Annotated in this window: 53 protein-coding genes and 3 pseudogenes (2 of these 56 cut by a window edge); 30 read left to right on the top strand and 26 right to left on the bottom strand. The window is 71.1% G+C overall.

Features of this window, described 5'->3' with window-relative positions; translation table 11 throughout:
* A protein-coding gene (locus ACZ5VQ_RS27265; protein ID WP_469107175.1) for an HAD family hydrolase crosses the window boundary here: on the bottom strand, window positions 1-134 show its start. The gene continues 577 nt to the left of window position 1, outside the view; 134 of the gene's 711 nt are visible here — the first part of the coding sequence; the start codon lies at window positions 132-134; the stop codon falls past the left edge of the window.
* Window positions 135-369: 235 nt separating this feature from the next.
* Here ACZ5VQ_RS27265 and ACZ5VQ_RS27260 point away from each other — a divergent pair, with 235 nt between their 5' ends.
* On the top strand, window positions 370-3,753 hold the full coding sequence (locus ACZ5VQ_RS27260) for a S8 family peptidase (protein ID WP_469107174.1): 3,384 nt from the start codon (window positions 370-372) through the stop codon (window positions 3,751-3,753).
* A gap of 106 nt (window positions 3,754-3,859) precedes the next feature.
* Here ACZ5VQ_RS27260 and ACZ5VQ_RS27255 read toward each other — a convergent pair whose 3' ends face one another.
* Entirely contained in the window at window positions 3,860-4,459 is a 600-nt protein-coding gene (locus tag ACZ5VQ_RS27255) for a YdcF family protein (protein WP_469107173.1), read from the bottom strand.
* A 145-nt stretch (window positions 4,460-4,604) separates the two neighbouring features.
* Between ACZ5VQ_RS27255 and ACZ5VQ_RS27250 the strand changes: the two genes are divergently transcribed.
* A complete protein-coding gene (locus ACZ5VQ_RS27250; RefSeq protein WP_469107172.1) occupies window positions 4,605-5,255 on the top strand; it encodes a hypothetical protein in 651 nt (216 codons plus the stop codon).
* Here ACZ5VQ_RS27250 and ACZ5VQ_RS27245 read toward each other — a convergent pair.
* The 4 genes from ACZ5VQ_RS27245 to ACZ5VQ_RS27230 form a co-directional block, all read right to left on the bottom strand.
* Window positions 5,222-5,569, bottom strand: coding sequence for a hypothetical protein (locus ACZ5VQ_RS27245; protein ID WP_469107171.1), 348 nt, complete (start codon window positions 5,567-5,569; stop codon window positions 5,222-5,224). The two genes, ACZ5VQ_RS27250 and ACZ5VQ_RS27245, sit on opposite strands and share 34 nt — an antisense overlap.
* Window positions 5,570-5,700: 131 nt before the next feature.
* Complete coding sequence (locus tag ACZ5VQ_RS27240; RefSeq protein WP_469107170.1) at window positions 5,701-6,387, bottom strand: phosphatase PAP2 family protein; 687 nt, start codon at window positions 6,385-6,387, stop codon at window positions 5,701-5,703.
* Between the two features lie 66 nt (window positions 6,388-6,453).
* Window positions 6,454-7,386 (bottom strand): M56 family metallopeptidase, encoded by a 933-nt coding sequence (locus tag ACZ5VQ_RS27235; RefSeq protein ID WP_469107169.1) that lies wholly within the window; start codon window positions 7,384-7,386, stop codon window positions 6,454-6,456.
* 194 nt (window positions 7,387-7,580) lie between these two features.
* Window positions 7,581-8,210, bottom strand: coding sequence for a DUF5134 domain-containing protein (locus tag ACZ5VQ_RS27230; RefSeq protein ID WP_469107168.1), 630 nt, complete (start codon window positions 8,208-8,210; stop codon window positions 7,581-7,583).
* A 153-nt stretch (window positions 8,211-8,363) separates the two neighbouring features.
* Here ACZ5VQ_RS27230 and ACZ5VQ_RS27225 point away from each other — a divergent pair, with 153 nt between their 5' ends.
* Window positions 8,364-10,076: an FUSC family protein gene (locus ACZ5VQ_RS27225; RefSeq protein ID WP_469107167.1), complete on the top strand. Its 1,713-nt coding sequence runs from the start codon at window positions 8,364-8,366 to the stop codon at window positions 10,074-10,076.
* Window positions 10,073-10,648 (top strand): MarR family winged helix-turn-helix transcriptional regulator, encoded by a 576-nt coding sequence (locus tag ACZ5VQ_RS27220; protein ID WP_362068494.1) that lies wholly within the window; start codon window positions 10,073-10,075, stop codon window positions 10,646-10,648. The genes ACZ5VQ_RS27225 and ACZ5VQ_RS27220 overlap by 4 nt, the downstream gene beginning before the upstream one ends.
* A gap of 10 nt (window positions 10,649-10,658) precedes the next feature.
* On the opposite strand, the gene ACZ5VQ_RS27215 is transcribed toward ACZ5VQ_RS27220, so the two are convergent.
* Window positions 10,659-11,423 carry a VOC family protein gene (locus ACZ5VQ_RS27215; RefSeq protein ID WP_469107166.1) on the bottom strand — a complete coding sequence of 255 codons (765 nt, stop codon included), beginning with the start codon at window positions 11,421-11,423 and terminating at the stop codon, window positions 10,659-10,661.
* A gap of 203 nt (window positions 11,424-11,626) precedes the next feature.
* Between ACZ5VQ_RS27215 and ACZ5VQ_RS27210 the strand changes: the two genes are divergently transcribed.
* Window positions 11,627-12,532, top strand: a complete 906-nt coding sequence (locus tag ACZ5VQ_RS27210) for an N-acetyltransferase (RefSeq protein WP_469107165.1) — start codon at window positions 11,627-11,629, stop codon at window positions 12,530-12,532.
* Window positions 12,533-12,550: 18 nt separating this feature from the next.
* Here the strand turns inward: ACZ5VQ_RS27210 and ACZ5VQ_RS27205 are convergent.
* A pseudogene (locus tag ACZ5VQ_RS27205) lies at window positions 12,551-12,961 on the bottom strand (substrate-binding domain-containing protein); the annotation flags it as partial.
* A gap of 7 nt (window positions 12,962-12,968) precedes the next feature.
* On the opposite strand from ACZ5VQ_RS27205, the pseudogene ACZ5VQ_RS27200 reads away from it, so the two are divergent.
* Window positions 12,969-13,088, top strand: a pseudogene (locus ACZ5VQ_RS27200) (endo-1,4-beta-xylanase); the annotation flags it as partial.
* Between the two features lie 74 nt (window positions 13,089-13,162).
* On the opposite strand, the gene ACZ5VQ_RS27195 reads toward ACZ5VQ_RS27200, so the two are convergent.
* Window positions 13,163-14,239, bottom strand: a complete 1,077-nt coding sequence (locus ACZ5VQ_RS27195; protein ID WP_362068506.1) for a Ppx/GppA family phosphatase — start codon at window positions 14,237-14,239, stop codon at window positions 13,163-13,165.
* Between the two features lie 93 nt (window positions 14,240-14,332).
* Here ACZ5VQ_RS27195 and ACZ5VQ_RS27190 point away from each other — a divergent pair, with 93 nt between their 5' ends.
* Entirely contained in the window at window positions 14,333-14,695 is a 363-nt protein-coding gene (locus tag ACZ5VQ_RS27190) for a DUF6479 family protein (RefSeq protein ID WP_469107164.1), read from the top strand.
* Between the two features lie 40 nt (window positions 14,696-14,735).
* Here the strand turns inward: ACZ5VQ_RS27190 and ACZ5VQ_RS27185 are convergent, their stop codons facing one another.
* Window positions 14,736-15,764, bottom strand: a complete 1,029-nt coding sequence (locus ACZ5VQ_RS27185) for an SMP-30/gluconolactonase/LRE family protein (protein ID WP_469107163.1) — start codon at window positions 15,762-15,764, stop codon at window positions 14,736-14,738.
* A gap of 144 nt (window positions 15,765-15,908) precedes the next feature.
* The gene (locus ACZ5VQ_RS27180; protein ID WP_469107162.1) at window positions 15,909-16,151 is read right to left on the bottom strand and encodes a DUF7218 family protein; all 243 of its coding nucleotides are present in this window, start codon (window positions 16,149-16,151) and stop codon (window positions 15,909-15,911) included.
* 110 nt (window positions 16,152-16,261) lie between these two features.
* Here ACZ5VQ_RS27180 and ACZ5VQ_RS27175 point away from each other — a divergent pair, with 110 nt between their 5' ends.
* Window positions 16,262-17,227, top strand: coding sequence for an LLM class F420-dependent oxidoreductase (locus tag ACZ5VQ_RS27175; RefSeq protein WP_469107161.1), 966 nt, complete (start codon window positions 16,262-16,264; stop codon window positions 17,225-17,227).
* Window positions 17,228-17,282: 55 nt separating this feature from the next.
* A complete protein-coding gene (locus ACZ5VQ_RS27170; protein ID WP_362068518.1) occupies window positions 17,283-17,654 on the top strand; it encodes a VOC family protein in 372 nt (123 codons plus the stop codon).
* Between the two features lie 43 nt (window positions 17,655-17,697).
* On the opposite strand, the pseudogene ACZ5VQ_RS27165 reads toward ACZ5VQ_RS27170, so the two are convergent.
* Together ACZ5VQ_RS27165 and ACZ5VQ_RS27160 are read right to left on the bottom strand one after the other, a co-directional pair.
* Window positions 17,698-17,802 (bottom strand): annotated as a pseudogene (locus ACZ5VQ_RS27165) (VOC family protein); the annotation flags it as partial.
* Window positions 17,803-17,869: 67 nt separating this feature from the next.
* Window positions 17,870-18,256: a VOC family protein gene (locus ACZ5VQ_RS27160; protein ID WP_469107160.1), complete on the bottom strand. Its 387-nt coding sequence runs from the start codon at window positions 18,254-18,256 to the stop codon at window positions 17,870-17,872.
* 71 nt (window positions 18,257-18,327) lie between these two features.
* Between ACZ5VQ_RS27160 and ACZ5VQ_RS27155 the strand changes: the two genes are divergently transcribed.
* Window positions 18,328-18,867 carry a GNAT family N-acetyltransferase gene (locus tag ACZ5VQ_RS27155; RefSeq protein ID WP_469107159.1) on the top strand — a complete coding sequence of 180 codons (540 nt, stop codon included), beginning with the start codon at window positions 18,328-18,330 and terminating at the stop codon, window positions 18,865-18,867.
* A gap of 24 nt (window positions 18,868-18,891) precedes the next feature.
* On the opposite strand, the gene ACZ5VQ_RS27150 is transcribed toward ACZ5VQ_RS27155, so the two are convergent.
* The gene (locus ACZ5VQ_RS27150; protein WP_189842207.1) at window positions 18,892-19,575 is read right to left on the bottom strand and encodes a glycerophosphodiester phosphodiesterase; all 684 of its coding nucleotides are present in this window, start codon (window positions 19,573-19,575) and stop codon (window positions 18,892-18,894) included.
* A gap of 378 nt (window positions 19,576-19,953) precedes the next feature.
* Here ACZ5VQ_RS27150 and ACZ5VQ_RS27145 point away from each other — a divergent pair, with 378 nt between their 5' ends.
* From ACZ5VQ_RS27145 to ACZ5VQ_RS27125, 5 genes are all read left to right on the top strand, one after another.
* A complete protein-coding gene (locus tag ACZ5VQ_RS27145) occupies window positions 19,954-21,351 on the top strand; it encodes a DUF6421 family protein (RefSeq protein WP_469107158.1) in 1,398 nt (465 codons plus the stop codon).
* Between the two features lie 38 nt (window positions 21,352-21,389).
* Window positions 21,390-22,145, top strand: a complete 756-nt coding sequence (locus ACZ5VQ_RS27140) for an SDR family oxidoreductase (RefSeq protein WP_362068530.1) — start codon at window positions 21,390-21,392, stop codon at window positions 22,143-22,145.
* Window positions 22,142-23,212, top strand: coding sequence for a threonine aldolase family protein (locus ACZ5VQ_RS27135; protein WP_469107157.1), 1,071 nt, complete (start codon window positions 22,142-22,144; stop codon window positions 23,210-23,212). The genes ACZ5VQ_RS27140 and ACZ5VQ_RS27135 overlap by 4 nt, the downstream gene beginning before the upstream one ends.
* A gap of 83 nt (window positions 23,213-23,295) precedes the next feature.
* Window positions 23,296-23,889, top strand: a complete 594-nt coding sequence (locus ACZ5VQ_RS27130) for a transglutaminase domain-containing protein (protein WP_469107156.1) — start codon at window positions 23,296-23,298, stop codon at window positions 23,887-23,889.
* Window positions 23,890-23,902: 13 nt separating this feature from the next.
* On the top strand, window positions 23,903-24,595 hold the full coding sequence (locus ACZ5VQ_RS27125; protein WP_469107155.1) for a B3/B4 domain-containing protein: 693 nt from the start codon (window positions 23,903-23,905) through the stop codon (window positions 24,593-24,595).
* A gap of 21 nt (window positions 24,596-24,616) precedes the next feature.
* On the opposite strand, the gene ACZ5VQ_RS27120 is transcribed toward ACZ5VQ_RS27125, so the two are convergent.
* Together ACZ5VQ_RS27120 and ACZ5VQ_RS27115 are read right to left on the bottom strand one after the other, a co-directional pair.
* On the bottom strand, window positions 24,617-25,345 hold the full coding sequence (locus ACZ5VQ_RS27120) for a lysophospholipid acyltransferase family protein (protein WP_469107154.1): 729 nt from the start codon (window positions 25,343-25,345) through the stop codon (window positions 24,617-24,619).
* 189 nt (window positions 25,346-25,534) lie between these two features.
* Window positions 25,535-25,951, bottom strand: a complete 417-nt coding sequence (locus ACZ5VQ_RS27115; protein WP_469107153.1) for a DUF4395 domain-containing protein — start codon at window positions 25,949-25,951, stop codon at window positions 25,535-25,537.
* 75 nt (window positions 25,952-26,026) lie between these two features.
* Between ACZ5VQ_RS27115 and ACZ5VQ_RS27110 the strand changes: the two genes are divergently transcribed.
* From ACZ5VQ_RS27110 to ACZ5VQ_RS27095, 4 genes are all read left to right on the top strand, one after another.
* Window positions 26,027-26,449, top strand: a complete 423-nt coding sequence (locus ACZ5VQ_RS27110) for a TlpA family protein disulfide reductase (RefSeq protein WP_362069472.1) — start codon at window positions 26,027-26,029, stop codon at window positions 26,447-26,449.
* A gap of 232 nt (window positions 26,450-26,681) precedes the next feature.
* Window positions 26,682-27,206: a flavin reductase family protein gene (locus tag ACZ5VQ_RS27105; protein ID WP_469107152.1), complete on the top strand. Its 525-nt coding sequence runs from the start codon at window positions 26,682-26,684 to the stop codon at window positions 27,204-27,206.
* 243 nt (window positions 27,207-27,449) lie between these two features.
* Window positions 27,450-28,235 carry an electron transfer flavoprotein subunit beta/FixA family protein gene (locus tag ACZ5VQ_RS27100; protein ID WP_469107151.1) on the top strand — a complete coding sequence of 262 codons (786 nt, stop codon included), beginning with the start codon at window positions 27,450-27,452 and terminating at the stop codon, window positions 28,233-28,235.
* A gap of 102 nt (window positions 28,236-28,337) precedes the next feature.
* A complete protein-coding gene (locus ACZ5VQ_RS27095; protein WP_469107150.1) occupies window positions 28,338-29,300 on the top strand; it encodes an electron transfer flavoprotein subunit alpha/FixB family protein in 963 nt (320 codons plus the stop codon).
* A gap of 88 nt (window positions 29,301-29,388) precedes the next feature.
* Here ACZ5VQ_RS27095 and ACZ5VQ_RS27090 read toward each other — a convergent pair whose 3' ends face one another.
* Window positions 29,389-30,300 (bottom strand): endonuclease/exonuclease/phosphatase family protein, encoded by a 912-nt coding sequence (locus ACZ5VQ_RS27090; RefSeq protein ID WP_469107149.1) that lies wholly within the window; start codon window positions 30,298-30,300, stop codon window positions 29,389-29,391.
* A 384-nt stretch (window positions 30,301-30,684) separates the two neighbouring features.
* Here ACZ5VQ_RS27090 and ACZ5VQ_RS27085 point away from each other — a divergent pair, with 384 nt between their 5' ends.
* Both ACZ5VQ_RS27085 and ACZ5VQ_RS27080 read left to right on the top strand, forming a co-directional pair.
* Window positions 30,685-31,989: a DUF6986 family protein gene (locus ACZ5VQ_RS27085; RefSeq protein ID WP_469107148.1), complete on the top strand. Its 1,305-nt coding sequence runs from the start codon at window positions 30,685-30,687 to the stop codon at window positions 31,987-31,989.
* 198 nt (window positions 31,990-32,187) lie between these two features.
* On the top strand, window positions 32,188-34,323 hold the full coding sequence (locus tag ACZ5VQ_RS27080; RefSeq protein ID WP_469107147.1) for a serine/threonine-protein kinase: 2,136 nt from the start codon (window positions 32,188-32,190) through the stop codon (window positions 34,321-34,323).
* Here the strand turns inward: ACZ5VQ_RS27080 and ACZ5VQ_RS27075 are convergent.
* Window positions 34,269-35,081, bottom strand: coding sequence for a hypothetical protein (locus ACZ5VQ_RS27075; protein WP_469107146.1), 813 nt, complete (start codon window positions 35,079-35,081; stop codon window positions 34,269-34,271). The two genes, ACZ5VQ_RS27080 and ACZ5VQ_RS27075, sit on opposite strands and share 55 nt — an antisense overlap.
* 3 nt (window positions 35,082-35,084) lie before the next feature.
* On the bottom strand, window positions 35,085-36,149 hold the full coding sequence (locus tag ACZ5VQ_RS27070; protein ID WP_055613455.1) for a LacI family DNA-binding transcriptional regulator: 1,065 nt from the start codon (window positions 36,147-36,149) through the stop codon (window positions 35,085-35,087).
* 194 nt (window positions 36,150-36,343) lie between these two features.
* On the opposite strand from ACZ5VQ_RS27070, the gene ACZ5VQ_RS27065 reads away from it, so the two are divergent.
* A complete protein-coding gene (locus ACZ5VQ_RS27065; RefSeq protein ID WP_469107145.1) occupies window positions 36,344-37,303 on the top strand; it encodes an ROK family protein in 960 nt (319 codons plus the stop codon).
* Between the two features lie 179 nt (window positions 37,304-37,482).
* Here ACZ5VQ_RS27065 and ACZ5VQ_RS27060 read toward each other — a convergent pair whose 3' ends face one another.
* The gene (locus ACZ5VQ_RS27060; protein ID WP_469107144.1) at window positions 37,483-39,561 is read right to left on the bottom strand and encodes an NPCBM/NEW2 domain-containing protein; all 2,079 of its coding nucleotides are present in this window, start codon (window positions 39,559-39,561) and stop codon (window positions 37,483-37,485) included.
* A 362-nt stretch (window positions 39,562-39,923) separates the two neighbouring features.
* Here ACZ5VQ_RS27060 and ACZ5VQ_RS27055 point away from each other — a divergent pair, with 362 nt between their 5' ends.
* Together ACZ5VQ_RS27055 and ACZ5VQ_RS27050 are read left to right on the top strand one after the other, a co-directional pair.
* Complete coding sequence (locus ACZ5VQ_RS27055; RefSeq protein ID WP_055613458.1) at window positions 39,924-40,121, top strand: hypothetical protein; 198 nt, start codon at window positions 39,924-39,926, stop codon at window positions 40,119-40,121.
* 155 nt (window positions 40,122-40,276) lie between these two features.
* Window positions 40,277-41,317 (top strand): NUDIX hydrolase, encoded by a 1,041-nt coding sequence (locus ACZ5VQ_RS27050; RefSeq protein WP_362068566.1) that lies wholly within the window; start codon window positions 40,277-40,279, stop codon window positions 41,315-41,317.
* A 132-nt stretch (window positions 41,318-41,449) separates the two neighbouring features.
* Here the strand turns inward: ACZ5VQ_RS27050 and ACZ5VQ_RS27045 are convergent, their stop codons facing one another.
* On the bottom strand, window positions 41,450-42,805 hold the full coding sequence (locus tag ACZ5VQ_RS27045) for a M20/M25/M40 family metallo-hydrolase (protein ID WP_469107143.1): 1,356 nt from the start codon (window positions 42,803-42,805) through the stop codon (window positions 41,450-41,452).
* 173 nt (window positions 42,806-42,978) lie between these two features.
* On the opposite strand from ACZ5VQ_RS27045, the gene ACZ5VQ_RS27040 reads away from it, so the two are divergent.
* Window positions 42,979-44,181 carry a geranylgeranyl reductase family protein gene (locus ACZ5VQ_RS27040; protein WP_362068572.1) on the top strand — a complete coding sequence of 401 codons (1,203 nt, stop codon included), beginning with the start codon at window positions 42,979-42,981 and terminating at the stop codon, window positions 44,179-44,181.
* Window positions 44,182-44,247: 66 nt separating this feature from the next.
* Here ACZ5VQ_RS27040 and ACZ5VQ_RS27035 read toward each other — a convergent pair whose 3' ends face one another.
* Complete coding sequence (locus ACZ5VQ_RS27035; protein WP_469107142.1) at window positions 44,248-44,703, bottom strand: nitroreductase family deazaflavin-dependent oxidoreductase; 456 nt, start codon at window positions 44,701-44,703, stop codon at window positions 44,248-44,250.
* Window positions 44,704-44,894: 191 nt separating this feature from the next.
* Here ACZ5VQ_RS27035 and ACZ5VQ_RS27030 point away from each other — a divergent pair, with 191 nt between their 5' ends.
* Window positions 44,895-45,629 (top strand): TetR/AcrR family transcriptional regulator, encoded by a 735-nt coding sequence (locus tag ACZ5VQ_RS27030; RefSeq protein WP_469107141.1) that lies wholly within the window; start codon window positions 44,895-44,897, stop codon window positions 45,627-45,629.
* Here ACZ5VQ_RS27030 and ACZ5VQ_RS27025 read toward each other — a convergent pair.
* Window positions 45,584-46,408: an AfsR/SARP family transcriptional regulator gene (locus tag ACZ5VQ_RS27025; RefSeq protein ID WP_469107140.1), complete on the bottom strand. Its 825-nt coding sequence runs from the start codon at window positions 46,406-46,408 to the stop codon at window positions 45,584-45,586. The genes ACZ5VQ_RS27030 and ACZ5VQ_RS27025 overlap by 46 nt on opposite strands.
* Between ACZ5VQ_RS27025 and ACZ5VQ_RS27020 the strand changes: the two genes are divergently transcribed.
* From ACZ5VQ_RS27020 to ACZ5VQ_RS27010, 3 genes are read left to right on the top strand one after another with little or no spacing between them, the layout of a single operon-like run.
* Window positions 46,393-48,714 carry an MMPL family transporter gene (locus tag ACZ5VQ_RS27020; protein WP_469107139.1) on the top strand — a complete coding sequence of 774 codons (2,322 nt, stop codon included), beginning with the start codon at window positions 46,393-46,395 and terminating at the stop codon, window positions 48,712-48,714. The two genes, ACZ5VQ_RS27025 and ACZ5VQ_RS27020, sit on opposite strands and share 16 nt — an antisense overlap.
* Before the next feature lie 53 nt (window positions 48,715-48,767).
* The gene (locus ACZ5VQ_RS27015) at window positions 48,768-50,093 is read left to right on the top strand and encodes a sensor histidine kinase (RefSeq protein WP_469107138.1); all 1,326 of its coding nucleotides are present in this window, start codon (window positions 48,768-48,770) and stop codon (window positions 50,091-50,093) included.
* Window positions 50,090-50,755, top strand: a complete 666-nt coding sequence (locus tag ACZ5VQ_RS27010; RefSeq protein ID WP_469107137.1) for a response regulator — start codon at window positions 50,090-50,092, stop codon at window positions 50,753-50,755. Before ACZ5VQ_RS27015 ends, ACZ5VQ_RS27010 begins: the two co-directional genes overlap by 4 nt.
* On the opposite strand, the gene ACZ5VQ_RS27005 is transcribed toward ACZ5VQ_RS27010, so the two are convergent.
* Window positions 50,716-51,000: a DUF6332 family protein gene (locus ACZ5VQ_RS27005; protein ID WP_362068593.1), complete on the bottom strand. Its 285-nt coding sequence runs from the start codon at window positions 50,998-51,000 to the stop codon at window positions 50,716-50,718. The two genes, ACZ5VQ_RS27010 and ACZ5VQ_RS27005, sit on opposite strands and share 40 nt — an antisense overlap.
* A gap of 136 nt (window positions 51,001-51,136) precedes the next feature.
* A complete protein-coding gene (locus ACZ5VQ_RS27000; RefSeq protein WP_469107136.1) occupies window positions 51,137-52,645 on the bottom strand; it encodes an MFS transporter in 1,509 nt (502 codons plus the stop codon).
* 86 nt (window positions 52,646-52,731) lie between these two features.
* On the opposite strand from ACZ5VQ_RS27000, the gene ACZ5VQ_RS26995 reads away from it, so the two are divergent.
* Window positions 52,732-53,142 (top strand): MarR family winged helix-turn-helix transcriptional regulator, encoded by a 411-nt coding sequence (locus tag ACZ5VQ_RS26995; protein ID WP_469107135.1) that lies wholly within the window; start codon window positions 52,732-52,734, stop codon window positions 53,140-53,142.
* 159 nt (window positions 53,143-53,301) lie between these two features.
* Here ACZ5VQ_RS26995 and ACZ5VQ_RS26990 read toward each other — a convergent pair whose 3' ends face one another.
* Window positions 53,302-53,900, bottom strand: the 3' portion of a protein-coding gene (locus tag ACZ5VQ_RS26990; protein WP_469107134.1) for a maleylpyruvate isomerase family mycothiol-dependent enzyme. The gene runs 139 nt beyond the window's last position; only the last 599 of its 738 coding nucleotides appear in the window; its start codon lies beyond the right edge, outside the window — the gene reads right to left on this strand; it ends in the stop codon at window positions 53,302-53,304.

The following is a 53,900-nucleotide window of genomic DNA, read 5'->3' as shown; positions in this document are numbered from 1 at the left end:
AGTTCCTTCGCCGCCCGGATCAACTCCGGCTCGGGCAGGGAGACTTCGGAGTCGGCCAGGACCGTGCGCAGCCAGGACTCGGTGGATTCGATTCGGAAGAGGGTTCCGGAGAAGTCGAACAACACGGCAGCCATGCGCCGGACTCTACCGGCCGCCTCTACGACGCAGAGCGGGGCACACGCTCGTTGAACTCGCCGTGAATATCCGGGAGTTGTGCCCGCTCGACAGCATGGCCGGTTCGAAAGTCACCGACCGGCCGCCCCCTGGTGCCCCTCCGTCGATTTGCGAGTGCCGCCGAGAACCGAACGCGATCTCTCTGCGTGATAGCGGGGAACGCGTTGGCATGCACACGAAGGCGGGGGAACGCGAGTGGGATTCACAGCACGCGCGAGAACGGCGGCACTGGCCGCCGTGGTGGCCGGGGCGCTGGTCACGGGGGCGGTATCGGCGGGCGGCCAGCCGGCGCAAGCGGCCGGCTCCGCCGCGCAGGACGCGACGAAGGCCTCGGGGAAGACGAAGACGAAGGTGAAGGCGAAGACCAAGCCGCCGGCGACCGTCACGCTGATCACCGGCGACCGCGTGGACGTCGACTCCGACGGCAGGGTGGTTCGCCTCAAGCGCGGCAAGGGCCGCGAGGAGATCGGCTTCTCGGTGCGGCGCGAGGCCGGCCACACGTACGTCGTCCCGCAGGACGCCCTGCGGCCGGTCGCCGACGGCGTGCTCGACCGGAAGCTGTTCGACGTCGCGCAGCTGGTCAAGGACGGCTACGACGACGCGCACCGCACCACGCTGCCGCTGATCATCGGCTACCGGCAGGACCGCGCCGGAGCAGGAGCCCGCACCGCCGCCCGCGACCCGTTCGCGGGCGTGGCCGTACGGGAGCGCCGTGCGCTGCCCGCGGTCGACGGCGAGGCGTTCAAGGCGCCCAAGACCGGTGCCCCGGCGCTGTGGGCGGCCGTCACCGGCCGCTCTCCGGCCCGTACGGCAGGCGGTACGGCCGCACCCGCGCGGCCCATCGCCCATGTCTGGCTGGACGCGAGGGTCCGGGGCTCCCTGGCCGAGAGCGTGCCGCAGATCGGTGCGCCCGCCATGTGGAAGTCGGGCTACACCGGCGAGGGCGTCACGGTGGCGGTCCTGGACTCGGGAGTGGACGAGACCCACCCGGACCTCAAGGACGTCGAGATTGCGCAGAAGAACTTCAGCGATTCCCCCGACGTCACGGACCGCTACGGACACGGCACGCACGTGGCCTCCATCATCGCCGGGAGCGGTGCGAAGTCCGGCGGCCGCTACAAGGGCGTGGCGCCCGGGGTGAAGCTGCTGGACGGCAAGGTCCTCGACGACGACAACATCGGATCCACCTCGAACATCGTCGCCGGCATGCAGTGGGCCGTCGACGAGGGCGCGAAGATCGTCAACATGAGTCTGGGCGGCCTCGACAGCCCGGGAGTCGACCCGAAGGAGGCGGCCGTCGCCCGGCTCTCCGACAAGGCCCTGTTCGTGGCGGCCGCGGGCAACTCGGGCAACGGGCCCCGCACGCTCTCGTCGCCCGCCAGCGCCCCCGAGGCGCTCGCCGTCGGCGCCGTGGACAAGGAGGACCGGATCGCCGACTTCTCCAGCCGCGGCCCGAACCTCGACGGCACGCCCAAGCCGGACATCACCGGCCCCGGCGTGGACATCACCGCCGCCCTGAGCACGCAGAGCTCGGTCCCCCCGACCGAGGACTACGTTTCGAACTCCGGTACGTCGATGGCCACCCCGCACGTCGCGGGCGCCGCCGCCCTGGTGCTCCAGCAGCACCCGGACTGGAGCGGAGCCCGGCTGAAGGCGCTGCTGACCGGTTCGGCCAAGCCCAACCCGCTGCTGAACGCCCACCAGCAGGGCGCGGGCCGGGTGGACCTGACGCGCGCCGCCACGAGCCTGGTCGTCGCCGAGTCCGGCTCCCTCGGCTTCGGCACGCAGGCCTGGCCGCACACCGACGACGAGCCGGTCTCCAAGACCCTCACCTACCGCAACCACGGCACCCAGCCCGTCACCCTGCGGCTGGGTGCCTCCGGGACCGGCCCCGCGGGCGACCCCGCCCCGGTCGGCATGTTCACCGTCAAGGACGCCCAGCTCACCGTTCCGGTCGGCGGCACCGCGGAGACCACCGTCACCGCCGACACGCGCGAGGGCACCGTCGACGGCGTCTTCGGCGGCACCGTGCTGGCGTCGGGTGACGGCCAGGAGGTCCGCACCGCTCTCGTGGTCGAACGGGAGGAGGAGTCGTACGACGTCACGGTGCGGCACATCGACACCACCGGGGCGAACCCTGTCACCTACGCGACGATCATCACTCCCGTCGGCGGGCTCGGCGATCGCATGGAGCTCCCCTACAGCGAGAACGGCACCGTGGTCCATCGGCTGCCCAAGGGCTCCTACCAGCTGGAGAGTCTCGTCTTCGACGAGGACAACGACGTGGCCTTCTTCGTCCAGCCCGTGCTGAACGTCGGCGCGGACACCACGGTCACCCTCGACTCGCGCAAGGCCAAGCCGTTCGCGGTGAAGGCCCCCGATCCGGCCGCGAAGCTCGTCACCTCAAGAGTCGGGTACGACGACGAGGCCGCGGGTGTGTCCCAGACCTGGTCCAGCAACGGTGTGCCGGCGATGCGCACCGCCGCCCTCGGACCGGCCTCCGACGCGATGCGGGCCCAGTTCAACGGGGTGTGGCAGACGCCCGGCGCGGCCGGCAAGAACGTCGACTACCGGCTCGCCTTCAACCGCCGGGGCAGCTTCTTCACCGGCCTGAACCGCACCGTCACCCGGGCCGAGGTCGCCGAGGTGAAGCTCGGCTTCGGCGCCTCCGTCACCGGGGCCAAGGGCCTGGTCCACATCACGCCGCTGGACGAGCGCGGGATCAGCGTCGGCGTACAGGACCCGCAGGAGCAGAACCTGCCGCAGAGCACCACGCACTACCTCAGCGCGGAAGGTGTGCGCTGGTCCTGGAAGGCCGCGCAGCTCGACTCCGGCGGCGAGGAGCGCGTAGTCCACACGAAGGACTGGGTGACCTACAAGCCGGGCTCCAGCCACACGCTGCGGTTCAACACCGGTGTGGCCGGCCCTGATCTGGCGGCCGGGAGCCCGGAGCAGCAGGGCGCCGAGCGGACCGGCGACTACCTCAGCGCCAGGATCCCGCTGTTCAACGACGGCAGCGGCAACCCGGGGTCCTCGGTCGTCACCGGCGGCTTCACCCGGCTGGAATCCGGCGGGCGGATCCTCAACGAGGGCTCGCCCACGGAATGGCTGACCACCGAAGTCCCCGCCGCCTCCGCCCCGTACCGCCTGACGGTCGAGGCGAGCCGCTCCGCCGAGGACACCTCCACCAGTACGAAGGTGACAGGGGTGTGGACGTTCACCTCGGCCCTGCCGACGTCGCAACCCACGGCCAGGCTGCCGCTGTCGACGGTGCGGCTCGCGCCGAAGCTGAGCCTGCGCGGGACGGCTCCGGCGGGCGGCACGCTCACGGTGCCCCTGAAGCTGAGCGGCGCGGCTGCCGCGGCAGGGCAGGTCGCCGCGCTGACCGTGAACGTCTCCTACGACGAAGGCCGGACCTGGAAGCCGCTCACCGTGACGACCGACGCGAAGGGGGCGCGCTCGGTGAGCGTCAAGCACCCGTCGACCGCCAAGGCCGTGTCCTTCCGGGTGGACCTGAAGGACAAGGGCGGCAACACGGTGCGCGAGACGATCACGAACGCCTACCGGCTCGCTCCATGAAGTGACCCCACGACGGCGACCGTTGCCCGGCGCCGTTGAACCTCCGGCCTGGTCCCCGCACCTGCGGGCACCAGGCCGGATCAGTCCCTGTCCACACAGGTGCTGTCTACGGCGAGATCTTCCGTTCGTCGGGCCTGAGAACGTGGAGCTTCCAAAGTCCGTACACGGCGAGCAGCGGTTTGACGACGATCCACTCGCCGGGGCGGTAGTCGTCCGCACGCACGAGTCTCGCTGCGAGATCCGGGCGTTGGCGCCGCAGGTACGCGCGGGCCTTGAGCGCGTGCGCCGGCTGCGAGACGATCTTGATGTGGTCGACGTCCTCAAGCAGTGGGATCACGTTCGTGATGTTCTCCCAGGTCGTCGTGCTCCGGTCTTCCAGGAGCACCGTGCCGTCGAACTCGAGCACCGACTTCGCGTAGTCGGCCATCAACTGCGCCTCCGAAGCGCCACTGCCGGTCGTACCACCACTGAAGATCACGCGGGTGCCATGCGCACTGTCGGTGGCGATGGAGCGCAGTCCGGCTCGGACCCGCCATCGGTTGACGACGTTCACCGTCGCCCGGGGGTTCCGGAAACCCAACACGACCACGGCCCCGGCAACGCCCCCACTGCTGCCCACGAGAGTTCGGGACCAGCGCCAGTTCAACCACTCGCTCCAGACCAGGGCCGCAACACCTGCCGTCGCCAGTACTGTCCTTCGCCGCATCCGGCGACTCTAGGGCACCCAGGCATCAGCCGTGACGGAACCAGCCACTCCACGAACGGCACATTCTGTTCGCCCGTCCGATGTCCTGGCGGATTGAGTACCGGTACTCATGTGGGCCGTGGCGGGGCGCCCGCATGGTTTGGACATGCGATCCATATTCCTCCCGAAGCCCTTACTGGCGGCCGCGCTCGGCGGCGTCGTCCTGGTCGGCTTCGGCGCGCAGAATGCCACCGCCGATCAGACCTCCGTGGTCAGCACCGTCTCGGCGACGGGCGACGACGCGGAGGCGCGGTTCCTCGAACTGGCGGCCCTCATCTCGCAGATCTGTGCCCCGGACGTCTCCAGCGGCTCCGCTGCCGTGGCACCGACCTCCACGGCCGATGCCACAGCAGTGGAGCCGACCCCCGACTCCACCCAGCCCGTCCTGGTCGACCCGGTGCCGCTGACCGCGACGGAGGACTGCGCCGCCCAGAGGCACCAGCTGCGCATCGCCAGGGCGTTCCCGGGGAACGACACGGCCACGTACGGGGAGATGCGGGACAAGCTGACCAGCCTGAAGTACCCGGCGGCGCGCATCCACCGCATGCCGGACTTCTCGGGCGAGCCCGTGGCAAGGCTCGACTTGCGCGTGGGGGCCGAGCACTTGGCTCTGCAGGTCACCGACATCGACAACGGCGTGATGGTCGAGGCGTTCGGCGCTCCGGAGGGCGTGAGCGTGACCGAGGTCCGGCTGCAGCAGCAGCCGGACCCGCCCACGGTGGGTCAGGTCAGTGGGGCCGGAGCCGGGGTTCCGTAGAAGGTGGCGGCCGGCCAACCGCGGGACTCGGCAAGCTCGTTGAGCAGGTTCGCGATCTCGATCGGGGTGATGACGTTCTCCGTCGGCGTGTCCATGACCGAGACACTGAAGGTCAGCGTCATGTACGCGTCGATGGGGCCGATGTTGTAGTCGGCGCTGAACCTGGTGCCACTCGGGAAGTCGGCCGCCGACGACTCGGCCGCGGTCGTGGCATCGGTTTCCGCCGCCTGCGCGGACCCGGCGGCACCGATGACCGCACCCGCCGCGGTGGTCCCCGAGTACCCCAGCAGCGAACGTCTCGAAATGCTGGACAAGTTGCCCCCTCTGCGCGGCCCTGCCGGGTGTCTCCCGGAGCCGTGTTCGATCGTAGGCACGGTCCTGGGGCAGGTGGGGCTGAACAGATTCGTCCGCAAGTGGAGGCGGGAGGAGGGCCCGGACGGCGCCGTCAGCGCAGCTCGGCGCTGCCCTGGAACCTCGTGTACGACGCCACCGCGACCGCCACCGCCAGCACACCGAGCAGCCAGCCGCCGAGCACGTCCGACGACCAGTGCACGCCCAGCCAGATACGGGTGAGGCCGACACCGAGGACGGACACGACGGAGAGGGTGAGCGCGACGCGCCACAGGACGCGTCCGGCGCCGTACAGACGCAGGAGCCACAGCAGCAGGCCGCACACGACCGTGGCCGTCATGGCGTGGCCGGAGGGATAGGCCGCGAAGTGGGCCGAGTCCACGGGGTCGGGCCAGACCGGACGCTGCCGGTCGACCGCCGCCTTGAGCCCCTGCTGGAGCAGTGTGCCGAGCACACATGTGGCCGTCAGCCACAGCGCGAGCCACCATGCCGAGTGGTGCAGGACCAGCCAGAGCACGGCGACGGCGCACAGGGCACGCATCGTCCACGGATCCCACACCCAGTCCGTGAGGATGCGGAACGTCTGCGTCGTGTCGGGGTCGTCGACCGCCCAGCGGTGGGTGGTGCGGGCGATGTCGCCGTCGAGGGCGATGAGCGGGTCCCAGGACATCGCGACCAGGACGAGCAGCAGTACGGAGGGAAGAGCGACAGCCGCCGCGACACGTACGGCGATCCCGGGACCAGGAGCGTGGGGCGGCGAGTCGACGGGTGGGGAGTGCATACACCGATCCTCGCCGACCGGTGGGGTCGAACGCGAACCCGGGGTGTCCTGCGTGCTGCGAGCCGGCTAACCGAGCGCCCGCAGCCCCGGCACGAAGGTCACCAGGACCGGGATCACCGGCACCAGCGCGGCGGCCGCCGTGAGCCGCAGCCGACGGGCGGGCGGGAGGCGGTCCGGCGGAGTGAGCAGCCGGTGGACACGCTGCGGAACATGGGCATGCGGCGTGGGGCAGGGGCCGAACACGCCCCGGTCCTCGTTGAGTTCGACCAGCGCGAGGGCGGTCGTCAGCCGGCCGAAGCGGCGCGAGGCCATGTCGTCCGCGGCGAGTTCGACCAGCCGGTGCATCTCGTAGCGGAACGCCGCGAACACCGGGACCTGCGGAAAGCCGTTGGCCAGCGCGGCCGACGAGTGCAGCAGCCAGTCGTGCCGGGCCTGCGCGTGGCCCTGCTCGTGGGCCAGCACCGCGTCCAGCTGCCGCCCCTTGAGGCGGCGCAACGCGGCCGTGGTGATGACGAGTTGGGGGGCCGCTCCCGGCAGCCACCAGGCGTCGGGACGCTCGCCCTCAAGGACGACCAGACGATCGCTCCCGGGCTCCTCGCCGGGCAACACCGGGGCGCGTACGAGGAGTTCGGCCCGTCGACGACGGCGCCGGGTCCTGGCCCGGGTGATCTCGCGGGCCAGCATCGCGGCGCTCCAGACACCACCGAGCGCGAGTGCCACCGCGGTCGTCGCCGCCCAGGGGCCTCCGGCGAGCGCGTAACTCTCCACGACGGCATGCGGGGCGGGGGCGAAGACGTGGCCGCGGACAGCCTGCCAGGCGGCCGCCGCACTGAGCGTCATCGACAGCGCGCAGCACAGCAGAACGGCCATCACCACGCACTGCCACACCCACAGGGCGACCACCGGTTCGCGGTCCTGCCAGTCCGTTCGGGCGAGCAGCCGCGGAGCGAGGACAGCGGCCAGGGCGCCGAGCAGCAGCAGTGCCGCGGGGACCATCATGGCTGCAGCCTATGAGCGGGGCACCGCCGACGGATACGGGCTGTCGCGGCAAGTGACGTAGGCCACGGTTTCGTAAAGCGAGCCCCGGGCCCGGGAGATGCCCGTTCGGAGCGTGAGATGCCGTCGGCCCGGAAGGTGGGAAGAGTCGGCCCGGAAGGTGGGAAGCATCGGCCCAGAACGTGAGAAGTGCCGGTTCAGAGTGTGAGAAGCATGGCCAGCATTCCGATGCCCATCGAGAGGCGGCACGCCCGCGCCAGCTCCAGCCGGTCGCCCCACCCGGCGGCACGGAACCCCCCTCCGGGTCCGGATCCAGGCCGAGGCCCGAGTTCAGATCCAAGCCCAGGTCCAAGCCCAGGTCCGGGCCCAGATCCAAGCCCAGGTCCGGGCACACGTCCGGGTCCGGCGACGGCGACCGGCACCAGCCGTGTGCCGGTCCACAGCACATACGCCGTGAAGTAGGCGAGGAGCACCCCCGTCAGGGCGGGAACCCCGGCGTGCGCCCCGCTCGCCATCACCGCCGCCATGTAGGCCATCGCGAACGCGCCCACCAGGTGGTGCAGATGGTGGGCACTGCTCCGCGCGGCCCACAGGGCGCGCAGCCCGGCCGCCCCGAAGACCGCCGCGTAGGCGACCCAGGCCCAGCGCGGGGGTGCGAGAGCCGCTGCGGGCACGGCCATCGCGGCCATTCCGAACCCCATCAGCGCCTCACCGCCCGCGGTACGGCGCTGCTCCTCGACCCTGCTGCGCATCCGCAGCAGACAGTAGGCCCCGGTCGTCGCGCACAGCGCGACGAGCAGCCAGCCCGGTGACGCAGGACCGTGCACCGCGCACCTCCCCGCTCGACGGTGTCGAACAGTCCGCTCGAAGAGATGCCCGGGCAGGGCGGAGCGCAAGCAAGCGCAAGGGTGTACACGGGGGAGCGTGCGGGAGTGCGGGCAATATCGTTCACGAGTAAAACACCTGCTAACCTTATCGCCATGAGCAGTGCCGCACCCAGCCCCACCCCCGCCCGCCGACTGCCTCTCGCCGGCGTCCTGCGCGTCGGCCGGCCCTCCGACATCTGGTTCAAGCCCGCGCTGAGCGTGGTCGTCGCGGTCGGCGTGCCGAACGTGACACTGCTGGCGCTCGGCAGGCTGGACCTCGCGATGTACACGATGGCGGGGTCACTCTGCGCGCTCTACGCCCACAACCTGCCGTACGCGGCCCGCGCCCGGGCCCTCGCCTGGGTCGTGCTCGGCATGCTCGTCGCAGTCGCCGTCGCCCTGATCACGGCGTCACTCACGTCCTCCGCCGTGATCCTCGTCGCCGTCGGCGCGCTGCTCGCCGCCGCCCAGAAGGCGCTGTGCGACGCGACCCGCATCGGTCCGCCCGGACCGGTGATCTTCGCCTTCATCAGCTCGGCCGCCCTCTTCACCCCGCAGACGCTCGGCCAGGTCCCAGCCCATCTCGCCCTCGCCGCCGCGGCAGGCGCCTGGGCCTGGCTCGTCGGCATGGCCCCCGGCCTCGTACGACCGCACGGGCCGGAACGCCGGGCCACGGCACGAGCCCTGAACGCGGCCGCCGCGTACGCCGAGATGTACGTCGAGACGTCCGCCGCCGTGTCCGCCGAGGCGTCCCCCACCGCTTCCCCCACCGCTTCCTCCTCCCCTTCCCACGGACGCGAGCGCGCCAGAGGGGCCGCGGCCGCCTCCGTGCACGCCGCCTGGCAGTCGCTGCTCGCCACCGGCGCCCGTTCGGAGCCCCGACGCGCCCTCGAACGGCTCGTCGTGCGGGCCGAGGTCGCGCTCGCCGCACCCGCCGACACGGATCCCGGACGCCTGCGCTCCTGGGCGCGCGACCTGCGCGGAACGGGCCCCGTGCCGAGCGTGGACCTGGCATCGGCGGCCGACGAACTCCTCGGCGTGGAGGCCGAACGGGCCGCGGGCAGGCGCCCGTTGGCCGACAGGCTCGGCCCGCTCCTGCCCCTCGCCCTGCGTACCGCGCTCGGCTGTGCCCTCGCCGGCTATGTGTCGCTGGCCCTCGGTGTCGGCCGCCCGTACTGGGCCCTGGTCACCGCCGCCTCGCTCTATCAGGCGAACGTCACGCTGACCTGGAGCCGCGGAGTGCAGCGCGTCGTCGGCAACCTCGTCGGTGTCCTCCTCTTCGCGGCCGTCGCCCCGCTGGCCCACCTCGGCCCCGCCGCCCTCGTCCTGTGCTGCCTCGCCTTCAACTTCGGTGCGGAGGCCCTGATCAGCCGCAACTACTGGCTCGGCAGCATCTGCGTGACCCCGATGGCGCTGCTGATCACCGAGTTCACGGGCTTCCAGCAGCCCGGTGAGCTGATGACGGACCGGATCGTGGACACGGTCGTCGGCGCGCTGGTCGGCTTCGCCGCCGCGGTCGCGGTCACCAACCGGCGGGCCGGAGACCGCATCGAGAACGCCCTCGACACGGTGGAACGCGCCCGCGAGCACGCCGCGCGACTGATCGCCGCCGAGCGGCCCGGTCCGGGCGCCCTGGAGGCATCCCGGCGTCGGCTGGCCGAGGCGCTCGTCGAGCTTCGCGCCACGGCCGATGCCGCCGCGGGAGAGTGGTGGCAGCGCGCCGTGCCGGAGGAGCGGGTGCTGCTCGCCGAGCGGACCGGACACCGTACGCTCGCGACTGCGGTACGACGGCAGGGACTGCACGCTCTGGAGGGCACACGGGCATGACGGCAGCGAACGGGCGGACGGCGGGCGGAGGAGGCGCGGTCCATGGCGGAGCGGCCGGGAGGACGGCCGCGGGGGACACCCTCGCCGCGGTGGTACGGCAGTGGCAGACGGTCCACCCCGGCCTCGACACCGGTCCCATGGAGATCATCGGCCGCATCAACCGCTGTGCCGCGCTCCTCCAGCAGGCCGAGGACGCGCCCCTGCGACACGCCGGACTCACCCGCCCCGAGTTCGACCTCCTCGGCGCCCTGCGCCGCACCGGCCTCGAACTGACCCCCGGCGAGCTGGCCCGCGAGACCTTCTCCTCCGGCGCCGCCGTGACCAAGCGGCTCAAGCAGCTGACCGAGCGCGGCCTCGTCGAGCGCCGGGGCGACACCCGTGACCGACGCGTCGCCCATGTGCGGCTCACGGACGCCGGACGCGACCTGGTCGACTCCATCCTGCCCGAGCAGCTCTCGTACGAGACCGCGGTCCTGTCCGGGGTCGACGGCACGGTGCAGCGGGAACTCGCCGCGCTGCTGGGCGAGTTGCTGGTCCAGCTGGAAGGCCGGCTGCGCGCCCCGCGCGGCTGAGGCCGGCTCGCTAGCCCTCGTCGCCCGCCCGGTAGATGCCGAACACCGCGCCCTGCGGATCCCGGAGCACCGCGATGCGCGGGCCCTCCGGGACCGACGTGGGTTCCATGAGTACGCCGCCGTCCGCCTGTGTGCTCGCCTCGGCGGTGGCGTCGACGTCCTCGACGGCGAAGTACGGCAGCCAGTGCGAGGGCACCTCGTGCGGGAACTTGTCGCCCATCTCCACCATGCCGCCGAAGTCGGCGCCGCCGATGCCCCACTGCGTGTAGTGCTCCGAGGCGTTGACGGTCCAGCCGAACACCGTCGTGTAGAACGCGGTGACCAGGTCGGGGGTACGTGTCATCAGCTCGACCCAGCCGAGCGCGCCGGGGGCGTTGAACAGACCGGCGCCGGCGAAGGAGCGCGCCTGCCAGAGCTGGAACACCGCGCCGCCCGGGTCGGCCACCACCGCGAAACGCCCCAGGTCGAAGACGTCCATCGGCTCCATGACGACGGCGCCGCCCGCGTCCCGTACCGCCCGCACGGTCGCGTCCGTGTCGGGCACCGCGAACGACACGTTCCAGGCGACCGGCTGCGACTCCTGGAACAGCGGGGTCAGGGCGGCGACCGCCGCGTCGCCGAGGTGCGCGAGCGTGTAGCCGCCCGCCTCCGCGCGCGGGTCCGTCTCCGGACGCCAGCCGAAGACATCGGCGTAGAACCGTTTGGCCGCCTCCAGGTCACTGGTCCCCAGCTCGGTCCAGCAGGGCCCGCCGGGCACCGGCTTGTCCAGTTTCATGGCCGACCTTCTTTCCGGCTTTCGACTTTCCGGTGTGAGCACGTCAGGAGCGCGACGGGCTCCTCCTCGCACGCTAGTCCCGGCCACGGGCCGCGGCGAGCCGACGGAAAACCACATGGCGGCGCCACCCGGTGAGGCGTACTCTCGCCCGCGTACCGCACCTCATGGCGGCCTCCCCAAGTACCCGATCCGGAGGTCTCCGCATGCCCGCGCTCACGGTGCGTCCCTTCCACCGCGACGACCGCGACCAGCTCACCGAACTCGTCAACGCGCATGTCGCCGCTGTCGTCCCGGGTGTCTCCGTCTCCGTGAACACCGTACACAGCGGTATGACACGGCAGCCGGACGAGTTCATCACCGACCCGTGGGTGGCCGAGCGGATCACGCTCGTCGCCGAGCAGCGCCGGTACGTGGTGGCCGGTGCGCATCTCCTGCGCTACCGCGCCGACACCGAGGTCGGTGAGAGCTTCCGGGACGCCGGCGCGATCGACTGGTTCGTCTGTCATCCGCCCGCCTCCTTCTGGCCGGACTCCGACCAGGCCTCCGACCTGCTGATGGCGGCCTGTCTGGCCCAGCTGGCCCGCTGGAACGTCCGACTCCGCTACGCCGACGGATCCCTGCCCGCCCCCGTCGTCTACGGACTGCCACGGCCCTGGCCGCACATCCGTGCCGCCTACGAACGGGCCGGGTTCCGGCACACGGGAGACACCGAGGTCATCCTGATCGCCGACGTGGCCGATCTGCCGTCGTTCACACCCCTGCCGGGAGTCTCCGTCGACCGCACGCTCGGCGAGTGCGGCACCCGCTTCACGGCCCATGCCGACGGGCGCGTACTCGGCTTCATCGAGGTCGACACGGCCCTGGACCGCCCCGAACGTCACTCGCGCAGCGGCGGCCTCGCCGACATCGGCAACCTCCACATCGAGCACCCGGTGGACGGCCTGGAGAACTGGCTGCTCGCCCAGGCGGCCCACTGGCTGCGGCTCTCAGGAGTGCGGCGGCTCTTCGCGTACGAGGCCGCCGACGCCGTGGAAGCGATCAGCAGGCTGACCGGCGCCGGGTTTCGCGAGCTGACGCGCACGGACCGAGGGTGGGAGCACCTTCCGTAGAACACCCTCAGGGCACCCTCACACGCCATCGTGCCGCCCGGCCGGCACCGGTGTCGTGCTCGACCGCACGACGAGTTCGGTGGCCAACTCCACCCGGGGCGAGTCGAGTTCCTCGCCCCGGGTGAGCTTCAGGACCGTACGGACCGCGAGTTTGCCCATCTCGGCGAGGGGTTGGCGGACCGTGGTGAGCGGGGGAGCCGACCAGCGGACTTCCGGAAGGTCGTCGAAACCCACCACGCTCATGTCCTCCGGGACGCGAAGTCCACGTCGCCGCAGTGCCTCGACCGCGCCCATTGCCCTCCGGTCGCTCGTGGCGAAGATCGTCGTGGATGGCTCGGCGAGGTCGAGCAGGGCGTTGCAGCCCTTGAAGCCTGACTCCTGGTAGAAGCCGCCGGGCACGATCAGCGACGCGTCGACGGCGATCCGGGCACGGGCGATCGGCGACCCGTACATCGCCGACGCGCTGCGGGCGGCCCGTGCCGCCGACCCGGCCGCGAAGCTGTACGTCGACGACTACAACGTGGCGGGCGTCAACGCGAAGAGCGCCGCCCTCTACACCTGGTCAAGAACGTGGAGCGTCGAGTCCTGGCGCACCGGGTGCCGGCGGGATCTGCCCGCCGGCACCCGTTGTCAGGTGAACTGCCCCGATCGGGTGGGGAGTTGAGCGGACGGCGAGGTGGCGGACACCGTGGCGTTCACGTCCACTCCTCCGACAGGGCGGAGCACCCGCGTCGGTACGGCCCCCTGATCGCGGAGGCTGGGTGCCGTTCCGTCCCACCAGTCGGAGTTGCCGTCCTCGATGCAGCGCAGCAGGACTCCTTCGCGCAGGGCCCAGGGGCAGAGGGTCATCTCGTCGATGCCCATCAGCTTCATCGTGGTGTGCGCGACGATCGCCCCGGCCAGGGACTGACCGGCCCGCGCGGGGGAGATGCCCGGCAGGAGGGCGCGATCGGCGGCGGGCAGCACCGACAGCCGCTCGACGGCCACAAGGAGGTCAGTACGGGTGATGCCGCGCGGAGTGAAGGGCCCCGACCGGCCCGGGGCCGCGCCGCACAGCCTGCCCAGCTGCTGGAGCGTGCGTGAGGTGGCGACCGTCGTACGGGGCGCCTCCCAGCGGATACGGGCCGCGACGTCACGCAGCTGGTGGCGTACGTGCCGACGCAGCAGCTTGGCCCGGCGAAGCGACGGCGGGTCCTGGCCGCGGAAGAACTCGCGGGTCAGCCGGCTGGCCCCCAGCGGCAGCGAGATCGCGAAGTCCGGCAGCTTGCTCCGGCCGAACGCCACCTCCAGCGTGCCGCCCCCGATGTCCAGCATGGCCAGCGGCCCCGCGCGCCAGCCCATCCAGCGCCGAGCCGCCAGGAAGGTCAGCTCCGCCTCGACCTCGCCGGGCAGCACATGCAGTGGCACTCCCGCCTCCGCGGTGACCCGCTCGAGGATCTCGGGGCGGTTCGGGGCGTCCCGCACGATCGCCGTGGCGAAGGCGAAGGGCTGGGTCACCCCCCACCGCCTGCCTTCCACCCGGGCCTCCGCCACCGCCTCCACCAGCCGGTTCACCTGTTCCTCCGGCAGATGGCCACCCCGCTCGACATGGTCGGAGAGCCTCAGCCGGCGCTTGGCCGTGTGCACGGGAAGCGGAACGGCTCCGTCCGTCTCCGCGATGACGAGTCTTACCGTGTTCGAGCCGACGTCCAGTACACCCATACGCATCCCCTCCCCGTACCCATGGCGGCCCTCGGCACACCGTCGCGGGAACACCGGTCAGGCCCTGTTTGAGCAGTTATGGGTGGGTACTATGCCTTTATGGACAGCTTCGGCAGGGAGATAGCCATCCCTCACGAAGTCGTGGCCGGTTCGGCACCCTTCGTGGTGGGACTTCTGATCACGGCGATGCTGGTCGTCGCGGTGTGGTGGGGGATGCGGGTGCGCGCCCGGGAACCGGGTCCGCCGCGCCCCGAGGACCACCCCCATCTGCCCGCGGGCGGCGCGGTCCACGAGGTCAGCGAGATGCGCGAGCCCGACGAGATGCCGCACAACGGCAGGGTCCTCACCCCGCACGAGCTGCACGGCAACGTCTCCTCGCGCCGCGCCAAGGACCAGACACGACCGATCTGGGGCCGCAACAGCAGCGGCGGCTTCGGCAGCGGCGGGCTCGGCCACCACTGAGGGGCCCGGGCGGTCCGCCCCCTGTTCCGTTCCCTCGTCCTCACGCCCGCCCGGGCAGCTCGCAGACGACGATCCCCTTCTCCAGCAGGCTGCCCAGGATCAGCATGCCGTCGTGCTCGTACACGCTGGTCACCATCCGGTAGCCCGCCCCGCGGCGCCTGAGGTCGTGGCGCACGCGGCCGCCCGGACCGATACCCAGCACACGGGCGACTGGGCGAGGTCGGACCGGCAGGGGCCGGGCCGCTCGCCACGCCGCCCGTCGTACGCCCGCGGGTGCCCGGCGCAGCCAGTCGAGGGGCCGCTGCCGCGGGCCCGCCAGGGCGATCCACACCGTGCCGTCCGCGCTGCGGGAGAGGTTGTCAGGGAAGCCGGGGAGGTTCTCGACCAGGGTGTCGCGCTGTCCGGCCCGTGGCCCGGACAGCCACAGCCGGGTGAGGCGGTACGCACCGGTCTCGGCCACGGCGACCCAGGACTCGTCCTCGGCCAGCACGACTCCGTTCGCGAAGTCCAGGCCGTCCAGCAGGACCTCGGGCTCGCCACCGCCGGGCGGGAGCCGCAGCAGCCGTCCCGTCGCGGTCCGCTCCATCAGGTCGCCGAGCCACTCGTGAAGCCCGAAACGCCTGCTGGAGGCCGTGAAGTACACCGTGCCGTCCGCCGCCGCGGCCGCGTTGCTGCAGAACCGCAACGGCTCACCCGCCACACGGTCGACCAGAACCTCGACCCTCCCTGCGGAAGAAGAAGGGGGAGAGGCAGCAGAGGACCCGGCCCCTGTGCCGGCCTCCGGTGTGACCCGCAGCAGCCCGCGCTCCGCGTCGCACACCAACAAACGTCCGTCCGGCAGGACTTCGAGCCCCAGCGGACGCCCTTCCGTCCGGGCGATCTGCTCCACACGGGCGGGACCGCGCGGCCGGACGCGGAGGATGCGGCCGTCGGCCACGCCCGTGATCACGCGGCCTTGATGGTCGACGACGACATCCTCGGGACCCGTGCCGCCGAGGGGGATCGGACGGAGGGGCGGCAGGACGCCGGGCCCCGCGGTGCGGGCTGTCACGGAGAGTCGCGGTGTCATGAGGAGCGTTCTGCCCGAATGAGGCGCCACAACTCCTCGACGGCTCCATGTGCCCTCGTGCGGAGGCCCCAGGAACCACGAGATCACCCGCTCGCCGCAGGCGTCGCCAGAGCCTGGTCAGGGGCAGTTCGGCCCTTCGGCGGGTCAGCGGTTCCGCAGAGCCTTGATCAGCTCGTCCTTCGACATCGACGAGCGGCCCTCGACGCCGACCTTCTTCGCCTGCTCGTACAGATCCTGCTTCGACCGGTCCTCGTACGAGCCGCTCGTGCCGCCCTTGCGCGAGGAGGATTTCGGACTGTTGGCGATCCGAGCGGCCTTCTCCTTGCCCGCCCCCTCGCGGCGCAGCGCCTGGTAGGTCTTCTCCTCCTTGATCTGCGGCCTGGGCATGGCTTCCCTTCCTCCGCTCGTCCGGGGACCGAACCGTCGCGCGGCGCAACTCGTGGCGCCGCCCGGCGGGGAGCACGTTTCGGGTACCCCCGACCGGCCACTCGGAACACATGGCACACATCGGATACACGATGATGACCGAGCAGGCCGGCCCCCGTGACCTCGTACAACACGTGGTGGCTGCCGAACGGGCCGGATTCGACTTCTCCGTCACGTCCGACCACTACTTCCCCTGGCTGGAGGAGCAGGGGCACGCCCCGTACGCGTGGAGCGTCCTCGGCGCCGCGGCGCAGGCCACCTCCACGATCCCCCTCATGACGTACGTGACCTGTCCGACGACCCGCTACCACCCGGCGGTCGTCGCCCAGAAGGCCGCCACCACGCAACTGCTCGCCGAGGGCCGCTTCCGGCTGGGACTCGGTTCCGGCGAGAACCTCAACGAACACGTGGTGGGCGGGGGCTGGCCCGCCGCGCACGTACGGCTGGAGATGCTGGAAGAGGCCGTGGAGATCATCCGCGAGCTCTTCGACGGCAAGAACGTCAACCACCACGGCCCGCACTTCGACGTGGAGAACGCCCGGCTCTTCGACCTGCCGGACGAGCCGACCCCGATCGGCATCGCCGTCTCGGGCGAACGCTCCTGCGCCCTCGCCGGCCGGCTCGCCGACCTGTTGATCGCCACCGAGCCGAAGGCCGAACTGGTCGACTCCTTCGAACAGCACGGCGGCAGCGGCAAACCCAAGGTGGGCCAGCTGCCCGTCTGCTACGACCCCGACAGGAACGCCGCGGTCCGGCGGGCCCACGAACAGTTCCGCTGGTCGCTGGGCGGCTGGCCGGTCAACTCCGAACTGCCCGGCCCGGCGAGCTTCGACACGGCCACCCAGCACATCCGCCCCGAGGACGTCACGGAGACGGTCCCGTGCGGCGACGACGTCGACACCTTCGTCGAGGCCGTACGCCCCTACGTCACCGCCGGCTTCACCGAGATAGCCCTGGTCCAGATCGGCGGCGACCACCAACTCCCCTTCCTGGACTGGGCCGAGAAGAAACTGCTCCCCGCACTGAAGGACCTCTGAGAGCCTCTGGTGGTCCTCCGAAGGGGCCTCTGGGCGAACGACCGAAGGGACGACAATGGCCATAGCCACGTACACCCTCGTAGCCCTGGACTGCCCGGACCCGCCCGCCCTCGCGGAGTTCTACGCGGGCGTGCTCGGCGGTGAGGTCAAGCAGTACGACGACGACTGGTACGACCTCTACGTGCCCGGCGGCCACCGCATCTCCTTCCAGCGGGCCCCCGACCACCGCCCGCCGGACTGGCCCCGCGCCGACGGCAACTCCCAGCAACTGCACCTGGACTTCACCGTGCCGGACATCGACGCGGCCGAGCCGCAGGTACTCGCCCTCGGCGCCACCCCGCTCGACCTGGACGACAAGGGGGGCAGCCGCAGGTTCCGCGTCTACGCGGACCCGGCCGGCCACCCGTTCTGCCTGTGCTGGGACTGACGCCCAGAGTCGTCCGCGCAGGGCCTCTGCTCAGGGCATCCGCTCAGGGCCGGTACCGCAGCGGATGGTCCGCCGGTACCTCCACCACCACGATCTCCGTGCCGTCCGGATCCGCGAGCCACATCTCGATCAGCCCCCACGGCTCCTTCCGTTCTGCCTGTGCTGGGACTGACGCCCAGAGTCGTCCGCGCAGGGCCTCTGCTCAGGGCATCCGCTCAGGGCCGGTACCGCAGCGGATGGTCCGCCGGTACCTCCACCACCACGATCTCCGTGCCGTCCGGATCCGCGAGCCACATCTCGATCAGCCCCCACGGCTCCTTCACCGGCGGCCGGCGCACCTCGACGCCCGCGGCCACGAGTTCCTCGTACGCCGCCGTGGCGTCCGCGACCTGGAGCCACAACCTGACGGCGGGGGAGGGGGGTTCCTCGGAGCGGCCCGCGACCTCCAGAAAGCCGCCGCCCAGGAAGTAGACGGTGCCGCGCTCGGGACCCGTACCGAACTCGCGGTAGACGGGCAGGCCCAGCTTCTCGCCGTAGAAGGCGCGGGAACGCTCGGGGTCGGTGGGGCGGAGCAAGGTCCGGCTGCTGAGTACATGCACCATGCGCCCGGAGCCTAGTAGGAGGGTTACGCTCGGCGGTGCCCGAGCCGCGCCCGAGATCGGAGAACCGCTCCATGGACACCGCCGCCACCGGACTGACGTTCCGCGACGCCGCCGACGCCGACGTGGACGCCCTCGTCGTGCTGATCGAGTCGGCCTACCGGGGAGACTCCAGCCGCACCGGGTGGACCACCGAGGCGGACATCCTGGAGGGCCAGCGGACCGACCCGGAGGGCGTCCGCGCGGTCATCAAGTCTCCCGACAGCCGCCTGCTGACCGTCGAGCGCGACGGCACGGTGGTCGCCTGCTGCCAGCTCGAACACCGCGGCGACCATGCCTACTTCGGGATGTTCGCGGTCAGTCCCGCACTCCAGGGAGCCGGCCTCGGCAAGGTGATCATCGCGGAGGCGGAGCGGTTCGCCCGTGAGACCTGGGCCGTGAAGGAGATGCACATGACCGTGATCTCCGTACGCGAGGACCTCATCGCCTGGTACGAGCGGCGCGGCTACCACCGTACGGGAGAGATGACTCCCTTCCCGTACGGCGACGAGCGGTTCGGCATCCCGCAGCGCGACGACCTGCGGTTCGAGCTCCTGGTGAAGCCGCTCGCATAATCGTTCCGCCGCGCGGCCCGGCTGCTACGCCGTGAAGCGGCCGGTGCGCTTGATCTCCGGATAGTCGGTGGTCGCGCCGTCCAGCTCCAGGGCGCGTACGAGGCGCAGATGGTCCTGGGTGTTCACGACCCAGCCGATGATCCGCAGGTCCGCCTTGCGTGCGCGCTCGACGACCTCCAGGGTCAGGCGCCGGATGTTCAGGACGAGACTCGTGGCGCCGACCGCGGTGGCCCGCTCGACGACATCGATGCCATAGCGGCTGGCGACCAGCGCCGTGCGGACACCGGGGACGAGCCTCGCGATCTCGGCGATGGCCTCGTCGTGGAACGACAGGACCTCGACCCTGCCGACCAGATCGCGCCGGTTCATGACCTCCGCCAGCGCCCGGGCCGCGGCCACGTCCTTGATCTCGGCCTGCAGCGGAGCCGTGACGGCGTCCAGGACCTCCTCGAAGACCGGGATGCGCTCACCGCGGCCCGCGTCCAGCACACGCAGCTCGGCGAGGGTCTTCTCGGCGATCGGCCCCGAGCCGTCGGTCGTACGGTCCACGTCGGCGTCGTGCATGACGACGAGCGCGCCGTCCTTGCTCAGATGCAGATCGAGTTCGATCAGGTCCAGGCCGGCCTGCTGGGCGGCGATGAAGGAACGGAGGGTGTTCTCGGGTTCGACACCCATGATTCCGCGGTGCCCGATGGTGAGAAAGTTCAAGGCTGACTCCGCTTCCGTCGACGGCGGCTCGGCTGCCGCGTGCTGCGGTCCCGTGCCCACGCGGCAAGGCCGCAGCCTAATGGCCCGGCCGGGCGTTGAACCCGCTCCGGCAGCGGCCAATGAGGCCTTCCAGCGGCGAGAACAGGCCGCGCCGGGCCCCTCCCGCCTCACTCCTGCGTGGGCGAGTCCCGGGTGGGTTGACCGAACTTCGGCGGCTACCCAGCGATCGGCGGAAGTATTCGTCCTCGCGGCGTCCGGCAGGAAAAAGAGCGGTGAAGATAGAGGGAGGCAGGATAATCTCCCGATACTCCACTTGTGGCGAGGAACCCTGCACGCATACGGTGTCCATACGCGAGGTTCTCCCGTGGAGGATGGGTCATGACGGAAATTCTTGTGCAGGTGGGTACGGAGGAGCAGGCTCCTCCCCGGGACAGGGTGGTGGAGCACCCGGCCTGGCCCGTGCTCAAGGATGCCGTGGAGCGGATCCGGCCATGGCAGTCCAAGGACGGTTCGGTCGACTTCGACGCCGAGGGCGCCCCCGGTCGGGCCGACGTCGGTCTCGCCGTGCGCCGTGTCATCGACGCGGTCGAGGAGCTCTCCCCGTTCCTTCCGCACGACGCCGCCTATCACGAGGCGCTGGTCAAGGACCTGCACCGCTGGGCCGAGGGCGGCTTCCAGGTCCCCGACTTCCTCGACTCCCTGCTGGCCTTCCAGCCCGCCGCGCACCGCGAGGACGGGCTCCAGCATCTGGTCGTCTTCCCGATGTACACGCAGAACGGCAATCCGGACCGCAACTTCGAGGCGGTCGTCCTGCGCATGGTCTGGCCTCAGTGGCTGGCCGATCTTGAGCGCACCCGTTACGACAACCCGCTGTTCTGCGGCATCACGTTCGAGGACTTCACGGCCGGCTACGACACCAACTCGGCCGTCCTCTTCCCGGAGACCATCGCCGTGCGCGAGGCGCCCGAACGATTCTCCTGGGGCGGCATCTTCTGCGACCGCGAGGCCGCACGCTTCCGCAAGGTCACCGAGGCCGCCGTCGACACGCTCGGCCTCGAACTGCCCGACGACATCCGCGAGATGGTCGGCGACCAGGCGCGCTGCGAGCAGGCCTTCGTCCTGTGGGACATGGTCCACGACCGCACCCACAGCCACGGCGACCTGCCCTTCGACCCGTTCATGATCAAGCAGCGCCAGCCGTTCTGGATGTACGGCCTGGAGGAGCTGCGCTGCGACCTCACCGCCTTCAAGGAGGCCGTGAAGCTGGAGGCCGACGGCTTCCCGCAGGGCCGTGACGTGCAGTACGCGGTGCTGTTCGACCGCCTGTTCCGCTTCCCCGTGACCGGCGACCGCGTCCGCAACTACGACGGGCTCGGCGGCCAGCTGCTCTTCGCCTACCTGCACAAGCACGACGTCGTCCGCTGGACCGACAACAAGCTGCACATCGACTGGCAGCGAGCCCCGCAGGTCACCAACCAGCTGTGCGCCGAGATCGAGAAGCTGTACCGCGACGGCATCGACCGCCCGAAGCTGGTCCACTGGTTCGCCGCGTACGACATGGTGTCCCAGTACCTCGCCCCGCACCCGGGATCCCGCTGGGCCAAGGGCCCGGACGCCCTCGATCTGAACCAGCCGCCGCGAAAGCTCGTGGACGACGTGCTTCCGGACGAGTTTCCCCTGAGCATGTTCTATGAGGCCCTCTCCAAGAAGCTGAAGAACGTGATCGCCGCCACCAAGGGCATCACGGCGGAGAGTGCCGAGCGGGTGGCCGCGTGAGCGACCGCGCCAGAATCACTGCTCAGGAGGCGAAGATCATGGGGAATGGGGCTCTCAGCGGTGCGGTGATCGCGGTGGCCGGCGCGGGCGGACCCGCGGGCAGGGCGGCGCTCCTGCGGCTCGCCGAGGCGGGAGCGACCGTCGTCGGCTCGGACAACGATCCCGAGCGGCTCGCGGAGGCTGTGGACGCGGCCCGGTACGCGCACGGCGGCTCCACGGTCGTCGGCGACACGGTCGACCTGCTCGACCTGCAGTCCAGCCACGACTGGGCCGCCCGCATCGAGAAGGACTTCGGGCGGGTCGACGGCCTGGTCCACCTCGTGGGCGGCTGGCGCGGCAGCGAGACCTTCACCAGGACCAGCCTCGACGACTGGGATTTCCTGGAAATGCTTCTGATCCGTACCGTGCAGCACACCTCCCTCGCCTTCCACGAGGCGCTGCAGCGCAGCGAGCGCGGCCGGTACGTCCTCATCAGCGCGGCGGGAGCGAGCAGGCCCACCGCGGGCAACGCCGCCTACTCCGCCGCCAAGGCCGCGGCCGAGGCGTGGACGCTGGCGATGGCCGACTTCTTCCGCAAGGCCGGAGTCTCCGCGGGTGCGGACGGGGCGACGTCAGCGGCTGCCATCCTGGTGGTGAAGGCGTTGGTGCACGACGCGATGCGCGCCGAGCGCCCGAACGCGAAGTTCGCGGGCTTCACGGACGTCAAGGAGCTGGCCGAGGCCATCACCGGCGTCTGGGATCAGCCCGCCTCCGAAGTGAACGGAAAGCGTCTGTGGCTGACCGAGAAGCCGTGAACCCTCCGAAGACCGACGCGCGGCGGCGTCACGACCCGGAGATCCGCGGATTCGCCAGCGACAACTACGCGGGGGCTCACCCCGAGGTGCTCGCCGCCCTGGCCCTGGCCAACGGCGGGCACCAGATCGCGTACGGCGAGGACGACTACACCGATCACCTCCAGCAGGTGATCCGGGGGCACTTCGGCGCGAGTGCCGAGGCGTTCCCCGTCTTCAACGGCACGGGCGCGAACGTCGTGGCGCTCCAGGCGCTCACGGACCGCTGGGGCGCGGTGATCTGCGCGGAGAGCGCGCACATCAACGTCGACGAGGGCGGCGCCCCCGAGCGGATGGGCGGGCTCAAGCTGCTCACGGTGCCCACGCCCGACGGCAAGCTCACCCCCGAGCTCATCGACCGGCAGGCGTACGGCTGGGACGACGAGCACCGTGCGATGCCGCAGGTCGTGTCGATCACCCAGAACACCGAGCTGGGCACCGTCTACACGCCCGACGAGGTCCGCGCGATCTGCGAGCACGCCCACGCGCACGGCATGAAGGTGCATCTCGACGGCGCCCGGATAGCCAACGCGGCCGCCTCGCTGGACGTCCCGATGCGGGCGTTCACCAACGCGGTCGGCGTGGACGTCCTCTCCTTCGGCGGCACGAAGAACGGCGCACTGTTCGGCGAGGCGGTCGTCGTCATCAATCAGGACGCCGTCAGCCACATGAAGCACCTGCGCAAGCTGTCGATGCAGCTCGCCTCCAAGATGCGCTTCGTCTCGGTGCAGTTGGAGGCGCTGCTCGCCAAGGACCTGTGGCTGCGCAACGCCCGCCACGCGAACGAGATGGCCCAGCGTCTCGCCGAGGGCGTGCGCGCCGTACACGGCGTCGAGATCCTCCACCCCGTGCAGGCCAACGCCGTCTTCGCGCGGCTGCCCCACGACGTGAGCGAGCGCCTGCAGAAGCGCTACCGCTTCTACTTCTGGGACGAGGCCGCGGGCGACGTCCGCTGGATGTGCGCCTTCGACACGACCGAGGACGACGTCGACGGGTTCGTGGCGGCACTCAAGGAGGAAATGGCTCGCTAGCGATCCATGATGGTGTGCATAGATATGCGGTTACCCGAAAAGTCATTGACTGTCGGGTGATCGCATTCCTATGCTCTGCGGGCATGGAGCTGATCCAGAACACCCCCGACCTGTCCGCATACTTGGCCGCTGACGAGGTGGTCGACCATCACCATCCGCTCGTACGGGAGACGGCTGCGCGTCTCGCCGAGGGGGTGGCGGACTCGTATGACTATGCGCGCGCCGCGTACGAGTTCGTGCGCGACACCGTCCCGCACTCCCAGGACGCCGGCGACCCGCGCGTCACCTGGCGCGCGTCCGACGTCCTGGAGCTGCGCACCGGCATCTGCCACGCCAAGGCGCATGCGCTCGCCGCGCTCCTGCGGGCCGAGGACATCCCCACCGCGTTCTGCTACCAGTCGCTTCTCCATGACGACGGATGCGGGCATGTCGTGCACGGCCTGGTCGCCGTGCGGTTCAACGGGGCCTGGCACCGGCAGGACTGCCGCGGCAACAAGCCGGGCGTGGATGCCCAGTTCTCGCTCGACGGCGAACAGCTGGCCTTCTCCGTCGATCCACAGTCCAATGAGGTGGACTATCCAGTACTGTACGCTGAACCTCATCCGGTCGTCCTGAGCGCCCTCAAGGCAGCCCCCGACCGGCCGCACCTGTGGAAGTCCCTCCCCACCGCACTCTGAGGCAAGGCAGACGATGACCCTCCCGCTCACCGTGTCCGACGAGGTGCGCGCCCTCGCGCCCGGTTTCACGCACCTCACCGTCGAGGCGTACGGACTCGTCAACGGGCCCAGTACGGACGGCACCTCGGAACTCCTCGACGACGCGGCCCGCCGTCTCGCGGCCCGTCTCGACGGGCGCGCCCCGCACGAGGACCTGCACATGGCCGCCTGGCGCGAGGTCTACACGGCGTTCGGCTCCAAGCCCTCGCGTACGCGCAACTCGGCGGAGGCGCTGGCGAAGAGGGCCCTCTCGGACGCCGGGCTGCCCCGGATCAACGTGCTGGTCGACCTCTACAACGCGATCAGCGTCGCCCATCTGATCCCGGTGGGCGGGGAGGACCTCGACCACATCCAGGGCGGGATGCGTCTCGTGCGCGCCACGGGCGACGAGGACTTCGTGACCGTCGCGGCGGGGGAGGAGACCGTCGAGCACCCCGACGCCGGCGAGGTGGTGTGGTGCGACGAGAGGGGCGTGACCTGCCGCCGCTGGAACTGGCGCCAGGGCCCGCGCACCCGCCTCACCGAGGAGTCCACCTCGGCGGTCTTCCTCCTGGAGAGCCTCACACCGATGCCGGTGGCCGACGTCGAGGCCGCGGGCTCCGAACTCGCCGAACTGCTGGAGAAGTTCAGCCCGGGGGCGCGGATCACCGTTCACGCGCCTCGGTAGCGGCTCCGTACGAGCAGCCGCTCAGCGGGCCTCGGCGGCCTTGACCTCTTCGGGGGTCGGGGCCGTGCCGCCGAGGTGGGCCGGCATCCACCAGGTGTCGTTCGGGCCCTTGGGGCGTACGGGGTAGGCGCGCTGCGCGGCTTCCAGGAGCTCCTGCACCCGCTCGCGCAACTGGCGGGTGATCGCGCCCGCGTACTTGTCGCGCGAGGCCTCTATGGCCTCGCCGACACGGATGGTGATCGGGATGTGGCTGCGCTTGAAGTTGCGCGGGTGGCCCTTGGTCCAGAGCCGCTGCGTGCCCCACACCGCCATCGGGATCAGCGGGACGCCGGCCTCCTGGGCCATGCGCGCGGCACCCGACTTGAAGCTCTTCAGCGTGAACGACTGGGAGATCGTGGCCTCGGGGAAGACGCCGACGATCTCGCCGGAGCGCAGCGAGTCGAGCGCGTGGGCGTACGCCGCCTCGCCGTTCTTGCGGTCCACCGGGATGTGCTTCATGTTGCGCATCAGCGGGCCGGAGATCTTGTGCCGGAAGACCGACTCCTTCGCCATGAAGCGGACCAGACGCTTCTGCGGCAGGGCGGCCAGACCGTCGAAGATGAAGTCGAGATAGCTGATGTGATTGCTCACCAGCACCGCACCGCCCGAGCGCGGGATGTTCTCCGTTCCCTTGAGGTCGATCTTCAGGTCCCAGGCCTTGAACAACGTCTGGGCGAGACCGGTGGCGGGACGGTAGGCAAGCTCAGCCATGGACGGAGTGGACCCTTCTCTCTGGTCTGCCTGGGAAGGGGGCTCCCGGCGGGAAGTTACGGTGCCGTAGGTTTACGGCATTGCGCAGATCGTGCCCCAAGAACGGACGAGTGGCCAGTCCTCGTGCCGCGCAAGGGCGAGATCCTCGTCACGTCACCCCTTGATCCACCTCGGAGTTTTAAGCCGCCTTTACTCTGCGCGAACCGTGAGCCGACGTACGAGCAGGTACATCTCGCACCCGAGGCAGTACCCGAACGCCGCGTTCAGAAACGCCGCCGCGAGCGCCGCCCCGGTCGCCGCGAGACCCAGCCACTCGGGCCCCACTCCGTAGCCGATCAACCCCAGCGCCGCGAACGCGAATCCGACCGCCTGTGCGAACCGCGGCGGCGCCGGCGCCTCGAACTCCGTCGGCGGCCCGATCCGGGGACGCACCGCCTTGCGGAACAGCCAGCCGTACGGAGAACGCGCCACGCCACCGGCAGCGCCGAGCGCGAACGCCAGTGTCTGCCAGGCCAGCAGCCAGGCGCTGCCGGTGATCAGTACGACCGCCAGTACGACGGTCGTCACGGCCGCTCCGAAACGCGGCCCTCTTGCATCGATGTCCATGGATCAAGCATTCCGCATGGAAAACGTTCCGCTGCCGCGGGAATCTTTGCAGTCTCGTGAATGCTGAAGCCGGAGATGGCCGGAATCGTGGTGTGCGTGGTGGTGCTCGTGGCGGCGAGCGCCTTCGGAGTGCTGAACCGACGGCGGAGCGGGAGAGTCAGAGTGCGCGGGCGGGACGGCGGAAAGCGGCTGGGCGCGGCCGAGTTGGGCGAGGACCTCGGTGAACGCGCCACACTTGTCCAGTTCTCCAGCGCCTTCTGCGCGCCCTGCCGGGCGACCCGCAGGGTGCTCGGCGAGGTCGCCGACATGGTCCCGGGCGTGACGCACGTCGAGATCGACGCCGAGGACCACCTCGACCTCGTACGGGAACTCGACATTCTCAAGACGCCGACCGTGCTCGTCCTCGACGCGGACGGACGCGTGGTCCGGCGCGCGACGGGACAGCCGCGCAAGGCGGACGTGATCGCCGCGCTCGGCGAGGCGGTCGGAACACCCTGACCTGTGAAGCTGGACGAGGCTGGAGGGCACCGGTGACGCATCTCCCATATGCCGGGACGCACTTGACTGCACGCACCACCTATCGTCAGCCTGACCGTATGCCCCAGGAACTCCTTCTCGTCGAGCGCGAACGCCCTCGGACCGCGGCTCCCGCCCGCTGCGCGAGCGCGCACTGTCCGGGCTGTTGACCAGCCCAGGACCTGCTCGTCGCCTCCCGCAGAAGGACAACTCCATGACGGCCACGCCCGATCTCGGAACCCCTCGGCTCTCCTCTCCCGAACTTGCCTCCCCGGACCTCCTGCGCTCCGTCTTCCGGCGGCACGCCGCAGGAGTTGCCGTGATCACCGCCCAGGGCGGCGAGGGCCCCGTGGGCTTCACCGCGACCTCCCTCACCTCGGTGTCCGCCGAGCCCCCGCTGGTCTCCTTCGGTGTTGGCACCGGCGCGTCCAGCTGGCCGGCGATCGCCGAGCAGGATCACGTCGGCGTGCACATACTCGGCGAGCACCAGCGCGAACTGGCGGCCACCTTCGCCCGCAGCGGCGCCGACCGCTTCGGCGCGCCCACCGCCTGGCGGGAGGGCCCCGAGGGTGTCCCCGTACTGGACGACGTCCTCGCCTGGCTCGTCTGCCGGGTCGTCGCCCGCGTACCGGCCGGGGACCACCGCGTCGTGCTGGCCGAGGTGGTCCTCGGGGACCCCGCCGGCGCCGGCCGCCCACTCCTGTACCACCAGGGCGACTTCAAGGGGCTGCGGGAATGACGCGTCGGGCCGTACGGCCCGCCTCGCCTGCGGGAGCGTCGAGTTCCGATTACGCTGCGTTGCGAAGGTCACAGTTCAAAGCGCTTGCTTAGAGGGAACCACCTGCGGGAGCGTAGATGTGCGTACTGGCGAGTAATATTTCGCTCGGAGCGCGGGTCGCCCCCACCGGGAACGGCCGCTTCAGGCGCCTATGCTGCCCATAAGCAGGCAGCCCAGAAAAGACGATGCAGTAGGAGAGCCGGCGTGAGCTTGAGGATCGTTGTCACCGTGAAGTACGTGCCCGACGCCACTGGCGACCGGCACTTCGCCGATGACCTGACCGTCGACCGTGACGACGTGGACGGCCTGCTGTCGGAGCTCGACGAGTACGCGGTCGAGCAGGCCCTGCAGATCGCCGACGAGGCGGACGACGCGGAGATCACCGTGCTGACCGTCGGCCCCGAGGACGCCAAGGACGCGCTGCGCAAGGCGCTCTCCATGGGCGCGGACAAGGCGATCCACGTCGAGGACGACGACCTGCACGGCACGGACATCATCGGTACGTCGCTCGTGCTGGCCAAGGCCATCGAGAAGGCCGGCTACGACCTGGTCATCTCCGGCATGGCGTCCACCGACGGCACCGCCGGTGTCGTCCCGGCGCTGCTCGCCGAGCGTCTGGGTGTTCCGCAGGTCACGCTGCTCTCCGAGGTCTCGGTCGAGGACGGTGTGGTCAAGGGTCGCCGTGACGGCGACACCGCGTCCGAGCAGCTGGAGGCCTCCCTGCCGGCCGTCGTGTCGGTCACCGACCAGTCGGGCGAGGCGCGTTACCCGTCCTTCAAGGGCATCATGGCCGCCAAGAAGAAGCCGGTGCAGTCCTGGGACCTGGAGGACCTGGAGATCGAGACGGACGAGGTCGGTCTCGAAGGCTCCTGGACCAAGGTCGACTCCGCCACCGAGCGCCCGGCACGCACCGCCGGCACGATCGTCAAGGACGAGGGCGAGGGCGGCAAGCAGCTCGCCGCCTTTCTCGCGGAGCGCAAGTTCGTCTGATGCAGCCTCGCGGGCCAGAAGTTCATCTAGGGCCCCATCGAGGCTCGCTGAACCTCCATCCGCCGACCGCCCCTCATCTTTCGCAAGCAGGAGAGCATTCCCATGGCTGAAGTTCTCGTCTACGTCGACCACGTGGACGGTGCCGTCCGCAAGCCCACCCTTGAACTGCTGACGCTGGCCCGCCGCATCGGCGAGCCCGTCGCCGTCGCGCTGGGCCCCGGCGCCGCCGACACCGCCGCCGCACTCGCCGAGCACGGCGCGGTCAAGGTCCTCACGCACGACGCCGCGGAGTACGCCGACTACCTGGTCGTACCGAAGGTGGACGCGCTGCAGGCCGCGTACGAGGCCGTTTCCCCGGCCGCCGTGCTCGTGCCGTCCTCCGCCGAGGGCAAGGAGATCGCCGCCCGTCTCGCGGTCCGTATCGGTTCGGGCATCATCACCGACGCCGTCGACCTGGAGGCCGGTGACGAGGGTCCGGTGGCCACGCAGTCCGCGTTCGCCGCCTCCTTCACCACCAAGTCCCGCATCTCCAAGGGCACCCCGGTCATCACGGTCAAGCCCAACAGTGCCGCCGTGGAGGCCGCCCCGGCCGCCGGCGCCGTCGAGGCCCTCGCGGTCTCCTTCTCGGACAAGGCGACCGGCACCAAGGTCACCGGCCGCACCCCGCGCGAGTCGACGGGCCGCCCCGAGCTGACCGAGGCCGCGATCGTGGTCTCCGGCGGCCGCGGTGTCAACGGCGCCGAGAACTTCGGGATCATCGAGGCCCTCGCCGACTCCCTCGGCGCGGCCGTCGGCGCCTCGCGTGCCGCGGTGGACGCCGGCTGGTACCCGCACACCAACCAGGTCGGCCAGACCGGCAAGAGCGTGTCCCCGCAGCTCTACATCGCCTCCGGCATCTCCGGCGCCATCCAGCACCGCGCCGGTATGCAGACCTCCAAGACGATCGTCGCGGTCAACAAGGACGCCGAGGCGCCGATCTTCGACCTGGTCGACTACGGCGTGGTCGGCGACCTCTTCGACGTCGTCCCCCAGCTCACCGAGGAGATCAACACCCGCAAGGGCTGATCGGCTTCGCGGGTACCTCGCAGGAAGCTCGCGAGTACCCCGTGACCTACGAGGCCCCGGAGACCGTCACGGTCTCCGGGGCCTCGCCTCATGCCAGGGTCAGTGACGCCTGTACGGGCAGATGGTCGCTTGGGAACTGTCCGCCCACGGAGAAGGTGTTGATCGACGCCCGGTGCGAGGTCACGCCGGGCGTGGCGAGTATCCAGTCGATGCGGTCGCCGTCCGGGACCAGGGGCCGGTAGCCGTGGAAGGTGGCGTACAGCGTGCTCCGCTCGGCCGCGGTGTCCCAGGTGTCGGTGAGTCCGGCGGCCAGCATCGTGTCGTAGACCGGGTTCTTGTGGGCGGCGACGTTGAAGTCGCCGGTCACCACGAGCGGCAGGGTCCGGTCGAGCCCGGCGATCCGTGCGGCGATCAGGGACGCCGCACGCGCGCGTGCGTTCTGGCTCGCGTTGTCGAGGTGGGTGTTGAGGAAGTAGAACTGCCGCTCGCTGTCGCCCAGGTCACGGAAGCGGACCCAGGTCACCATGCGTATGGACCCGCCGCCCCAGGTGTTCGAGCCGATCACGTCGGGGGTGTCGGAGAGCCAGAAGTGGTCGTACTCGACCGGGGCGAGTCTGCGGGTGTCGTAGTAGACCGCCATGAACTCATCGCGGCTGCCGCCCGCGCGGCCCGTGCCGATCCAGTCGTAGTGCGGTCCGAGGTCGGTCTCTATGTCGCGCACCTGCTGGTAGAGACCCTCCTGGACGCCCATGACGTGCGGCCGCTCCCGGCGCAGCAGTTCGCGCATCACGGGGCGGCGGACGGCCCAGCTGTTGGGTTCGGCGGTGCTCGCGTACCGCAGGTTGAAGGACATGACCTCCAGCCGGCGGTTCCGAGGTATTCGGTTCGCGGCGGAGGCGGGTGTGGTCGACAGTGCTGTACTGGACAGAGGCAGCGTGACCGCTGCAGCGAGAGCGGTCTTGAGGCCCAGGCGGCGCGTGACTCGACTGCGATGGGGCACGGGTGGCTCCTTCTGTGGCGGATGCCGGTTCCTGTGGGGGACACCGGTCCTGCTGCGGACAGCGGACGAGTCGTGCGCATCGCAGTCTCGAAGCTCGGCGTGAACATGTCGAGATCCCGGGATGGACCCCGAGGGAAGTCCCGGGGACGGCCCCCGAGGGAATTCAGGGGCGGTCGCGGTGCGAATCCCGGGCGGCCAGGGAAGGGATCCGGCCATGGCCCGGGAAGGAATCTGGACGTGGCCCGGCAGGGTATCGGAGGCGGTCGGGGTGGGAGCCTTCGGGGTGGCCCGGTGGGCGGAGGGTGTTGACCGGCGGGAAGGTCCGCGGATAACTTCGCTCTACGGATATTTGATTCCGTGAAGCGGAAAACAGGAGGGTGTGGAATGGGTCAGGGCCAGCAGGAGAAGGTGGCGACGAGCCTCGCGGGCGCGGTCAGCGAGGAGATCAGCGCCTCCCTCGCCCCGGTCGACGCCGAGTTGGAGCGCCGCTACCCCGGAGACCCCGGCACCCGCCAGCCCGTCCACACCGTGTACGTCCCCGGTGACGTCTTCGCCGCCGACACCATCCGCTCCTGGGGCGACCAAGCCCTCGCCGCCCTCGACGAACACGCGCCCGACGCCGTCTCCTTCGCCGCGGTCCTCGGCCTCTCCGACGACCTCGCCGAGCCCGTGTACGACCGCGTACGCGCCAAGCTGGAGCGCGAGCCCATCGAGGACCTCCGCGTCGACTTCGAGGACGGCTACGGCCCGCGCCCGGACACCGAGGAGGACGAGGCGGCGGCCCGCGCGGCACGGCTGGTCTCGGAGGCGTACGGGACCGGCACGGCGGCCCCGTACATGGGCATCCGCATGAAGTGCATGGAGGCACCGGTCCGCGACCGGGGCATCCGCACCCTCGACATCTTCCTGACCGGCCTGATGGAGGCGGGCGGTCTGCCCGACGGGCTCGTGCTGACCCTCCCCAAGGTGACCTATGCCGAGCAGGTCTCGGCCATGGTGCGGCTCCTTGAGGAGTTCGAGAAGGCGCGCGGCCTGGAGCAGGGCCGGATCGGCTTCGAGATCCAGATCGAGACCAGCCAGTCCATCCTCGCCACCGACGGCACCGCGACCGTCGCCCGCATGATCCAGGCGGCCGAGGGGCGGGCCACGGGCCTGCACTACGGCACCTTCGACTACAGCGCCTGCCTCGGCGTCTCCGCCGCCCACCAGGCCAGCGACCATCCGGCCGCCGACCACGCCAAGGCGATCATGCAGGTCGCGGCCGCGGGCACCGGCGTCCGTGTCTCGGACGGCTCCACGAACGTCCTGCCGGTCGGCCCGACGTCGAAGGTCCACGACGCCTGGCGGCTGCACTACGGCCTCACCCGCCGAGCGCTGGCACGCGCCTACTACCAGGGCTGGGACATGCACCCCGGCCACATCCCGACGCGCTACGCGGCCGTGTTCGCCTTCTACCGGGAGGGCTTCGAGCAGGCCGCAGGGCGTCTCGCCCGGTACGCCAACCACGCCGGCGGCGACGTCATGGACGAGCCCGCCACTGCCAAGGCCCTCAGCGGCTACCTCCTGCGTGGCCTGGACTGCGGCGCCCTCGACATCGCGGAGGTGGCCCGAGCGGCGGGCCTGACCCGCGCCGACCTGGAGACTTTCGCGACACCCAGGCGCGCGGACCTGACGATCTCGGCCAAGTAGTGCGGCCTTCAGGGACGCGGGGAACTGCGCGACAAGCCACAGACGGCCCGCGGCACTACGACGACCGGTAGCCCCCGCACGCCAGTGGTACCCCGCGCGTACCGACCAAGTCACAGCGACAGCGCCCCCGCACCGGCTGTCACTTCTGCCCCGTACTCTGGGCGCCACTCATTGGTGTGACTCAGGAACGGGGCAGCGGTGTCTTCGGGGGAAAACCAGCAACCAGGGGAGAAGGACCGTCCGGACGGGCCCGACCAGCCCGACGGGATCGGCCGGCTCCTCGTCGGACGCTACCGCGTCGTCGCCCAACTGGGCCGCGGCGGAATGGGCGTCGTCTGGCGGGCGCTCGACGAGGTCCTGGGCCGCGAGGTCGCGGTCAAGGAACTGCGTACGTACTCGGACGCGGGCGAGCCCGAACTGGCCGACCTGGGGCTGCGCATGCAGCGCGAGGCGCGCGCGGCGGCCCGCGTGCGCCACCCCGGAGTGGTCGCCGTGCACGACGTGGCGGAGGTCGACGGCCGGCCGCTGATCGTCATGGAGCTGGTGGACGGGCCGTCCCTGGACGACGTCCTGCGCGAGCGCGGCACCCTCGACGCACGCGAGGCGGCCGGGATCGGCGCGAAGGTCATGGACGCGCTCTCCGCGGCCCACCGCGTCGGGGTGCTCCACCGTGACGTGAAGCCCGGCAACATCCTGCTCGACCGCTCCGGCCGGGTCGTCCTCACCGACTTCGGCATCGCCACGATGGACGACCCGGGCGACGGCTCCGCCACCCATCTCACCCGCAGCGGCGAACTGGTCGGCTCCCTGGACTACTTGGCACCCGAGCGGGCCCAGGGCCACGAACCGGGCCCCGCCTCCGACATCTGGGCCCTGGGCGCCACGCTGTACGCGGCCGTCGAGGGAGCCTCGCCGTTCCGGCGTACGTCGACCTGGTCCACCCTCACGGCGATCGTGGTCGAACCGCTGCCGGAGCCGCAGCGCGCCGGACCGCTCGGCCCGGTTCTGCAGCAACTGATGCACAAGCAGCCGGAGTCCCGCCCGGACGCCGACGAGGCGAGCCGGCTGCTGCAGGCGGTGGCGGACGCCACCACCGGCCCGGACTCGGCGACGAGGGGCCTGCGCCCGCCCGCGGCCCGGCCGCGCGAGTCGACCGAGCGGAGCGTGCCGGCGGTGCCGCCGGGCTTCGGCCCACCGGCGTCGGGCGGCGCGGGCTTCGGGCCCGCGGGCGAGGACAGGGCGGACGCCGGCTCCTTCGGTGGCCCGGCGCCCGGCGTTCCGGCGACGGGTCAGGCAGGCTTCGGCACCCCGGAACCGGGCGGGGCCGGTGCTGATGGTTCGGGTACAGGTACAGGTACAGGAGCAGCCGCATTCGGCGCAGCGGGCGTCGGCGGGTCCGGGCCCGTGTCCCCTGGGGGAGGCTGGCAGGGGACCGCAAGTCCGGCGCCGGACGGGACGGGCGCCTCGACAGCTGCCTCGGCATCGGCCTCCGTCTCCGCGGGGAGCGGGTCCGGGCCAGGATTCCCGGACGCCGGCCCGACAACGCCCGGTGCCCAGCAGGCAGGCGGCCACGGCATGCCCTCCGCCGCGGGTTCCTCCACACCGCCCCCGACGACCGGACCGGGCTTCGGGCCGCCCGAGTCGATGACGCAGCCCGCCGTCCCGTCCGCTCCCCGGCGCCGCAAGGGCCGGGTCCTTCTCGCCGCCGCCGCGGTCACCGTCGTGCTGGCCGCGACCGGCGTCACCGTCGCCCTCATGAACGGCTCCGACGAGTCGGGGCCCACCGCCGGGCCCAGGGCCTCTCAGGGCGGCGGCGCCACCCCGTCCGAGGGCGCGAGCCGCGGCTCGATCGACCTGTCGGACGACACGAAGCCCACGGAACAGGGCGACAAGAAGGAGTCCGCGAAGCCGAGCGAGAAGCCGGAGCGCACCAAGGACGCCGAGCCCACGGACAAGGCACCGGCCGCCTCGCCCAGGCCCAGCGAGGGCGGTACCACGGGCGGCGGTTCGGACGGCGGCACGACCGGGGGAGGCGAAGAGCCCGGCCCCGCCCCGGTCTGCCACGCCATCGGCGGCGGCAAGTACAACTGCGAGGTCTGGAAGACGTCCACGTCCTACACCGCGGCCGGCGCCGAGGCGGGCACCCTCAACGCGGGCACCAACTACTTCTACTGCCAGCAGAACCTCGGCCGCCGGGAGACCTACGGCGAGTGGACGAACGTCTGGTGGGCGAAGACCGACGACGACAGCGGCAACACGAACGTCTTCGTCAGCGACGTCTACATCAAGGGCGGCGACAACGACGCGCCGGTTCCGGGGCTGCCGGTCTGCTGACCGGGCAGGTACTTCTCCAGTCCGGAGGCCGTCGTCCACCCCTCCTCCGCGAACAGCCGGGTGCCCGCGGTGCAGAGCCGCAGATCGCCGCGCGCCCGGGCGCAGAACTCCTCGGGCGTGGCGCCGAACAGGTCCCGCAACCGCGTTGACCGGGCAAGGAGCCCGGTGAGCAGCGGCCGCTCGCCGGGATGCCTCAGCGGTGTCCCCGTACCGTCGTGGAGGACTCCGCGCCGGTTGACGTAGAGGTGGGCGCCGTCGAGTGTGGCGCCCGACTCCAGCTCGACCCGGACGTCGGCGGCGGGCAGCGACACACGGTCGTACGCCCCCGCCGGTGCCGTGACGCCCTCGCTCGTGTCGACCGCCGCGAGCTGCGCCGGGTCCAGCCAGGTGAGGAACAGCTCGCGGGTGTGCCCGGGCGCGCGAAAGGGCGACGCGGACACGTACCCCATCGCGCTGACGTGGGCCGAGACGCCCACCTCCAACCCCGTGACCCGCGCCTTCACCAGCGGGACCGGGGACGACAGCTCGTACTCCCGCATCTTGTGCCGGAGTTGCGCGGGGCAGGCGTTGGAGCCGACCGCGAGGACCGGGACGCGGTCCGGGAACGTGTGGCGGGTCAGGGGCAACAGCCGGTCCCCGTCCAGGAGTCCCGATTCCCCGGGCCAGGCGCCCGGATAGGCCAGCGGACGGTCGCGCGGCGCCTCAGCGAGACCGAGCGCTTCCAGCGTGCGGTCGGCATACGGGTCTCGGGCCGTCATGTGTCAGTCCGAGGGCGGCAGTTCGCCCGAGCCGCGGGTGATCAGACGCGTCGGGAGTTCGATGCGTTCGGGCAGGACGAGCGAACCGTCGAGCTGACGGAAGAGGCGCTCCGCGGCGGTGCGGCCGAGCTGCGCGGCGTCCTGGGCGACGACGGTGACCCCGGGCTGGAGGAGGTCGGCGAGTTCGATGTCGTCGAAGCCGACCAGGGCCACGGGGCGGGAGCCCTCGGCGATGACACGTACGGCCGTGACCGTCACACGGTTGTTGCCCGCGAAGATCGCGGTGACGGGGGAGGGGCCGGAGAGCATGTCCTCGGCAGCCTTGCGCACCCGCTGCGGGTCGGTGACGCCCAGGGACATCCAGGCGTCCTCCACCGGAATGCCGGCGTCCTCCATGGCGGCGCGATAGCCGCGCAGACGCTCGGCGGAGGTGTGGATGCGCGGCATGTCACCGATGAACCCGATCCGGCGGTGGCCGTGCGCGATGAGGTGGGCGACGCCGTCGCGCGCACCGCCGAAGCTGTCGGAGAGGACGACGTCCGCGTCGATCTGTCCGGCGGGGCGGTCCACGAAGACCGTGGCGACACCCGCCTTTATCTCGGGCTCCAGATAGCGGTGGTCGTCCCCGGCCGGGATGATCACGAGCCCGTCCACGCGGCGCGCGCACAGCGCGAGGACCAGCTCCTGCTCGCGGTCCGGGTCCTCGGCGCTGGAGCCGTTGATCAACAGGGCGCCATGGGCGCGGGCCACTTCCTCCACCGCCCGGCTCAGCGGGCCGTAGAACGGGTCCGCCAGATCCTCCAGTACGAGACCGATGCTCGCCGTACGTCCCTTGCGGAGCACTCGCGCGCTGTCGTTGCGCCGGAAGCCCAGCGCGTCGATCGCCTCCTGTACCCGGCGCTCGGTGTCAGGGGTGACTCCTGGCTCGCCGTTGACTACACGCGATACGGTCTTCAGACCGACCCCGGCACGCGCCGCGACGTCCTTCATCGTGGGACGGTTGCCGTAGCGGCTCTCGGTTCGGCGGGCGGTCTCGGCCACGATGCGCTGTCCTGTCCTGTAGTCCATGGGGCTGCGTCGGTCCTGAGGATGCTCGGTTGGTCGCCAGATCGGGGTGTGGCGTCGAGCATAGAGCCTGGACAACGTTGTCAGATGCGGGAGAGACTGTCCATCGCAATCTCCGGCCTACCCTTCCTCACTGCGAGACCGGCCTGCCCTTTTCTCATGGTCCAAATGGGATCCAAACGGGAGATCAGACACTGATGCACACCGACCTCGTGGCCGCGCTCGACATCGGCGGCACCAAGATCGCCGGAGCGCTGGTGGACGGCCACGGCCGGATCCTGCTGCGCGCCCAGCGGCCGACGCCCGCGCAGGAGGGCGGCGAGACCGTCATGGCGGCCGTCCACGCCGTGCTCGGCGAACTGACCGTCTCGCCCCTGTGGAGCCGTGCCACGGCCATCGGCATCGGCAGCGCGGGCCCGGTGGACGCCTCCGCGGGCACCGTGAGCCCCGTGAACGTCCCCGGCTGGCGTGACTACCCCCTGGTCGAGCGGGTCCAGGCGGCCACGGCCGGGCTGCCCGTCGAGCTGATCGGCGACGGCGTGGCGATCACCGCGGCCGAGCACTGGCAGGGCGCGGCCCGCGGACACGACAACGCGCTCTGCATGGTCGTCTCGACAGGCGTCGGAGGCGGCCTCGTCCTGGGCGGACAGCTCCACCCCGGACCCACCGGCAACGCCGGTCACATCGGCCACATCAGCGTGGAGCTCGACGGCGACCTCTGCCCGTGCGGGTCCCGCGGCTGTGTCGAGCGCATCGCGAGCGGCCCGAACATCGCGCGCCGCGCCATCGAGGGCGGCTGGCAGCCCGGGGCCGAGGGCGACACCTCCGCAGCCGCGGTGGCCGCCTCCGCCCGTGCCGGTGACCCGGTCGCGGTGGCGTCCTTCGAGCGTGCCGCCCAGGCCCTGGCCGCCGGCATCGCGGCGACCGCGACGCTGGTGGAGATCGACATCGCGGTGATCGGCGGGGGAGTGGGGAAGGCGGGTGACGTCCTGTTCACGCCGCTGCGTGCCGCGTTGCGCGACTACGCCACGTTGTCGTTCGTGCAGCGGCTCACCGTGACGCCGGCGCAGATGGGGACGGATGCCGGGCTTGTCGGTGCGGCGGCGGCCGCGCTCAGCCGGCAGCCGAGCGCTACCACCGCGGTGGTCGGCGGCTGAGCCACCCCTGTCACTTGGGTGGCTGTATTTCGATCCGAGCGTTGGGATGTGCGGGCCGGTGGGGACTTGTCGCACAGTTCCCCGCGCCCCTGAAAGGTTGCGCGGTTCCCCGCGCCCCCGAAAGAAGGCTCTCCGGGGCGCGGGAAGCTGCTTGGTCGAGCCCTACTGGACAGCTGCTGTCAGCAGGTGAGTCGGGTGTCTGCCCAGTCGCCGTGGTCCGAGGTGATTCCGTCTCCGCCGTCCGTGACGACCAGGCGGATCACCTGGGCGCCGCTCACGTCGGCCGAAAGGGCCTGTGCCGCCTGGGCGTTGGTGAGGACGCCGGTCGAGGCCACCTTCGTGCCGTCGGCCCAGATCTCGAAGGCGACCGACCCGTCGGTGCCCTCCTCGTCGTCCACGCCGACCTTCGCGGTCACGGTCTCGCAGGCCTTGCCCGTGTAGTACTCGACGGTGCTCTCCGCATGGACGCCGAGCCCCGTGGCGTACACGACGCCATTGATCGTGATCGGGGTGCCGTCGCCCGCGTCGCTCTCGCCGTTGCTGGTGTTGCGCTCGACGGGCCCCCAGCCGTTGGTCGTCGAGAGCCAGGGGAGGTCACCGAGGTTCGACGCGCCGGAGGGCGGGGCCACCACGACGGACGCCGTCAGCGGCAGCACGCTCTCGGCCCGCACCCCGTTCGGCGAGCGGTAAGTGGCCTTCAGCTTCAGCTCGTACGACCCCGTGGGCGTGCCGTCGGGCGCGGTCACCGTCCACTTGGTGCGCAGCGCCCTGCCGGTCGGGAGGGAACCCGTCGTGGTCGGCGACTTGGCCTTCACCTTCCAGCCCTCGGGGCCGGTCAGTGAGACGGAGACGCGCTTCGCGGGCGTGCGGCCCAGGTCGGTCACCGAGGTCGACAGCGCGGTCGCCTTTCCCGCCTCGATCAACGTGCTGCCGTCCAGGCCGAGTTCGACGGCGGGTGGGTTCTTGGCCCAGCGGCCGTCCGTCGACACGCGTACGAGGACCGTGCCGTGTGCCGGGACGGTCGCCGAGATCGCGCCCGCCGTGTTGTAGCTCTTGTGCTGCCACAGGTCGCGCAGCGTGTAGGCGTCCGCCTCGGGCAGTCCGACGGCTTTCACGGTCGTGGCGATGCGCTGGGCGCTGCCGGTCTCGTTGAAGAGGGCGACCGCGCGGCTGCCGTCCTTCATCTCCTTGGCGACGACCCAGCGACCGCCCTCGGAGGAGAGCACCGCGCCCTGCTTGCCGAGCGGGTCCTGGTCGACCGCGATGACCTCCCTGTTGCCGAGGATGTCGAAGGTCTCCTCGGGGACGGACCGCAGGTCCGAGCCGATGAGCAGCGGCGCGGCCATGATCGACCACATCGAGAAGTGCGTGCGGTACTCCGTGTCCGTCATGCCGCCGTTGCCGACCTCCAGCATGTCGGGGTCGTTCCAGCGCCCGGGACCTGCGTACTGCGTGAGGGGCAGGTTCTGCTTCATGATCGAGAGCATCGAGCCCCAGTTGTCGCTGATGTCCCCGGTGGTACGCCACAGTTGGCCGACGTCGGCCGCCCACTCCCAGGGCTTGTTCTCGCCCCACTCGCAGATGCTGTAGACGATGGGACGGCCGGTTGTCTCGGAGGCGGCCTTCAGGGCGTCACGCATCGTCGTGTAGCGCTGCTTGGCGTCCACACCCTGGTTGTTGCAGTTGTCGTACTTCAGGTAGTCGACACCCCAGTCCGCGAACTGCTGGGCGTCGCTGTACTCGTGGCCGAGCGCACCCGGGAAACCCGCGTCGTTGCACGTCTTGGTGCCCGCGCTGGTGTAGATGCCGAGCTTGAGCCCCTTGGCGTGCACGTAGTCCGCGACCGCCTTGATCCCGCCGGGGAAGCGGACCGGGTCGGGCACCAGTTTGCCGTTCGCGTCACGGGCGGGCAGCGCCCAGCAGTCGTCCAGGTTGACGTACTCGTACCCGGCCTCCTTGAGCCCCTTGGCCACGAAGATGTCCGCGATCCCCTTGACCATCTCCTCGTTGAACTCCGCACGGCAGTGCGTGGAGTTCCAGTTGTTGAAGCCCATGGGCGGGGTGAGGGCGAGACCGTCGTCCGGGGCGGCTGCGGCCGGTGCCGCCGGAGTCCCGGCCGGTGCTCCGGTCGGTGTTCCGGTCGGTGTTCCGGCGTTGGCTGCCGGGGCCGGCCCGGTCAGCCCCAAGGTGCCGAGCAGCCCTGCGGTGAGTGCTCCGACCACTCTTCGGCGAGTCGTGCGGGTGAGAAAGTGACGCATCGTTACGTCCTCCGTACTCGCGAAAGGTTGGATGTCTTCATGTCCGCGTCATCCGTGCGCGTTTACGGTAGGACCTGTCGCACTGTGGTGGAAGAGGTGCGGTAACGTTTGTTCGATATCCCGTCAAAACCCTAGACGATGCACCTACTAGGGAGCGGGATTCAAGCCCCGCGTGCGGTTGTGTTGAATTGCGGACGGGGAAAGAGGGACGCGGCCCCGTTATGGTTGAAGGGGCTTGTGGTCCTCGAAAGCGCGACGGGACATCGGATGTCCCGGCGAGACCTCCTGCGTGGCGCGGCTGTGCCGTGGGACGGAGGAAAGGCCGACCGTGACCCATGGGCCGGTCGGCAGTTGAACCGGGCATGAAGAAGCGCAGCATGCTCGCCATCGCCTCCCTCGCCGCCGGATTCGTGGTCGCGGCCGTCACGCCGTCCCACTCCGCGGAGGGCGGCGACGCCCTCGGCAGCCTCGACGTACAGAACACGCTCAGCAGCCTCGACCAGACGATCAGCGACGGCAGTCTGGCCACGGACGACAAGCCCGAGGAGCAGCGGGGCTGACCCACGAGTCAGGACCGTCCCGACCATCAGCCCGGCCCGTCGAGGGCCGGGCTTTCGCATGCGTCCGGCCCGTCGAACGCGACCTCTTCAGGGCCTGGTTTCCGTGGCAGGGTGGAGCGGGCAAGCCTCAGGGGGCCAACAGCAGAGGGGGAACCGTGATCGTTTGGATCAACGGTGCGTTCGGTGCGGGGAAGACCACCACCGCACGGGAACTGATCGACCTGATCCCGAACAGCACACTCTTCGACCCCGAGCTCATCGGCGCCGGGCTGACGCAGCTCCTGCCCGCCAAGCGCCTCGCCGAGGTCGGCGACTTCCAGGACCTGCCGATCTGGCGACGGCTCGTGGTCGACACCGCGGCCGCGATGCTCGCCGAACTCGGGGGCGTACTCGTGGTCCCCATGACGCTGCTCCGCCAGGACTACCGCGACGAGATCTTCGGCGGACTCGCATCCCGCAGGATCGCGGTGCGCCATGTGCTTCTCGCCCCGGCGGAAACGATCCTGCGCGAGCGAATAGCCGACCGGGAGGTCCCGCCGGACCTCCCCGACGGGGAGATACGGGTGCGGCAGTGGTCGTACGACCACATCGAGCCGTACCACGCCGCGCTGGCCGGCTGGCTCACCGCCGACGCCCACCCGGTCGACACCAGCGCGCTCACCCCCTACGAGGCCGCCGTGCGCATCGCCGGGGCCGTGAGCAGCGGAACCGTCCCCGTCTGCGACATCGTGCAGACCCCCGAGCCCACCTCGGAGACCGTCGCCGCGGGGGTACTCCTCTTCGACGAGCAGGACCGGGTGCTGCTCGTCGATCCGACCTACAAGGCCGGCTGGGAGTTCCCGGGCGGCGTCGTCGAGTCCGGCGAGGCACCCGCGCGCGCGGGCGTCCGTGAGGTCGCCGAGGAGACGGGCATCCAACTCGTCGACGTACCCAGCCTGTTGGTCGTCGACTGGGAGCCACCGGTACCACCCGCCTACGGCGGCCTTCGCCTCCTCTACGACGGCGGCCGGCTCGACAGCGACGAGGCCCGGCGGATGCTGCTGCCGGGCCCCGAACTGCGCGCCTGGCGCTTCGTCACCGAGGAGGAGGCGGCCGGACTGCTGCCGCCCGTCCGCTACGAGCGCCTGCGCTGGGCACTGCGCGCACGGGAGCGGGGAGCCGCCCTGTACCTGGAGGCCGGGGTGCCCAAGGGGTAGCCGTCCCGGCGACCGCCGGGGGACGTGGGTGCAACGAGGGACGAAGGGGAGTACGAGGACGAGGGGAGTGCGAGGGATGAGGGCGTGCCCCGGTTGTGTCGTGTGTGGGGCACGCCCGTCGGACCAACTCGCTCAGTTCGCCGCGTAGTTGCGCAGGAACAGCGCCTCCGCGACGGACAGCCGCTCCAGCTCCTCGGGCGACACGCTCTCGTTCACGGCGTGGATCTGCGCCTCCGGCTCGCTCAGCCCGATGAGCAGGATCTCCGCCTGCGGATAGAGCGACGCGAGGGTGTTGCACAGCGGGATGGAGCCGCCCTGACCGGCGTACTGCATCTCCGCCCCGTCGTACGCGTCGCTCATCGCCTGCGCCATCGCCGCGTACGCGGGACTGGTCGTGTCGGCGCGGAACGGCTGGCCCTGGCCGATCTGTTCGAGCTGCACGCGCGCGCCCCACGGGGTGTGCGCCTCCAGATGGGCCTGGAGCAGCTTGGTCGCCTCGACCGTGTCCACGCCCGGCGGTACCCGCAGGCTGACCAGCGCGCGGGCGCCCGCCTGCACGGACGGGGTGGCGCCGACCACCGGCGGGCAGTCGATGCCCAGCACGGTCACGGCCGGTCGCGCCCATATGCGGTCGGCGACCGTCCCCGAACCGATCAGCTCCACACCGTCGAGCACCTTCGCGTCCTTGCGGAACTGCGCCTCGTCGTACTGCAGGCCGTCCCAGCGCGAGGTGCCCGTGAGCCCGTCGACCGTCGTCGAGCCGTCCTCGGCGCGCAGTGAGTCCAGTACGCGGATCAGCGCGCCCAGCGCGTCGGGGGCCGCGCCGCCGAACTGGCCGGAGTGCAGGTTGCCTTCGAGGGTGTCGACCCGGACGCGGAGGAGTGTCATGCCGCGCAGCGCGGTCGTCACCGTGGGGACGCCGACCCGGAAGTTGCCCGCGTCGCCGATGACGATCGTGTCGGCGGCCAGCAGATCGGGGTGCTCCTCGGCGTACCGCTCCAGGCCGCCCGTGCCCTGCTCCTCCGAACCCTCCACGATCACTTTGACGTTGACCGGGACCCCGCCGTTGGCCTTGAGTGCGCGCAGCGCCAGCAGGTGCATGAGCAGGCCGCCCTTGCAGTCGGCGGCTCCCCGCCCGTACCAGCGGCCGTTCCGCTCCGTCAGCTCGAACGGCGGTGTCGCCCAGCCGGCCTCGTCGAGCGGCGGCTGCACGTCGTAGTGCGCGTACAGGAGGACGGTCTTGGCGCCCGCGGGGCCCGGCAGGCTGCCGTACACCGACTGTGTGCCGTCGGGGGTGTCGAGCAGCGCGACGTCCTGGAAGCCCTCGGCGCGCAGTGCGTCGGCCACCCAGTTCGCGGCGCCCTCGCTCTCGCTCCTGGGGAACTGGTCGAAGTCCGCCACCGACTTGAAGGCCACCAGCTCGGTGAGCTCCGCCTTCGCCCTCGGCATCAACGAGGCGACGGTCTCGGCGACCGGATTCGACGACATGGGCACGCTCCTCGTGGGTGCGACGTTGTAAGGATGGGTACGTCTGCGATGCGCGCATACGGGTGTGCGCGCTGCATTCGCTGCAGATCCTCCCACAGCGGTCCTTGCCGGTCGTCGCCGTAGGATGCGTGGAGTAGGTGCGGCAGGCGGCTGGATCGGAGCAGCAGACCATCGTGAGCAGCGAGAACTCTTCGGACGACGCACAGCGGGTGTGGGACGTCGTCGTGGTCGGCGCGGGGCCCGCGGGCGCCTCGGCCGCCTATGCGGCAGCGGTCGCGGGGCGCCGCGTCCTGTTGCTGGAGAAAGCGGAGCTGCCTCGCTACAAAACGTGCGGCGGCGGCATCATCGGACCGACGCGCGACGCGTTGCCGCCCGGCTTCGAGCTGCCGTTCCAGGACCGGGTGCACGCGGTCACCTTCTCGCTCGACGGCAGGTTCACTCGCACCCGTCGCTCCAAGCAGATGCTCTTCGGGCTCATCAACCGGCCCGAGTTCGACCAGCAGCTCGTCGAGCACGCCCAGAAGGCGGGCGCCGAACTGCGTACGGGCGTCACGGTCTCGCGCGTGGAGCAGCACGGCTCGGCCGTCCCGGACCGGCGCACGGTGGCCGTCGTCCTCCAGGACGGCGAGACGGTGCTGGCCCGGTCCGTGGTCGGCGCGGACGGCAGCGCCAGCCGGATAGGAGCACACGTCGGGGTGAAGCTCGACCAGGTCGACCTGGGCCTGGAGGCGGAGATTCCGGTGCCGGAGACGGTCGCGGAGGACTGGAAGGGACGGGTTCTCCTCGACTGGGGCCCCCTTCCCGGCAGCTACGGATGGGTGTTCCCCAAGGGCGACACGCTCACCGTCGGTGTGATCTCGGCGCGCGGCGAAGGCGCCGCCACCAAGCGGTACTTGGAGGACTTCATCGCCCGGCTCGGCCTCGCCGGTTTCGAGCCGAGCATCTCGTCCGGGCATCTGACGCGCTGCCGCGCCGACGACTCGCCGCTGTCGCGGGGGCGGGTGCTGGTGTGCGGGGACGCGGCGGGGCTCCTGGAGCCGTGGACCCGCGAGGGCATCTCCTTCGCGCTGCGCTCGGGGCGGCTCGCGGGGGAGTGGGCGGTGCGGATCGCGGAGGCGCACGACGCGGTCGACGCACGACGACAGGCGCTGAACTACGCCTTCGCGATCAAGGCGGGTCTCGGCGTCGAGATGAGCGTCGGCAAGCGCATGCTCACGCTCTTCCAGCGGCGGCCCGGCATGTTCCATGCCGCGCTCACCGGTTTCCGGCCCGCCTGGAAGGCGTTCACGGGCATCACCCGCGGGTCCACCTCACTGGGCGAGATCGTGCGTACGCATCCGATGGCGGGGCGCGCCCTGACCGCGCTCGACCGGTGACCTGAGGGGAACCAGGGGTTTCAGGGGCTGGGCGGTCGGCTGGGTGGCCGAGTGGCCGGGGCGGGCTCAGCCCTTGACGGTGATCCGGAAGACCGGGTGGTCCGGGGCGATGCGCCGCAGCTCCTCGTTGGACGAGTCCGGGCCGACGCCGTTGAAGAACACGCCGACCTCGGCCTTCCAGCGCTTGAGGTAGGCGCGCAGCAGCGGCACCTTGTCGTCGTCGGCGACCTCCACGGCGGTGAACGCGTCCACCTTCTTGCCGAGGTGCAGCTCGCCGCCGCCCGCGACCCTCATGTTGTGCGTCCACTGGACGTGGCCGCGCGGGGCGACGAGGTACTGGCGGCCGTCGAAGGTCAGCAGGTTGACGGGGGTGGTGCGCCACTCGCCGCTCTTGCGGCCGCGGACGGCCAGGACCCGGGAGCCCCAGACGCTGAGGCCGCGGCGGGTCATCCAGGCGATGGTCCGGTTGAGGACGTTCACGGTGAACCAGCCGGGCTTCTTCACGTGCGTGGACGTGGCCATGGTGACTTCCTCCTGAGCGGAAAGTGTGAGCACTGCTCTCGCTTGAGAGCAGTGTGCACGAGATCGGTGATCCAAAGCAAGAGCAGTGCTCTCGTAATGGTTCGCTGCTCTCTTCTGCGTGCGCCGATCTCCGTTGAGTGCACCGCTCTCGTTTGTGTGCACTGATCTCAAAATATGGAACACTGGTGCGCATGAGTACCGCCAAAGGAGCCCGCGCCCGCGCCCGGATCGAGGTCACCGCGGCCATCAAGGACGAGGCGCGCAGACAGCTCGCCGAGGACGGCGCGGCCAAGCTCTCCCTGCGGGCCGTGGCCCGCGAGCTCGGCATGGTCTCCTCCGCGCTGTACCGCTACTTCCCCAGCCGCGACGACCTGCTGACCGCGCTCATCATCGACGCCTACGACTCGCTCGGCGCCGCCGTCGAGGCGGCGCACGCCAAGGTGGCCGACGCCGGACCGATCCGCCGTTGGACCGCGGTGTGCGAGGCGGTGCGCGCGTGGGCGCTGGGGCACCCGCACGAATACGCGCTGATCTACGGATCGCCCGTGCCCGGGTACACCGCACCCGCCACCACCGTGCCGGCGGCGTCCCGCGTCGGGCTGCTGCTCATCGCCATCGTCCGGGACGCGCACCAGGGCGCCGGGGTGGCACTTCCTGCGCTGCCCGCCGAACTCGGCCCCGAGGCCCGGAGGTTGGCCGAGGATCTGGCCCCGGACCTGCCGCCCGCGGTGGTCACCGCGCTCGTCGCGGCCTGGGCGCAGCTCTACGGACTCGTCGGCTTCGAGTTGTTCGGGCAGTTCAACCGAGTCGTGGAGGACCGCGAGCCGTTCTTCCGGCACGCCGTCGCCCAACTCGGTCATGGCGTGGGCCTCGTGTTCCCTCAGGACACCGGCACGGGCGGCCGGGGCAGCAGAGTGGGATCCTGACGGAGCATCCGCGCATGCAGTGACCGGAGCGGCGGCCCCGGGTCCGCGCCCAGCGCCTCGGCGAGCCGCTGCCGTGCGGCCTCGTAGGCGGTCAGCGCGTCCGAGGAGCGCCCCGTCCGGTACAGCGCGAGCATCAAGAGCTCCACGAGCCGTTCCCGCAGCGGGTGTGCGGCGACGAGCCGGACCAGTTCATGGACGTACTCGAAGGACCTGCCGAGTTCGATCTCGCCGGCCAGCCGGGCCTCCAGCACCGTGAGCCGCTTCTCGGCCCAGCGCAGCCGTTCCGCCGCCAGGTAGGGCGCCCGCAGGCCCTCCGCGAACTCACCGCGCCACAACTCCTCGGCGCGCTGGACCAGTTCACCCGCTCGCCGCAGCTCACCCGCGTCGCGCGCCGCGAGCGCCTCGTCCACCCACCGCCGCCGCTCGCGCAGGTCGTCGGCGTCCGCGCCGGTCAGCCGGTAGCCGCTGCCCGTCCACGCCAACTCCGCGGCGCCACCCAGGGCTCGGCGCAGTCCGGAGACGTACTTCTGCACGAGGTTGCGTACATGCAGGGGCGGGGCGCCTCCCCACACGGCCTCGACCAGGGCGTCGTACGAGATGGAGCGCCCCTCCTGGAGGAGCAGTACGGCGAGTACGGCGCGCTGCTTCGGCGGGCCGAGCGGCACCTCGACTCCGTCACGCAACGCCCTGAGCGGGCCGAGCAGTTCGAAGCGCAGGCCGTCGGGCGTCCCCTCGGCCGAACCGCTCTCGCGCAAGCCCTTCGGTGTCCCCTCGCCCATGTGTCGAGAGTATCCCGGCACCGGCGTTCCAGTGGATCTTCCAGCGGACGGTCAGTGGCGCCGACGACCGTGGCCGTTACGGATCCCCGGAGAAAGGCCACACCACGATGCTCACCCGGCTCGGCCGCCTGGCGGTGCGGCGCAGCGGCGCCGTCCTCATCGGCGTACTCCTCGTTCTCCTCGGCCTCGCCGCCTACGGGGCGGGCGCCCAGGACGACCTGGACCTCGCGCGCTGGAGCTCGCCCGGCACGGAGTCGGTGCGCGCGGGGGACGTACTGCGCGAGGAGTTCGGCACCGGCAACCCCAACCTGGCGCTGCTCGTCACGGCCCGCGACGGTGACGTGGACAGCGCCCGCACGCGGGAGGCGGCCCGCGCGCTCGCCCAGGAGGTGGAGCGGCTCCCCCTGGTCACCGACGTCACCTCGTACTGGGACGCCGACAGCCGTGCCCTGCGTGGCACCGACGGTCGTCGCGCGCTCGTCCTCGTCCGCCTCGAAGGCAGTGCCACGGAAGCACGCGAACAACTTGCCACGCTCTCACCGCGGTTGACGCGCACGACCGACGAACTCACCGTCCAGGTGGGTGGTCAGGAGGAGATCTCACGCCAGGTCGGCGAACAGGCGCGCACCGACTTCCTGCGTGCCGAACTCTTCGCGCTGCCCGCGGTCCTGCTCCTCCTCGTCCTGGTCTACCGGCGCACGACGGCCGCCCTGTTGACCGTCGCGGTCGGTCTGCTGTCCGTGCTGGGCACACTCGCCGGGCTGCGCGCGATCGCGCAGTTCACCGAGGTGTCGACGTTCGCGGCGAACCTCGCACTCGTCCTGGGCCTCGGACTCGGCGTCGACTACAGCCTGTTCGTGATCAGCCGCTACCGCGAGGAACGCGCGGCCGGACGCCCGGGGCCCGACGCCGTCGTGCGGGCCACCGCGGTCGCCGGGCGCACGGTGGTGTTCAGCGGAGTGACGGTGGCGGTTTCGCTGTGCGCGCTGCTGGTGTTCCCGTTCTTCTTCCTCAGCTCGTTCGCGTACGCCGGTGTCCTCGTCGTGGTGACCGCGGTGGCCGGAGCGGTGGTCTTCCTGCCCGCGGCCCTGGCCCGCTGGGGCCACCGGGTCGAACGGCCCGCCGCCCGCACGTCCGGGTTCTGGCACCGCACGGCACTCGCGGCCATGCGCCGCCCGCTGCTCGCCGGTGCCGGAGTGCTCACCGTGCTGCTCCTCGCCGCCTCGCCCCTACTGGGGCTGCGCTTCGGACTTCCCGACGAGCGGACCCTCCCCGAAGGGACCTCCTCGCGGACCACCTCCGAGATCGTGCACGAGGAGTTCCCCGCGGAGCCGACCGACACCATCCAGGTAGTTCTCGCGAAACCGCTAACGGAAACGCCGACGACCACCAGTGCCACAACCACGGCCGCCACACGCGCCTACGCCGCCGAACTCTCCTCGATCCCGGGCGTGTTCCAGGTCGACGCCCCCTCCGGCACCTACCGCGACGGGCAGCGGACGGGAGCGCCGGGCCAGGACCGGCTCACGGCACCCGACGGCCGCGTACGGCTGGCGCTGGTGCCCACTCAGGAAGCGATGCGCGGGGACGTGCCGGCGCTCGTCGAACGTGTCCGTGACGTCCCCGCACCCGACGGCGTACTGGTCGGCGGCTACCCGGGCGAGACCACCGACTTCCGCGCCACGCTCCTCGACCGGCTGCCGCTCGCCGCCGGGCTCGTCCTCGGGGCGACGTACCTGATCCTCTTCCTGATGACCGGCAGCGTGCTGCTCCCCCTGAAGGCGACCGTCCTCAACCTGCTCAGCCTGGCCGTGATGTTCGGCTGCCTGGTGTGGGTCTTCCAGGACGGGAACCTCTCCGGAGTGCTCGGCTTCACACCGACCGGTTCCATCGAGCCGAGCATCCCGGTGCTGATGTTCTGCGTGGCGTACGGCCTCTCGATGGACTACGAGGTGTTCCTGCTGTCCCGCGTCAAGGAGGAGCACGACCGCACCGGCGACACCGAGCGCGCGGTCGGCGAGGGCATCCGGCGCAGCGCCCCGCTGATCACCGCGGCGGCCGGCATCCTCGCGCTGTCCTTCCTGTCGTACGCCACCGGAGGCGTCGTCTTCCTGAAGGAGCTCGGCATCGGCACGGCCCTGACGATCCTGGTCGACGCGACCCTCATCCGGGTGGTCCTGCTGCCGGTGACGATGCGGCTCGCGGGGCGCGCGAACTGGTGGGCGCCGAAGCCGCTGCGCCGCTTCCGGATCAGGGAGGCCACCGAGCCCGAGCCGGAGCAGGTACTCCGCCGGGAGTACGTGTGATCACCACGCTCGGCTGACGCCTCCGGCGACCCCCGGCGTCTAGCGTGGCAGGCATGGAAGAGCAGCGCACACGCCGGTGGGGCGGGCCCCCCTGGGCCGGGGGCGGCCCGCCGTGGGGCCGGTGGCCCGGGCCACCGTGGTGGAACCGCCGCGACGAGGAGGAAGAGGGCGGCGGCCGTCCGCTTTGGCCCTGGCGTTCGACGCTGCTCCTCACCGTGTTCGTCCTCGTCGGCAGCAACTTCGCCGCGGAGCAGCAGCCCGATCGGGAACAGTTCGACGTCCTCGCGCGGCTCCTCCTCTTCGGGGGCGCCGCTCTGCTCCTGTGGCGGCAGCGGTATCCCGTGGCCGTGGTGTTCGGCACCGCGGCCACGGCCCTCGTCTACTTCAGCGCCGGATATCCGTACGGGCCGATCTTCCTCACGGTCGCGCTCGCCTGCTTCAGCGCGATCGTGGCCGGGCGGCGCTGGGCGGCCTGGACCGCGCTCGGCACGCTGTGGGTGGTCCACCTCCTGGTGGGGCACTGGCTCTACCGGTGGCTGCCGCCGAAGGGCGACCCGGTCTCCTCATGGGGCGAGGAGGTCGCCATCGCCACCTGGATGGTCGCCATCCTCGCGGTCTCCGAACTCGCCCGGGCACGCCGTGAGCAGTGGGACCGCGACCGGGCGGAACGCAGGCAGGCGGCCAAGCGGCGAGCGGACGAGGAGCGGCTGCGGATCGCCCGGGAACTGCACGACGTCCTGGCGCACAGCATCTCCGTCATCAACGTCCAGGCGGGCGTCGGTCTCGCGCTGCTCGACTCCGACCCGGAACAGGCGCGCACCGCGCTCACCACCATCAAGGCCGCCAGCAAGGAGGCCCTGGGGGAGGTGCGACAGGTCCTCGACACGCTCCGTACGCCCGGAGACGCGCCGCGCGCGCCGGCACCCGGCCTCGACCGGCTCCCCGAGCTCGTCGAGCAGGCCGCGGGCGCCGGACTGACGGTCGACGTCGAGAGCGGGGGCGAGCGCAGGGCCCTGCCGCCGGGTGCCGACCTCGCCGCCTTCCGAGTCATCCAGGAGGCACTGACCAATGTCGTACGGCACTCCGGATCGCGGCACGCGCGCGTGCGGGTCGACTACGCGCGCGACGCTTTGACGCTCCGTATCGACGACGACGGACCCGCGACAGGCGAGGACGCGGGCGGCAGCGGAAACGGGCTGGCCGGAATGCGGGAGCGGGCCGCGGCCCTGGGTGGCACCATCGAGGCCGGACCGCGCGAGGACGGAGGCTTCCGGGTGCTGGCCCTGCTGCCGCTCAAGAACTCGCCCGCCACGTCAGGGACGCCGGCCGGGACGTCCGACAGGCCCGAGAAATCCCTCAAACTCAAGGAGGACCGGTGATCCGCGTACTGCTCGCCGACGACCAGTCACTGGTCCGCGCAGGCTTCAGGGCACTCCTCGACGCCCAGCCGGACATCGAGGTGGCCGGAGAGGCCGCCGACGGCGAGCAGGCGCTGCGCGCGGTGCGCGAACTGCGGCCCGACGTCGTCCTGATGGACATCCGCATGCCCCTGCTCGACGGCCTCGCCGCGACCCGCCGCATCACCGACGACGACGGCCTGAACGACGTCAAGGTGGTCATGCTCACCACCTTCGAGCTGGACGAGTACGTCTTCGAGGCCATCCGCTCCGGAGCGTCCGGCTTTCTCGTCAAGGACACCGAACCGGAGGAACTCCTGCGCGCGGTGCGGGCGGTGGTCGAGGGCGACGCACTGCTGTCACCGGGTGTGACCCGGCGGCTGATCGCCGAGTTCGCGGCGCGTTCCAAGGAGCCCGCGGCCGCCGGCGCGCTCGCCGAACTCACCGAGCGGGAGCGGGAGGTGATGGCGCTGGTCGGCATCGGACTGTCGAACGACGAGATCGCGCGCCGGCTGGTCGTCAGCCCGCTGACCGCGAAGACCCACGTCAGCCGGACCATGGTGAAGCTGGGCGCCCGCGACCGGGCCCAACTGGTCGTGCTCGCCTACGAGTCGGGGCTGGTGCGGCCGGGCTGGCTGGGCTGAGCCGCCTGCCGGAAACGGACCAGCACACTGGCCACCCGGAAGACGAAGAGCACGGCAGCGAGTGAGGTGCCGGCCGCGAGCTGGACCTTCTCGATGGTGACCGGCAGGTCGAAGAGCAGCGCCGGTCCGGCGAGGGCCCCGAACGCCACCGCCGCGGCGAACGCGGCGCTGAACAACGCGTATCCGATCTCGACGGTCATCTCGTCCCGCTCGGACTGAGTCCGCCGCCCCCTGGTCTGTCCCATACCGGCAGTCTCACAGGGGAGCGCCCGGCGGGGCAAGGAAAGGCGCGCCCGGCGGGGCAGGGAAAGGCGCGCCCGGCGGGGCAGGGAAACCCGCCGGGCGCATGCCGTCGCGAGAGGAGTCGGTCGCGGGCCGAGGTCAGTCGCGGGCCGCCACCCGCTCGTCCTCCCGCTCCCGCTCGTCGTCCCGTACGTCCCCGGACTTGGCGACCAGGATCGTCGTCTGCCGCGTCCGCTGCCCGCGCAGTCCGGTGGCCGTGATGAGCAGGCCCACCACGGCGATCGCGGTGACGACGACCAGACCGGGACGGTAACTGTCGAGGACCGCCTGCGGCGAGGAACTGTCGGAGGCGTTCGCGGTCACCACGGCCGTCACGATCGCGAGGACGATCGCACCGCCCACCTGCACCGAGGTGTTGAGCAGACCCGAGACCATGCCCTGCTCGTGGTCGTCCACGCCGTTGGTGGCCTGGATGTTGAGCGAGGGGAAGACCAGCGCGCAGGCCGCGCCGATCAGCAGCATCGACGGCAGGATCACCGCCGCGTACACGGGGTCCAGGTCGACCCGCAGGAACAGGGCGTAGCCGACGACCATCAGGGCGAAGCCGGCCACGATGAGCCGTGGCGTGCCGAACCGGTCGACGATCGCCCCCATCTTCGTCGAGGACAGCGCCACCAGCGCGCCCGCGGGCAGGAAGGCGAGCGCGGTGTGCAGTGCCGACCAGCCGAGCAGCGACTGCATGTAGAGCGTGACCAGGAACTGGAAGCTGACGTACGAGCCGAAGAACGCCATCGCGCCCAGCTGTGCCCGGACCTGGTTGCCGGAGCGCAGTACGCCGAGCCGGATCAGCGGGCTTGCGCTGCGCCGCTCGACGCGTACGAACACGGTCAGCAGGACGGCCACCGCGAGGAACGACAGCAGCGTACGGGCCGTGGCCCAGCCCACCTCGGGTGCCTGGACGACGGTGAAGACGAGCAGCAGCATCGAGGCGGTGCCGAGAATGGCGCCCGGTATGTCGTAGCCGCGGTGGGTGCGGTCGCGCTCGCTGCGCGGGATGAGCTTGAGACCGGCGATCAGGGCGATGACGGCGATGGGCGCGGGCAGCAGCATGGTCAGCCGCCAGCTGGCCTCGGTGAGCAGCCCGGACAGGACGAGGCCCATCGAGAAACCGGTCGCGGCACAGGTGACGTAGATGGAGAGCGCGCGGTTGCGCAGCGGGCCCTCCGGGAACGTGGTGGTGATGATCGACAGGCCCGCGGGAGCGGTGAACGCCGCGCTCAGGCCCTTGATGAACCGGCTCGCGATGAGCAGCGGGCCCGAGTCGACGAGCCCGCCGAGCAGCGAGGCGAGCGCGAAGACGCCGAGCGCCACCAGGAAGACCTGGCGGCGGCCGAGGAGGTCGGCGGCGCGACCGCCGAGGAGCAACAGGCCGCCGTAGCCGAGGATGTAGCCGCTGACGATCCACTGCAGGGTCGAGGTGGAGAGATCGAGTTCGGAACCGATGGACGGCAGGGCGACGCCGACCATCGACACGTCCAGCGCGTCCAGGAACATCGCGGCGCAGAGCACGAGGAGGGTGCCCCACAGGCGAGGCGTCCAGCGAACCGCCGAGGACGGCGCCGCGGGGGTGGTGAGCGGAGAGGTCATGCGCCACACAGTACATGCGCGTGCATTCAATGCAAACGCATTTAATGCGGATGCAACAAAGGTGATTTTTTGCTAGGGTGCGGGTCATGGCGGCTGTCGAGAAGGCCGAGCAGGGCCTCGTGGACCAGTGGCGCGACATCCTCGCGGTGCATGCGCGCACACTGTGCGAACTGGACCGGACCCTGCACCAACACGGCCTGGGTGCAAGCGACTTCGAGGTCCTCGACGTACTGGCCTCGACCGCGCCTGCGGACGGCGGCGACAGCTCGTACCGCGTCCAGGAGATCGCCGAGCGGGTTCATCTGAGCCAGAGCGCGCTGTCCCGGCTGATCGGCCGCCTGGAGAAGGACGGTCTCGTGGAGCGCTGCATGTGCCCGGAGGACCGGCGCGGCGTGCGAGTCGCCCTCACACCGAAGGGGCGCACGCTGCACGGCGAGGTACTGCCGGTGCAGCGGGCGGTGCTGGGGCGGATGCTGACGGGTGGCGCCGCCGGGTGAATCGGTCCGGCTGGGCTGGGTCGACGGCTGGGCTGGGTGATCGGCCGGGTCGGGGGATGGGCCGGGTGGGGTGAACCGGCTGGGTCGGGTGAACTGGCTGGGCGGGTGAGTTGCTGAGGCGGCGGGCCGCCCGGTAGCCGCTGTTGTCGTCTGCGCGGCTCAGTTCCAGGTGACCGCGGACTTCTCCCGCCACAGCGTGGCGAGCGACGAGTCTCCTGTCACGCTCGGGAACGGTGCGCGGTTCCACAGCGCCAGGTAGAGCTGGGCTGCCGTCCCCGCCAACTCACAGTCCGCGTCCGCCACTTCGCTCTGCTCGGCCGCCGGGGGTTCGGGCGACAGCCGTACGCTCCACACGGCGTCCGAGTCCGAGGCCCGCACCCTCAGGACACGCGGCTCGTCCGTCCGTACCCTGCTTCTGCTGCGGGCGTGGAAACCGAGCAGCAGTTCGTCGATGCCGTCGACCGCGAAGTCCACGGGGACCGCGGTCGGGGTGCCGCCACGGGCGGACTCGGCGTCGACCCGGTGCACGGTCGTCTCATGGGCCTGCCGCCGCGCCCAGAAGGCGAGCGGCGAAGGGGCGGGCAGGAAACTCCAGCACTCCACGTCGGGAGGAGCGGTGGCGAGTGTGTCGACGAGCCTGCGGTGCCCGTCCCTGAACCAGGTCAGCAACGCCGAACCGTCCAGCTCGGGCAGGCCGCCGTCGGGATGGTACGAGGTGTGCCCCTCGGTCACGAACGCCGTGGCCCAGCGGTGCACCA

It is taken from the genome of Streptomyces sp. NPDC033178, from assembly GCF_055577685.1.
Note: the sequence above shows the minus strand (reverse complement) of the source record. Positions and strands in the feature narration are given on the sequence as shown.

What these genes read in the sequence shown, in the direction of transcription:
- ACZ5VQ_RS27000 (WP_469107136.1), bottom strand. Translation starts at nt 52,645, where the DNA reads ATGACCTCTCCGCTCACCACCCCCGCGGCGCCGTCCTCGGCGGTTCGC.
- ACZ5VQ_RS27105 (WP_469107152.1), top strand. Translation starts at nt 26,682, where the DNA reads ATGACGGCCACGCCCGATCTCGGAACCCCTCGGCTCTCCTCTCCCGAA.
- ACZ5VQ_RS27060 (WP_469107144.1), bottom strand. Translation starts at nt 39,561, where the DNA reads ATGCGTCACTTTCTCACCCGCACGACTCGCCGAAGAGTGGTCGGAGCA.
- ACZ5VQ_RS27070 (WP_055613455.1), bottom strand. Translation starts at nt 36,149, where the DNA reads ATGGACTACAGGACAGGACAGCGCATCGTGGCCGAGACCGCCCGCCGA.
- ACZ5VQ_RS27215 (WP_469107166.1), bottom strand. Translation starts at nt 11,423, where the DNA reads ATGAAACTGGACAAGCCGGTGCCCGGCGGGCCCTGCTGGACCGAGCTG.
- ACZ5VQ_RS27170 (WP_362068518.1), top strand. Translation starts at nt 17,283, where the DNA reads ATGGCCATAGCCACGTACACCCTCGTAGCCCTGGACTGCCCGGACCCG.
- ACZ5VQ_RS27085 (WP_469107148.1), top strand. Translation starts at nt 30,685, where the DNA reads ATGGGTCAGGGCCAGCAGGAGAAGGTGGCGACGAGCCTCGCGGGCGCG.
- ACZ5VQ_RS27210 (WP_469107165.1), top strand. Translation starts at nt 11,627, where the DNA reads ATGCCCGCGCTCACGGTGCGTCCCTTCCACCGCGACGACCGCGACCAG.
- ACZ5VQ_RS27180 (WP_469107162.1), bottom strand. Translation starts at nt 16,151, where the DNA reads ATGCCCAGGCCGCAGATCAAGGAGGAGAAGACCTACCAGGCGCTGCGC.
- ACZ5VQ_RS27160 (WP_469107160.1), bottom strand. Translation starts at nt 18,256, where the DNA reads ATGGTGCATGTACTCAGCAGCCGGACCTTGCTCCGCCCCACCGACCCC.
- ACZ5VQ_RS27030 (WP_469107141.1), top strand. Translation starts at nt 44,895, where the DNA reads ATGAGTACCGCCAAAGGAGCCCGCGCCCGCGCCCGGATCGAGGTCACC.
- ACZ5VQ_RS27005 (WP_362068593.1), bottom strand. Translation starts at nt 51,000, where the DNA reads ATGGGACAGACCAGGGGGCGGCGGACTCAGTCCGAGCGGGACGAGATG.
- ACZ5VQ_RS27120 (WP_469107154.1), bottom strand. Translation starts at nt 25,345, where the DNA reads ATGGCTGAGCTTGCCTACCGTCCCGCCACCGGTCTCGCCCAGACGTTG.
- ACZ5VQ_RS27095 (WP_469107150.1), top strand. Translation starts at nt 28,338, where the DNA reads ATGGCTGAAGTTCTCGTCTACGTCGACCACGTGGACGGTGCCGTCCGC.
- ACZ5VQ_RS27195 (WP_362068506.1), bottom strand. Translation starts at nt 14,239, where the DNA reads ATGCGTATGGGTGTACTGGACGTCGGCTCGAACACGGTAAGACTCGTC.
- ACZ5VQ_RS27175 (WP_469107161.1), top strand. Translation starts at nt 16,262, where the DNA reads ATGGCACACATCGGATACACGATGATGACCGAGCAGGCCGGCCCCCGT.
- ACZ5VQ_RS27185 (WP_469107163.1), bottom strand. Translation starts at nt 15,764, where the DNA reads ATGACACCGCGACTCTCCGTGACAGCCCGCACCGCGGGGCCCGGCGTC.
- ACZ5VQ_RS27190 (WP_469107164.1), top strand. Translation starts at nt 14,333, where the DNA reads ATGGACAGCTTCGGCAGGGAGATAGCCATCCCTCACGAAGTCGTGGCC.
- ACZ5VQ_RS27145 (WP_469107158.1), top strand. Translation starts at nt 19,954, where the DNA reads ATGACGGAAATTCTTGTGCAGGTGGGTACGGAGGAGCAGGCTCCTCCC.
- ACZ5VQ_RS27115 (WP_469107153.1), bottom strand. Translation starts at nt 25,951, where the DNA reads ATGGACATCGATGCAAGAGGGCCGCGTTTCGGAGCGGCCGTGACGACC.
- ACZ5VQ_RS27015 (WP_469107138.1), top strand. Translation starts at nt 48,768, where the DNA reads ATGGAAGAGCAGCGCACACGCCGGTGGGGCGGGCCCCCCTGGGCCGGG.
- ACZ5VQ_RS27110 (WP_362069472.1), top strand. Translation starts at nt 26,027, where the DNA reads ATGGCCGGAATCGTGGTGTGCGTGGTGGTGCTCGTGGCGGCGAGCGCC.
- ACZ5VQ_RS27155 (WP_469107159.1), top strand. Translation starts at nt 18,328, where the DNA reads ATGGACACCGCCGCCACCGGACTGACGTTCCGCGACGCCGCCGACGCC.
- ACZ5VQ_RS27240 (WP_469107170.1), bottom strand. Translation starts at nt 6,387, where the DNA reads ATGCACTCCCCACCCGTCGACTCGCCGCCCCACGCTCCTGGTCCCGGG.
- ACZ5VQ_RS27025 (WP_469107140.1), bottom strand. Translation starts at nt 46,408, where the DNA reads ATGGGCGAGGGGACACCGAAGGGCTTGCGCGAGAGCGGTTCGGCCGAG.
- ACZ5VQ_RS27140 (WP_362068530.1), top strand. Translation starts at nt 21,390, where the DNA reads ATGGGGAATGGGGCTCTCAGCGGTGCGGTGATCGCGGTGGCCGGCGCG.
- ACZ5VQ_RS27225 (WP_469107167.1), top strand. Translation starts at nt 8,364, where the DNA reads ATGAGCAGTGCCGCACCCAGCCCCACCCCCGCCCGCCGACTGCCTCTC.
- ACZ5VQ_RS27255 (WP_469107173.1), bottom strand. Translation starts at nt 4,459, where the DNA reads ATGCGGCGAAGGACAGTACTGGCGACGGCAGGTGTTGCGGCCCTGGTC.
- ACZ5VQ_RS27045 (WP_469107143.1), bottom strand. Translation starts at nt 42,805, where the DNA reads ATGTCGTCGAATCCGGTCGCCGAGACCGTCGCCTCGTTGATGCCGAGG.
- ACZ5VQ_RS27220 (WP_362068494.1), top strand. Translation starts at nt 10,073, where the DNA reads ATGACGGCAGCGAACGGGCGGACGGCGGGCGGAGGAGGCGCGGTCCAT.
- ACZ5VQ_RS27235 (WP_469107169.1), bottom strand. Translation starts at nt 7,386, where the DNA reads ATGATGGTCCCCGCGGCACTGCTGCTGCTCGGCGCCCTGGCCGCTGTC.
- ACZ5VQ_RS27250 (WP_469107172.1), top strand. Translation starts at nt 4,605, where the DNA reads ATGCGATCCATATTCCTCCCGAAGCCCTTACTGGCGGCCGCGCTCGGC.
- ACZ5VQ_RS27035 (WP_469107142.1), bottom strand. Translation starts at nt 44,703, where the DNA reads ATGGCCACGTCCACGCACGTGAAGAAGCCCGGCTGGTTCACCGTGAAC.
- ACZ5VQ_RS27055 (WP_055613458.1), top strand. Translation starts at nt 39,924, where the DNA reads ATGAAGAAGCGCAGCATGCTCGCCATCGCCTCCCTCGCCGCCGGATTC.
- ACZ5VQ_RS27065 (WP_469107145.1), top strand. Translation starts at nt 36,344, where the DNA reads ATGCACACCGACCTCGTGGCCGCGCTCGACATCGGCGGCACCAAGATC.
- ACZ5VQ_RS26995 (WP_469107135.1), top strand. Translation starts at nt 52,732, where the DNA reads ATGGCGGCTGTCGAGAAGGCCGAGCAGGGCCTCGTGGACCAGTGGCGC.
- ACZ5VQ_RS27075 (WP_469107146.1), bottom strand. Translation starts at nt 35,081, where the DNA reads ATGACGGCCCGAGACCCGTATGCCGACCGCACGCTGGAAGCGCTCGGT.
- ACZ5VQ_RS27130 (WP_469107156.1), top strand. Translation starts at nt 23,296, where the DNA reads ATGGAGCTGATCCAGAACACCCCCGACCTGTCCGCATACTTGGCCGCT.
- ACZ5VQ_RS27125 (WP_469107155.1), top strand. Translation starts at nt 23,903, where the DNA reads ATGACCCTCCCGCTCACCGTGTCCGACGAGGTGCGCGCCCTCGCGCCC.